Source organism: Streptomyces sp. ISL-100 (genome assembly GCF_018614615.1).
In the GTDB taxonomy this organism is placed as follows: Bacteria; Actinomycetota; Actinomycetes; order Streptomycetales; family Streptomycetaceae; genus Streptomyces.
This window is the reverse complement of record NZ_JAGGOK010000067.1, coordinates 1-55830: the sequence shown is the minus strand read 5'-3', so window position 1 is coordinate 55830 and position 55830 is coordinate 1. Positions and strand designations below refer to the sequence as shown.

Genomic DNA, 55830 nt, shown 5'->3' with positions numbered 1-55830 from the left:
CCTGGGCGGTACCGGCCGAAGCAGGGACGGGCAAGTGAGCGACGGCGCCTTCGCAGCCACCTCCGGCAAGTGGCCGGTGTCCGTACGGGTCGACGGGCGTGGTTTTCTCCGCCGAGCCCTCGGCTCCGGCGGACAGCAGTTGCCCACTCGTGCGGAGGTCGACTCCGTGCTCGCGATGCCCACGTACGACACGACGCCCTGGAACAGCGCGTCCGACGGATTCCGCAACCACCTGGAAGGCTGGCGCGGCGTCAACCTTCACAACCGCGTACATGTGTGGGTGGGCGGACAGATGGCCACCGGTGTCTCCCCCAACGACCCGGTCTTCTGGCTGCATCATGCGTTCATAGACCGGCTCTGGGCCCAGTGGCAGGCTCGGCACCCGGGATCGACGTACCTGCCTGCCGCCCGAACACCCAGCGTGGTGAGCCTCAATGACGTCATGCGTCCCTGGAACGACGTGACGCCCGCCGACATGCTGGATCACACCAGGCATTACACGTACGACACCGCGGCGTAGCCCGAGCCCCACCCCTCATCAATGAAAGCACTGCGCCTCCTCCGCTGCACCCAGCGCCGCTTTCGGAGAGGGCGTTCTACGAGGTTTTCGCGAGCCCTGGAGAGGGTCATTGGCGGCTGACCGTACGGGTCACGCCCGCGACGATCGTCGTCGCCAGGGTCCAGCCGGTGATGATCAGGGCGTACGACAGCCACTGGTGCCAGCCGTCAGGGGCGAACGCCGGCTCCTGGCCGAAGTTGACGACCGGCAGGAGCAGGTCGAGGGTGTAGAAAACGGAGTTGAAGTCAGGGGCCTCTCCTGTCTTGATGGGGCGTGGGTGGTCCAGGGCATACGCGATCGATCCGATGGTCATGAGGGACAGCAGCCAGACGGCTGCGCGCAACGGGCGGAAGCCGTAGCCGACGGTGGCGTCCTGGACATACCCCCACAGCCGCCCGTACCAGGTGAGCGTCGTGCGTCGGCGGCGCTGCTTGGCGAGTTGGACGAGCCGGGCCGCGTCGTCGTCACCGACATGGCGGTAGGCCGCCGTCAGCTGCTCGTAGCCGTGCGGCTCATACCGCTCGCCGTCCCGCTCCAGCATCGGAAGGCGGCGTTCGGCGGGCTCGTGCGGGGTGAGTACGGTGTATGTGAGATTGCTGAGATACACCTGGTCCGGCAGCATCTCCGGTTCAAGGGTCAGGATCTCTATTTGAGAACGCCGTAGATTCAGGGCGCCCTCGATGCGATCGCCCCTGCGCAGCCAGAGTTCACCGATGACACAACTGCTGGCCCGCAGTGCCGTGTCGCCCGGATGCGAGAGGTGGGCGTGGAGTAGGTCGAGACGGCCCGATATGCGCGAGCCTCGGAGCTCGACCCGGCCCTGGGCACGTACACACCGCGCCCGTACATGGGCTCCCACGTTGAGGTTCTGCGCGTCCAGCGCGGTGCCATCGGGCTTGTTGAACACGGCGTCCTGAACGTTGACCCGCCCGGCGACGGAGGCGCCAGTGAGCCGTACCTGTCCGTGCGCGCGCATTTCTGGCGCCCACAAGTCGTCCCCGATCGTGGCCTGGTTGAGCTGCAGCACCGGCTCGGAGTCGTCCGTCGCCGTGAACTCCGCGCGCTCCATGAACAGCGCCCCGGATATCTGCGCCCCGCCAAGCCGTACCGGCCCCCGCATACGGCAGTCCGTCATCCGCAGCACCCCCTCGACCCGCAAGGTCGCCGAGGTCAGGCCCGGCAGAACGGAATTGCTCAGATTGAGCTGGCGCAGCTGGGCGCCGTACAGGTCCGGAACGCCATCGAATTGGCAGCTGCTCAGCCGGATGGCGGCGTCGATCGTGGCGTACCTCAGGTCCAGTACGCCGGTGATCCGCGCCCCCGTGATCTTGAGCGCGGCGATCTCCCCCTCCTCCTGCGGAGCCTTGATCAGCAGCGCCCGCAGCACACTCGCCCGTACGGTCCGCTCGGCGCCCCAGGTGTTGCCGAGCGCCGGATCCTCGTTCTCGGCGGCGCGGAAGTCCACGGACTCACCTCGTGGAAAGGCCCGCCATATACGTACCTCGGCCGGCGTCAGATCGTTGGTCTCGCTCACGCCGGGACTCTGACGTGCTGCGTTCGGGCTGTCAACTTCCGTACGGGCACGCCATACTGTCCGACATCCTTCCACCCCCGCCCCCGCCCCCGCCCGTGCCTCGCCGGGTGCCCGGGGTCTGCTCGACCACCCATTGCTTGGGTTACGGCGCGAACCCTCTCGCGCCCACCTGGCGCTGCACGATCTCGACGTTGATGCCGAGCCGGGCGCCGTGCTCGACGACGGCGTTCTTGAACCCCGCATCCACCCACGCCTTGGTCACGGTGGGCGCGGAGGCGGGGCCGGAACCCGGTTACGAGCTCTTGACCCAGGCACGGCTGGTGCGTCGACCAGCTCCGCCTGCGCGCCGAACGCGGCGCTGATAGCCCCCCAGGGCAAGTGCCAATCGTGTACTGGGGAGATGGCCTGCTGGACTCGATCGACGGGCTGCGGTTTGTCGTCCCCGTCCGAACCACCAACGCCGCGCCTCGCCCAAACGCACGGGGGCGCCGGGGAGAGACACTGCGGCGGTCAGGTGCGTGTGCCTTGGGCAGCGCAGCATGAGAGCCCACATCAGCAGCAGCACGTCAATGACGTACCCGATGGTGCCGACGAAGGCGTAAGTCTCAACCCTCAACCCTGGCCCCCGCGTTCGGCGTCACTCACACCGCAGGGGCTCGACGGGCCCCTCGGTGACCTGGAGGCCCCATCTATGAAGCAGCGGGCACATACCGCCTTACTCGCCCTGTCACTGGCCGTAGCCGTGGGAGCGGCCACGCTCACCCCGTCCGCGCACGCGGCGCAACCAGAGCGCGGACACGAGGCGACCCGGACCGCACTGCATAATCTGGTCGAGAAGGGCGGACTTCCCGGAGTGGCCGCCAAGGCCCAGGACGGCAAGGGGAGGTGGTCCGGCGCGGCGGGTTACGCGGACACTGCCACGGGCCGCAAGCGTTCGGCCGGCGACCACTTCCGCGGGGCCAGCATCACCAAGACGTTCATCGCGACCGTCCTGCTCCAACTGGAGGCGGAAGGAAGACTGAGCCTGGACGACACCGTCGAGACATGGCTGCCCGGTCTGGTGCAGGGCAACGGGTACGACGGCGGCAAGATCACTTTGCGCCAACTCCTCAGCCACACCAGCGGCATCGCCAACTACACCGACGATCGCGCATTCCTGCACGACGCCGCAGGCCTCGGCTTTCCAGAGCACCGGTACGACACCCATACGCCCGATGAACTCGTGGCGATCGCGCTCAAGTACCCGCCCAGGCCCGATCCGGAAAAGGCGCCGTCGTACTCGAACACCAACTTTGTGATCGCCGGGATGGTCATAGAGAGGGCAACGGGCCATTCGTACAAGCAGGAGGTCACCCGCCGCATAATCCGGCCATTGAAGCTGCGCGGGACGTCGTTCCCCGGCACGGCGCCACAGATGCCGAACCCGCACCCCATCGGCTACTCCCGCCTCCACCAGGACGCTCCCGACGCCAAGATCCATGACGCCACCGAGCAGAACATGACCTGGCTGGGCGCGGCCGGCGACATCATCTCCACGAACGGTGACCTCAACCGCTTCCACCGTGCGTTGTTACGGGGCGAGTTGATGCCCGCTGCCCAAATGAAGGAGATGCTTGACGAGGTGTCGGCGGGCGAGGGGGTTGGGTACGGGCTCGGGCTCGAGTTCGCGAAACTGTCCTGCGGCGTGAAGGTAGTGGGCAAGAGCGGCCGTACGAACGGCTCCCTTTCCGCGATGGTCGGCACGGAAGACGGGAAACACCAGCTGACGTTCAACATCAACGGTGACTGGCTGCAGGATGCATCGCTCTACGTCAACGTGATCGAGGCGGAGTTCTGCGACAAGATCCCTGCCCCGCCCGACAAGTCGTCGTCTCCGACGGTACAGCTCACACACTCCCTCGCCGCCTTCCCTCACTAGACCACGCCCACGAGCTCTTGGCGCCTGTGGCAGACGTGTTTCCCCACCCCGCCCTTCTCGAGCCAGGGGGGCTGGGTGGGGAAAGGTCCGCCGAACAGGAACGAGGTCCCCCGCTACGCCGGCTCGTACCGGCACATCACCCTGGCCATGCTCGCCCACGCCTTCCTTGTCGCCCTCGCCCACCAGCCTCGCCCCACTCGCCGTGGCAGAAATCCGGGGACTCCTGGACGCTCGCCCGCCCCACCCACGAGCCGACCGTCACCACGCCATCCATGCCCTGAATGGTCGGCCTGCTCGCAGACGGCCGAGTCGGTCGTTTCAAGGTCGGTACCAACCGCACGTGCCACCGTTGTTCTCTGTCATGGGCCGCGTTGACTACGCGGTGAGGTTCTCGAGGACCGCTGCGCCCGGGGGCCAGGCAGAGTTACAGGGTTACCGAGGCATCCGCTTCGGATGCCGCCGCCTCCAGGTTCCTGCCTGGTACGGGGGTTGACCTACCAGAGCCTGCGAAGTGCTCGTCGGCGAGGCCGCCCGACGCCAGGCCGTCACCAATGCCGGTCGCACCATCTGCTCGGTCAAGCGGCGTATGGGCACCGACTGGACGATACGGATCGACGAGAAGACGTTCAGAGCGCAGCAGATCAGCGCCTTCGTGCTGCGCAAGCTCAAGCGGGACGCCGAGGCGTACCTCGGCGAGAAGGTGACCGCGGCGGTGATCACTGTTCCGGCGTCCTTCTGCCAAGGTCAGCGGCAGGCCACCCGGGAGGCCGGCGAGCTCGCCGGCCTCGACGTGCTGCGCGTCATCAGCGAGCCGTCCGCTGCGGGCCTGGGCTACGCACTGAGCAAGAGCGGAAGAACAGCGCTTGTCGTGCGCCTGGGCGGTGGCAGCTTCGACGTGTCGCTGGTGGACATCACCCGAGACGCGGACGGCGAACACGTCGTCCAGGTGAAGGCCACCAGCGGCGACGACCGCTTGGGCGGCGACGACTGGGACCAAGCCGTGGCGGACGATCTGGTCGCCAGGTTCGAGAACCTGCACGGCGTGGACCTGTGCGGGGACGAGACAGCTATGCAGCGGTTGCGGGAGGCGGCCGAGGCAGCGAAGATCGACCTTTCGTCGTCCGCGGAGACCACGATCGAGTTGCCCTATCTCGCCGCCTCCGCCGGAGGCCCGCTGCACTTGGACGAGCGCGTGACCCGGGCCCGGTTCCAGGAGCTGACCCGTGGCCTGCTGGAGCGCTGCAAGGCGCCGGTCCACCAAGTGCTGAACGATGCGGCCGTCCCCGTACGGGACATCCACCACGTCGTCTTGGTCGGCGGTGGTTCCCGGATGCCGGCGGTCGCGGACCTGATGTGCGAACTGACGGGCGGCAAGAAGCCGAGCAGTGCCACGTATGCGGACGAGGTCGTGGCGATCGGCGCCTCGCTGCAGGCCCGATGCCTCTGGGTGTCGAGACAGCGGGAGGCGTCATGACGCTGGTCATCGAGCGCAGTACCACGTTCCCGACCAAGCGCTCTGAGATCTTCACCACCGCCGAAGACATGGCCGACGGTGACGACCGGTCCATCGTGTTCCACGTCTACCAGGGCGGGCACCACCTCGCAGCCCACAACCACCGAGTGGGCACAGTCGTTTTGAGGGCTGCCGCCGGCCCGGCGTGGTGTCCCACGCATTGAGGTCACCCTCGAAATCGACGCCAACGGCAGCGTGAGCGTCCTTGCGAAGGACCTGAGCAGCCAGAGGGCGTGGCCGATGGTCGGCGTTGGCGGCGCCGCACCTCTGCGGGAGGGCGTCGCCGTGGCGACGGTTGCGGAGCCCGAGGCCGAGCAAGCCGAGAGCGCGAACGGCGAACCACCCTCCGAGCAGATATCGACGGCGGTAGAGCGTGAACGTCTCGGGGGTCACCAGGCCACGTATCACGCGAAAACCCGGGGGCTCATGGTCCCTGCTGTCCTCTCCGCCGGGTTCCTGGTGCTGACCGGTATCGGGATCGCCGCCCCGAACATGTACCAAGTGGCTGTCTGCGGGCTGTTGGCGCTGGTGTTCGGAGGCTTCTTCCTGGTGGGGCGGTACGCCACCCGGCGGTACACGCAGCTCCAGCTCTTCGAGTAGGGGCTTGTCGTCGTCGACTCGCAGGGGCGGCCCACCGCCTACCGCTGGGATGCGCTCTCGGTGCGCCAGAAGGTTGTCGATCACTACCATTACGGCGTCTCCCAAGGCAGATCCCACGTCTACACCCTGAACGGCCCGGACGGCGAGACTCTCCTGCTCCCAGAAGCCATCCCTCACCCCGAGCACTGGGGCCCCGTCATCCAGGATGCTGTGACCGAGGCGCAACTACCCATTGCCCTTGCTGCCGTCCGTAGGGGAGAAACAGTCTCGTTCGGGGACATCTCGGTAAGCCGGGACGCGGTGACGGCATACGGCAGATCCATCACATGGGACCAGATGGAGCAGGTCTCGGTAGAGGCCGGGACCCTCTCACTCAACGTGGCGGGCAAGTGGCTCCCCCCGGCGAGGACGAAAGTGAGCCATATCCCGAACTTCTTCGTTTTTCACGCGCTCGCGGAACACCTGCGCGCGTCCGCATGACCGACCGGACCAGGCCACAGCTAGGGGCTCCTCCCCCCCCTGCCCCCGGGCGTGGTGCAGCCGCGGCAGGTCCCCTGCCACCGTCCTCAACGCACAGAGCGGTCCTGGACCAGCCACATGCCGAAGACGTGCAGCGCGGGGTTGACGGGGAGCCGGATCGCTGTTGCCTCGGCCGGGCTGGGCAGCTCGACGAGCGAGTGCCACAGTTTCGGCCGCGGCCCCGTGACGTCGCTTGTACGGCTGCGGAGAAATGGCGGCCTTGAACTCCGGCACCCACCACACCCACCAGCGACTCCTACGACACCCCCGCGCCACCACCGCCTCGACCGCGGCAGCGCGCCATCACTGCCCGCTGGAGATCGGCTGGGACACCGAGCGGCAAGCCGTCGACACCGAGCTGGACGGCATCGCCCGTGCCGGCGGGCTGGGCACCGGCGGCTGAAACGAAGCCAGGCTGTATCCCTCGCGACCGGGAGCCGGTCGAAGAGACTGCCGCGGCCGTACAGGCACCGGTTGCCCGCTTGGCCGAGTCGGAGTGATCTCCGTACAACCCTCCGGTCTCGCCAGAGGTCTGGCTTCTCGCAACTGCTTCCCGGCAGACGCTCTTTGTTCGCCTACATGTCACACAGAGGGACCCGCATGAAAAACGCCCTTGTCGGCCGCCGCTCGCTGCGCGGTGGAGTCAGCGCGGCCGGTGCCGCTGCCCTGGTCGCGCTGGCGGCCGCCCCCGCCCTCGCGGACGAGGCCGGGCCGGACATGGCCGTAGCGAAGCTCGCTCCGATAACAGGGGTGAAGCCAGGCAGCACCCCGGAGATACCGCTCTCGTTGAAGAACAAGGGCACTGAGCGGGCCGAGCGCGTCTGGGTATACCTCCACGGCTCGGCGGGGCTGGACTTCGCCAAGCAGCACTCCAACTGCACGTACGCGGAGTCTGGCGGCTACGACGAGATGCCGGACGGGTACGACGCCATTTGCGCCGTGGAACAGGCACTGGAGCCTGGTGTGGTGTACGTGCCCGAGAAGGCGCCGCAGTACAACGTCCAGGACAGAGCGCTGTACGAGAGGTTGAGCGTGTCGGTCCACCTGCAGGATCCAGGCTGGTCGGACCCCGACGGGACCGGCGAAGAGGTGCAGGGCACCGGGCCGGCGCTCAAGCTGGTCGAGCGGAAGGCGGCCGAACCGAGCTCCGACGAGGACTACAGCAGTGCGTCGACGCACGCGCTCGTGACCGCCGACAACACGGCCGACTTCTCGCTGACCGGCGGCAAGCTGAAGGGCAAGGCGGGCGAGACGATCACCGCCTCCTTCCAGTTCACCAACAAGGGCCCGGCCTGGGTCGACATGAACCGGGTGGTGAGCACCGGGGCGCTGACGATCAAGGTTCGGATTCCGGCCGGTACGACCGTGACGGAGGCGCCGCGCCCGTGCGAGAAGGTGAAGACGGGCGAGTACACGTGCATGAACCAGATGGGCTGGGTGAGTGAGAAGAGCGACTGGCCCTACCGCTTCCGCCTGAAGATCGACAAGGTCGTCCCGGGCGCGACGGGCACGGCGTCGTTCGTCAAGGCCGAGACTCCCTTCGACAAATACCTGGCGAACAACACGGCGGAGATCGTGCTCAACGCCGCGTCGGGGACCACCAGCGGCGGTTCCGGATCCTCGTCCACCGGCGGCTCCTCGGCTACCGGCGGCTCCGGCTCCTCCTCCACCGGCGGCTCCACTTCCTCGTCCGGTGGCGGTTCGGACTCGTCGTCCGGCGGCAGCTCCGGCTCCGCGTCGTCGTCGGCCGGCGGTTCCTCCTCCTCGTCCACCGGTGGCTCGGGCGCCTCGACGGACGGCGGCGACCTGGCCGCCACCGGCTCGGACAGCGCCCTGCCCATCGCGGGCGTGGGAGCCGCGGCGCTGGTGGCGGGTGGCACCCTCTACTTCGCGGTGCGCCGCCGCCGCGCGTCGTAAGGCCCGGCACAGAAACCGGCGAAGAACGGGTCCCTCCCATGCCCTTGAGGCCATGGGAGGGGCCCGGGCCCACTCGCGTCCAGGGGCAAGCCGCCCCACGCGCCACCTTCTCCCCCGACCCCGACCCCCGGCAGCCGAAGTCGGCCTTACTGTCCACCGTGTCGTACGAACCGGTGTCGACGGTGCGCAGCTGACGCGTTGACCTGGATGACCGGCACGTGCGTCACCTGCGCTCGGTGATCACGGGACACGCCGCGCTACCCCCGGCGCCCCGGCTGCCCAGGCGCCGCGGTCCGCAGGCTCGGTTCTCCCCGACGCCGCGTTTCGTAGACGCATAGCGGGAGGTGGTGGGGTCCGCGGGAAACAACGAACGCGACGCAGACGCGCCACCGTATGGCCCATTAGGGCGCTAGATGCCCGATCTACTCCGGATATGATGCATTTTGTGATCATGCCCGGACGGCGTTGGCGCCGTCGTCCTCCCTACGGCGGCCGGTGGGAAGCTGCCTGGCTGTCACCGGTGATCCTTACCGCCCTCATCGCCGGCCTGGCGTTCTCCACACCGAGGGAGATCGCCTTCAGCCGCCTCCTGCCTGCCGCACCCGCCCTCGCCGCCGCGATGTGGCCCGTGCTCCCCACGATCCTGCTGGGGGCGTTCTGCCTGCTGGTCATGATTGGCCTCAGCTTCGCCTACACCGACCTGGGAACCCCGTATACGGCGGCGGCGATCATCACGGTCACCTTGGCAGCCGCATACGCAAGCCATGTCCGGCTCCAGCGGGAGGAGGCTCTCTTCCACATCCGCCTCGTCGCCGACGCGGCTCAGAAGGTGCTGCTGCGCCCCCTGCCAGGCCGCATCGGGGGCGTCGAGATCGAGTCGCTGTATCTGGCGGCCCAAGAGCAGGCCCGGATCGGCGGCGACTTCTATGAGGCGGCCGACACACCGTACGGAGTCCGGCTGCTCATCGGCGACGTACGCGGCAAGGGCCTGTCCGCGGTGGGGGCGTCCTCGGCGGTGATCAACTCCTTCAGGGAGACGGCGTACGACGAGCCCGACCTGAGGGGCATCATCCGTCGCCTGGAGATCAGCATCACCCGCTACAGCGCAGCCTTCCCTACCCAGGACCTGCCCGAGCGCTTTGCCACCGCTCTGCTCGCTGAGATCCCCCATGGCGGCGGCCACGTCAGGCTCCTCAACTGCGGGCACCCCCCGCCGCTGCTGATGCACCGCGGGGAGATCCGTGTCTTGGAGCCCACCACGACCTCGCCGCCCCTCAACCTCGCGACACTCCTCGGTAACCAATACTGCGTGGATACCGTCGCCTTCGCCCCGGGCGACCAGCTGCTGCTCTACACGGACGGTGTCACAGAGACCCGGGACCGCACCGGCGAGTTCTTCCCACTGGCGGACTGGATGCGGCAGCAAGGCCCGACTCCGCCCCGCGAGGTGCTCGACCGGCTTCACCGGGCCCTGCTCCACTACAGCGGCGGAAGGCTCGACGACGACATCGCGGCCCTCGCCGTGCAGTGCTCGAACACTCGGGCCGAGGAGCACCTCGCGTAGTGCGACGTACGGATGCCGAGTTGAGCCGTACAGAATCGCGAGCCCTTTATTCCGTCCTTCAGATTGCCAACTCGAGCGTCTGCGCCCCCGGCTGGACAGGGCCGGATAAGCCGAGGGAGTAGACGGCGCCCACCGGCCCGCAGTCGGCTTCGCTTCGGTGGGGGCCGGCTCGGCAGCGACCGGCTCGCTGCCGTCCGAGAGGAGGACCCCTGTGAACCATCTGGCAGGCGATGCAGTGCAGTCGACGGACTCGCCGCCGCCGGTGGTGGTGGAGGCGAGCAGCGTCGCCATCGCCTACCAGGCCGCACCCGACCTCGCGGCCATGCTCATCTGCTCCCGCAGCTGAGGAAAGCGACAGAACCCTAGAAGTGGTTGAAGTCGCTCCCGAGTCGGGCGTTTGCCCTTGTGGTCCCCAGGGCGCCGGGGCCGAAGGACCAGGAGCCGGAGGTAGTGATGCCGGTGGAGGTGCCGCGCAGGACCCATACGCCGCCCTCGCGGCTGTTCTCGCCCGGGGCGCCGACCAGGAGGTCGGCCTTGCCGTCCTTGTTGGCGTCGACGAGCTTCGTGGCGGTGCCGAAAGTGTCGGCCGATTCAGCGGTGCCGGGGATGCCGGACGTGTCCTGGTGGTAGACCTTGGCACCGCTGGTGGTCAGGCCGGACGCAGAACCGGACAGGGCGACCAGGGCACCGGCGTCGGTCTTGCCGTTGAAGTCCTCGCCGGGCACCCCGATGGTGGCGTCGGCGTAGCCGTCGCCGTTGATGTCGCCGACGCTGATGCCCCTGCCGAAGCTGTCGAAGGCCTCAGCGGCCCCGGGGATGCCGGAGCTGTCCTGGTTGTACTTCACCTGGCTGCCGACGTCGGGGCCGGAGGCGCTGCCGTAGACGACGGTGATCATGCCGCCCTTGCTCATCGGGTCCATGTCCATGTCGTATCCCGTGGACCAGTGTCCGGCGACCAGGTCGGCGTGCCCGTCGCGGTTGAGGTCACCCAGAGCCACGTCGTCGGCTTCGACTCCCAGTAGGACACGGTCGGCGAAGCCGGAAGCGGTGCCGCGCCAGTACACCGCGGTCGGAGGTCCGGCGCCGGCCTCGCTGTTCCAGGTGGCGGAGCCTATGACGTCGGTGAGGCCGTCGCCGTCGACGTCCGCGGCCGTCAGTCGGCCCACGCTCCGGGAGCCCTCCGTCGGCACCATGTCCGGAAACATCGACTTCTTGGCAGCCGATCCGTCGCGGTGGAACGGGCCGCTCAGCAGTTGCAGTCCGCTGTCGCCCTCGGTGACGACGTCTTTGTGGCCGTCGCCGTTGAAGTCGCCGGCGGCGACGCCCACGCCCAGGTACTGGCTCGCGTTGGTGTTGCTGAGCAGGGTGCTCCCGGAGGACAGCCCGCTCGCGCTGCCCCAGATGACGGCCAGCGCGCCGGCGCCCTGCACGGTGCCCACGTCCTCGCCCGATGCGCCGACGATCAGGTCGGCGTAGCCGTCGTTGTCCAGGTCAGCGCTGGAGACCGCGCTACCGAAGCTGTCACCGCTCTCGGCGACGCCGGGTATGCCCGTGCTGTCCTGGCTAATGACCTTCTTGCGGCTGGTGTTCAGCCCCGATGAGGACCCGTACAGCACGGCGACGTAGCCCGCCCCGGACTTGCCGCTGACTGTGGCCGTCGGCGCGGTGACCACCACGTCGTGGTAACCGTCGCCGTTGAAGTCGTCCTGCAGCCTCAAGGTGCTCGCAGCGAACGTCGCGGCGTGCGCGGTGGGCGACAGCAACGACGCGGACACCACCACCGCGGCCGTGACTGCCGTCCTGCGAAATGCGCGTCCTGACACACTCTCTCCTTGCATTGAAAAGCGGTGCAACAGCACAGACAGCGTGGTCAGCGCGCCCGCTGACGCTCAAGACATCCCAGGTGGGCGGAAGGTTGTACGCCCAGGAGTGTGATTTCGTGCGGCAGTCAAAGGCCCCTGGGGGCGGTACACCTGTCGGGCAGTGGTGCACTGGCGCCCCCGTAAGGCATGGGGCACACGGAGCAATGTCGTTGACGTTCAGCTGTGGGCGGGATCCGGGGGCGGAGCCGGCGACGACACGGTGGATAGGTGACCGGGTGTGTAGACAAGAGCGGTACCGCAGGGTGTACCGGCCGCTGAGACGCGCAGGCCTGGAGGTGATACCCGATGCCGTTCCGGAATCCACACCGCCGACAGTCCTTGGATACGGCTGGCTTCTGACTCGTGGGCCCCGGCTCCCGGCCCCTGCGATCACAGATGCTTGAACGCTTCATTACAGAGAATCACGTTGCGGTCACGTTAATCGGACGCGTCTTGACGCTTCCCCAACCACAGAGTTGGCTTTCGGCCATCTTGGCTGCAATTAATGCGGCCTGTCACGGAGGTTGGATTCAACCAATGAACGCACATCTGCGTCGTGCCGCCGTCGCAGCCGCCGCCCCCGCGATGGCCATGTCCCTCTTCGGTTGCGGGACGACCGAGGAACCGCCGCGTGTGAGGCTGAGTGACGACATCGTTGTTGGTCTGCTGCTCCCGGAGAACCAGGCCGCTCGCTACGAGCAGTTCGACAAGCCGGTCATCGAGGAGCGCATCGCGCTGCTCACCAACAGCAAGGGCACGGTCCGCTACGCCAACGCGACGAACGACGCCGATCTGCAGACGCAGCAGCTCGAATCCATGATCAAGGACAAGGTCGACGTACTGATCGTGGACGCGGTGGACTCCAAGGCCATAGCCGGCGCGATAGAGAAGGCTGACGACGCCGCCATCCCGGTCGTCGCCTTCGACCGCCTCGCCGAGGGCCCCATCGACGGATATGTCTCCTTCGACAACGAACAGGTCGGCCACATCCAGGGGAAGTCCCTGCTGAAAGCTCTCAAGGGCAAGGCCGGGTCCGGTTCGGGGCCCGGGTCCGCGTCGGGCAAGGTCGTGATGATGAACGGCGCCCTCACCGACCCGAACGCCGCCATGTTCAAGAAGGGCGCCCACACCGAGCTCGACGGCAAGGTCGAGGTCGGCCTCGAGTACGACACCAAGGACTGGAAGCCGGAGAACGCCAAGGCGAACATGGAGGCCGCGATCGCCTCCCTCGGCAAGGACGAAATCACCGGCGTTTACTCCGCCAACGACGGCATGGCGGGTGGCATCATCGCCGCGCTCAAGGCCGCCGGTGTCACCGACCTCCCGCCGGTCACCGGCCAGGACGCCGAACTGGCGGCCGTGCAGCGCATCGTTGCCGGTGATCAGTACATGACCGTCTACAAGCAATACGCACCGGAAGCAGAGGCCGCCGCGGAGATGGCCATCCTGCTGGCCAGGAACATGTCGCTCGGAGCCGCCGCGCACACGGACATCGACACCCCGACGGAGAAGTCCGTCCCGACTGTGCGCATCCCCGTCATCGCACTGACGAAGGACAACATCAAGGAGACCGTCATCACTGACGGCCTCTACACGGTGGAGCAGATCTGTGTCCCCGGGGTCCAGGCCGAGTGCGAGGAGCTCGGGCTCGAGTAGTCCCCCGGGCCGGCCCCGTACCCCGTACCCCATTACTCACCGGGGCCTTACGCCGGCCAACCGCCCCCCACGCCACCAGCCGGTACTTCAAGCTGAGTTCGGGCGTGCACGTCGTCATCGTCAGGTAGTGGCCCGCCGCGCGACAACCCGCGGCGGGCCGCGCCGCGCTGCGCGGCACCGGCTCGATCACACCGGTGTCACCTGGCAGGATCCGCGAGAGCGCCTTGCCCACGGCGTGCGGTGTCGGTGGCGGCGTGAACGCTCCGGCTAACGCCCCTGGCTACCAGCGTGCCCGGCCGCACCTTCACGGTGCGGCCGGGCGCGGTGTCGAGCGGCTGTGGTCAGTGGTCGGCGTGGACGACGGCGTGGCCTTTGCCGCGGCCGATCATCCACTTGTTGACCGGGGTCGTGATGAAGAAGGCGAAAACGAAGCCGCCCAGCAGCGCGGTCCAGAACAGCGCGTCCGACAGGTGGGCGTCCATCGCTCCGGGCGTCAGGGCGATGATGCCGTTGTCGACGAACTCCATCACCGCGATGGAGACGGTGTCCGCGGCAAGCGCCACCTTGATCGCGGACTTGAAGTCCAGACCGGCCCGGCGGACCGCGAAGAGCGTGAAGAAGTAGCCGAAGACGAACGCCAGCGCGATCGCCAAGACCATGGTGGGCACGTTGCCCCACAGCGTCTGCCCAACACCGAACCCAAGCTCCGGGAGTTATTCGCGAAACTCCAGGCCAAGCACGGTGCTGGTGGTGGTCGACCAGCCGGCCTCGATCGGGGATCTGCCGCTGGCCGTCGCGAGGGACATGGGCTGCCCGTTCGCCTACCTGCCTGGGCTCACGATGCGGCGGATCGCTGACCTCTATCGGGGTGAGGCCAAGACGGACGCGAAGGAACGCGTTCATCATCGCGGATGCAGCCCGCGCGATGCCTCACACGCTGCGGGCGATCGACGGCGAGGACGGGACGATCGTCGAGTTGGAGATGCTCGTGGGCTTCGACGACGACCTGGCCGGTGAGGCCACTAGGGTCGCGAACCGGCTGCACGGCCTGCTGACCCAGATCCATCCCTCGCTGGAGCGAGTGCAGGGGCCTCGGTTGCAGCACCCGGCTGTCCTGACCTTGCTGGAGCAGTTCGGGTCTCCGGCCCAGATCCGCAAGGCCGGCCGGCGGCGGCTGGTCACGCTGTTGCGGCCGAAGGCCCCGAGGATGGCCGACGGCTGGTCGAGGAGGTCTTCACCGCCCTGGACGAGCAGACCGTCCCGGGCACGGACGCGGCCGCACTGATCGTCCCGAGCCTGGCCGGACCCCTGGCCGCCGTCCTTGACCAGCGCAAACTACTGGCCGGGCGGATCGAGGAACTCCTTGAGGCCCACCCTCTTTCGAAGATCCTGACGTCCATGCCGGGAGTCGGCGCCAGGACCGGAGCACGGATCCTGATCGAGGTCGGCGACGGCAGCACGTTCCCGACCGCCGGCCACCTCGCTGCCTACGCGGGTCTCGCGCCGGCGACCCGCAGTTCAGGGTCGTCGATCCGCGGCGAACAGCCCTCCCGGAGGGGAAACAAGCAGCTCAATCGGGCCTTCTTCCTCGCCGCCTTCGCCGCCCTCGGGACCCGGGATCGCGGGCCTAGTACGACAGGAAGATCGCGCAGGGCAAACACCACACCCAAGCCCTCCCCCCCTCGCCAGACGACGAGCCGACGTCCTCTTCGCCATGCTCCGCGACGGCACCATTTGCGAACCCCAACCCGCGCGATCAGCTTGAACAGACACCACGCTGGAAGGGCTCACTGACCGGCGGACCTGGGAAACTCGCGGTACTCGTCCAGGAGCCGGAAGAAGTCGTCCAGCGGAGGCTCTCCAGGCAAGTGCTCCGCGATCGCGGCGTCCCACCCGGTCGCCATCGACCACCCACGGGTCCGGCTGAGCCAAGAGGCGAACCCTCCACACCCACGGTGGAACTCGAACGTCTCGTCGACATCGTGGACCTGAAGGGCGAGGTGATACCCGAACATCAGCACCGCCAGTTCTTCCAACGAGCCGTTACGCACCCATGCGTTCGGCCGCTGCCGAACAGCATCCAGCAGGTCATATACGTCCTGCCACTCCTCGACTGGCCGCATCTTCGACCCCTCGCCTGACGCCCCCACCGCATCCTCCTCCAGCCAGCTGGTCTCACCGGCAAGCTAATCTGCCACCTTGACGAACTACATAGGGGCCCCCACGACCGACACATCCCCTGACGGAACGTTCCCCGCACACGCCCACTGACCTGGGACTTCACGGAACATCCGTCGCCTCCGCCCGCAGGCGGCAAAGGGACGGCCCACATCGTCAGCACCCTGCGGCGCACCATAGGCACCCGGCGAGGACACCGGCGCCACCTACCGCTTCGCCGCAGCGAAGCAAGCACACACCCGCCCCGACAAAGCCTGCAGGCAGACTTAAGTATCAGTACTCATCACAGGGGTAAGGCAGACCTTGAAGATTGGCCGCATCACCGAGTGAAAGAGGCTTCGTGGCCATGTCGCAGCACCGCACACTTCCCCATGCCGCCCTTGCCGGCGTGGTCACAGCGCTTGTGCTGAGTGGGTGTGGTTACGCAGAAAGGGTCTGCCTGACCGACCACTACCCGGTCCTTGCGGTGAACAACTCCGGCGGCGACTGCGTCGCCAACGGTGAGGAGCCGCAAGAGGGGGGGCCCGCTATCCGGAAGGCATGGTCCCCGAGTACGTGAACGACAAATGGGACCGCTACTGGTCAACCAGGACCGTTGATGACGAGGGCCGGACCATTCAGCAACCGGACTGAACACGGCGGCAGTCAGCCAACCGCCTGCCGGCTTCCCTCGGTAGAAGAATCGCCCGAACGGGGGGTCGACTCCTCTGCGTGGCTGGGGCTGTACCGGCGAACCGTCGAGCGGACGCTGAGACGGCTGGGCGGATGCCGCCGCATGCACTGGCGCTACGAACGAAAGCCCGAGCGCCTCCTCGCCTTCGTCAGCCTCGCCGCAGCTCTCCTCCGACCACCTTTCGTGGACATCACAGCCCCGGATCTCGACCGTCGCTTGGCCATAGCGCAGGGCGTGGCACTGGACGCCCTCCAGTCCCGCTGACCGCCGGCCAGCCGCCATCGCGACCGATCACCCTCGCGACCTTTCGCCATCGCTGCGTGGCAGTGCCTGCAGCACTTCGCCGCCACGCCGCCCCTGCCCCGCCCGAGCCCAGTGCCCCCGCGCGCAGCGGCGATGACCGTCTGGTCTACCACTGCGCGGGCTGCCGTCGTGGCAGCTGTGCTGCTCGCCACCGTCGCGCCCGCAGTGACGGCCGACCTCTGCCCAGCACGTGGCGGGAGGGGGCCCGGGATTGCTCGAGAGCTGGGGAGAGACAGGTGATTCGTTGCGGGTGCGCGTCGGACGGTGCACGCATGGCACCGGGAAGCCCTCAACGAGCCCGGCAGGTTCGCCAGGTCGGGTGACTCTCGCTCCCGAGCCCGCGTCGGCCGTTCCACGGCGAGGTGCCGCCAGTGATCATGCACTGTGATGGAGAACAACCGTAATGCCGTTCGCCGCCCCCGGTCGCTGCTGGCCGTCGCTCTCGGTACGCTCGGCCTCTTGTCGCTGCTGCCGCCCGCTCAGGCTGCTCAGCCGTTGCCCACACCTCCTCAGGCCGGTTCGCTTTCCCGGCCGGTGACCGCGTCCGAGTCAGGCACCGCCTCGTACCTGAACAGTGTCCGGAACAATCCCCGCCTGCTACGCGATTTCTTCCTTCACCTGCCCAAGGGCGGGGACCTGCACAACCACCTGTCCGGCGCCGTCTCCACCGAGTACCTGATCGAGCTGGCCGCCGCCGACGGACTGTGTATCGACACGCGGACGATGACCGCTCTCGCACCGCCCTGCGGCACCGGGGCTCGCCCGGCCGTCGGCGCACGCACCGACCGCGCTTTCCATGACGCCATCGTGCGGGCATGGTCCATGCAGGATTTCCCACCGGAGGGCAACGGTCACGACCACTTCTTCGATGCCTTCGGCAAGTTCGGCGAGGTGACCTGGCGTCACCGGGGCAAGCTGCTCGCCGAGGTCGCCGACCAAGTGGCCGCCCAGAACCAGTTCTATCTGGAGACGATGGTCACTCCGGCTTCCGACGGAGCGAAGAAACTCGCCGCACAGGTCGGGTGGGACAAGGACTTCGCGAAGCTGCACGGCAAGCTGACGGCGGGCGGCCAACTGGACGCGTTGGTGGCCGGGGCTCGTAAGGAGGCCGATGATGCCGATACGGAGTTTCGAGCGGCCGCGCACTGCGGAACCAGCCGCGCCCGGCCCGGCTGTCGTCTGCCAGTGCGCTGGATCTCCCAGGTTTCCAGGAGCAGCACGCCGGAGCGTGTCTTCACCCAGATGGCCCTCGGCATGCGGTTGGCCGAACGCGATGACCGGTTCGTCGCCGTCAACCTCGTCCAGCCCGAGGACGGGGAGCGCGCCCTTGGCGACTACAGCCTGCACATGCGCATGCTCGCCTACCTCCGCGGTGTCTACCCGCGTGCCCACATCACACTGCACGCAGGTGAGCTGTGGCCTGGTCTGGTCAAGCCCAGGGACTTGAAGTTCCACATCAAGGAGGCGGTGTCCATCGCCGGTGCGGAACGGATCGGGCACGGCGTCGGCCTCGTCCATGAGGACGACTGGCAGCGCACCGCCCGTACCATGGCCGACCGGCAGATTGCCGTCGAGGTGCCCTTCACCAGTAACGCCCAGATTCTCGGCGTCAAGGGCGACGACCACCCCTTCGCCACCTACCGCGCCTACGGCGTGCCGGTGGTCCTGGCCACCGACGATCCCGGTATCAGCCGCATCGACGTAAGTCATGAGTACCAGTACGCCGCCGAGACGTACGGCCTGCCCTACCCGGAGTTGAAGGACCTGGCCCGGGCATCGTTGCAGTACGCTTTCCTGCCCGGCGCCAGCCTCTGGCAGGCCAACCCCACGACCAGGGGATACCGTGCCCAGCCGGCCTGCCAGGGTCAGATTCCCGACTCCGGTCACGCTGTCGGCCCGCAGTGCCGCCGCCTCCTCGCCGCCAGTGCGAGGGCCGCCGCACAGTGGCGGCAGGAAGCCGCCTTCCACCGCTTCGAACGTACCTTTGGCGCCCGCGACTGAGGCAGCACCCGCTGTCAGACCTCGACATGTCGGCCGGGCCGGGGCCGACATGTCGAGGCGCCCCGTACGGTCACCACCGTTGTCGATAAAGATCAGCCACACCCGTACGAGATGGAGCGTGCCCCATGCCGAGCGCCCGGACAGCAAACGCCTTTTTCAGCCTTCGTGTCCCTGCTGAGTTGGTGGACGCGCTGGTGGAGCTGCAAAGGGTCCACCAGGAGCACATCGAACCTCAGCAGCGTGATCACATGCACATTACGCTGGGCTTCCTCCATGACGCCGATGCGGTCACGCTCGCTGATGCGGCCGCACTGTTGAGTGAACGGACCTGGCCCACCCCCACGATCCGCATGAGCGGCGAAGTCCGTCACGGAAGCTGGCAGCTGGCAGCTGGCAGCTGCAGAAGGATCCGGCATACCGCTACGACGCCGATGTCATCCAGCGGCAGGAGCAGGTCCGGCTGGGAGTGGAGAACACATCCGAGCTGGCCGGCATCCAGGCGGAGATCACCGGCCGCCTCGGCATCGGCGAGGACCAGTTCTGGCCGCATGTGACGCTCGGCGTGGCGCGGGAAGACTTCCCCGCCTCCAAAGCCACGTCCATGTCCCTGCCTTCGTCGAGTGAAGCCGCGCCCAGTCTGGACATGCAGCAGGAGTTGTCGGCCACAAGTTTCAGGGTCCTTGTACGCAGAGAACTTGGCTAGAAGCCCGGCCAAGCTGCGGAGTCCAATCGGGCGGTGCTGCCTGGAGGCGGCGAAGGCGAAGTGGCGGCCGCGAACTGGCTCGGTTTCGCAGTGCTGTGGGGCTCGGTGCTGATGGCCCACCGCACACCGAGCCGGGCGACGAGACCGAGCGCGAGGGGATGCCGAAGGTCGTACCGAGGTGTCCGACATCCGCTCGAACCCGTACGCCCGCCTGTACAGGAGGCCGGGACGATGTCCACATCTTTGTGGCTTCTGCCAGTACGACGGCCTGCCGAGGTCCGTAGAGACTGCCAGACAGAGGCCGCGGCGTGCCCCGGGGACGGGGGCCGAGGCCCGGGACATGACGAAACGCACGGGGAGGACGGCACGATGAGCGTGCAGCAGTACGACGAGATCGGTGAGGCGTACGAGGGGTTCAAGGCCCTGCCACTGGAGCAGTATGCGGTGGTGCCCAGCTTCCTGGCCATGGTCGGGGATGTCCGCGGCAAGTCGGTCCTCGACCTGGCCTCCGGCACCGGCTTCTACAGCAGGGAGTTCAAACGACGCGGCGCCACGGACGTGCTCGGAATCGACATCTCCGGGGAAATGGTCGCCGTGGCACAGCAGTTGGAGGAGCACAATCCGCTGGGTGTGCGCTACGAGGTGGGCGATGCGTCCGAACTGCGGCCCCTCGAGCAGCGCTTCGACGTCGGCCTGGCCGTCCAGCTGCTCAACTACGCGGAGGACATCGCCACCACGGAGCGGATGTGCCGCAACGCGCACCGAAGCCTGAAGCCCGGCAGCGAGTTCTTCCTGCTTAACCAGTCGCCCGACTTCCGCTTCGACGGGCCGCCCCCGGACAAGTACGGCTTCCGCAGCGAGCTCACCGGCGAGGCGGCCGAGACCGGACCGCAAGTCCGGACCACGGCGCTGCTCGACCCGCCGATCTCGTTCGTCGCCAACCGCCCGCGCCGCGAGGTCTACGAGAAGTGCCTGCGGGCGGCCGGATTCAGCGAGGTGACCTGGGTCCCGCTGACCGTGTCGGAGGCCGGCGTGCGCGAGTTCGGTGCGGACTTCTGGGCGGACTTCCACGCCAACCCCCCGCTGGAGATGCTGCGCTGCCGCGCCTGACGACCACCGGGCATCCCGGCGGCCCGACCTTTGCCAGCGGTTGGGGTCCGGCAATAGCCTTCTGCGCCCGCTTGGCCCGCTCCGCGGCCACCAGCGGCTGCATGCCCTCCCACACAGAGATCACCGACCCGCCCAAATATCCCGATACCGGCTGGGTATCCACCACGCCGTGCGTGACCGGAGCACCCAAAATGTCGTAGAACCAGGCCAGGTCCGCACCAGGGTCCGCTCGTCCTGCGACAACCCGGCCAGCGGCCCACAGATCACGGCCGGTCAGTTGGTCGTGCACGAACTGCCGCGCCAAGGCCAGACGGTCACTGCCGGTGCTCTTGGAAAAGGTCCACGAGCACCGGCAGCGTGTTTGCATGCGCGCCAGCCTCAATTGACGTAACGACGCCACCGCTGAAAACACGAGGACCACAACCGAAACCACCAATGCCGCAATGCCCCGGAGCCCGCTGCCTTGTCCGACTCGCCACGGCCGAACGGAAAGCCGCCCGGCGGCTGCGGTTGAGCCCCCTGCACGAGTGGGGGTTGCTCAGGGCACTGCCTTCAGTGTGCCGGGCACACTGAACCAAACCCGCTGAACACATGGCCGAACCACACCCCCACCGACCGCACACCCCACCCCCCCAGCGTGCCCGCCGCGTTGAGGTCAGCTGGCGTCGATGGGCAACGGCTCGAGTGACGAGTACTCATCGTCTTCTCGCCCGCGGGGGCGTACATACGGAACTTTGACCACGAGTCGGTCACGAGCCCCTACGTTCGCGACGACGGGCTGGCGTGGCCTGGTGTGCTCGACGTGGTGCGGAGGTGGTCAGGCGGTATGAAACGGAGCTGGCGTTCTCGGACGAGGACGGGACAACGTCCGTGACCGTGTGTCTGTGGCGGACGGTGGACGACGACGCCGACCCGGACGGCCAAGACTCCCGCCACCAGCGCCGGCGGACAGTTGCAGCAGCGCAGGCTCACCCCGTCCATCGCCAGCAGCACGTCGGCAGCGCGATACAGGAGCCAGTCGCCAAGTGACGCGCCCGTGCCGGGCCCGCCCCGGTGCCGAGCAGTGTCATGTTCGCGTGAGCGCTGGCAGGCGACCGGAAGTAGGTCTGGCGCGGTGTGCGGCCTCCGATCAGGGCCGGCGGCCCGCAAGGACGCAGAATTCGTTCCCCTCTGGATCGACAAGTACGACCCAGCTCTCATCGTCTTGGCCGACGTCGGCATGTCGAGCACCTAGATCGAGCAGGCGACGGACCTCTTCGTCTTGCTCCCTGTCGGTTGGATTGACGTCGAGGTGGAGCCTGTTCTTGACGGTCTTGACCTCGGGCACGTGCGCGAATGTCAACACCGGTGGCACTGGGCCAAGGTGGTTCTTGCCTTCAGGCGCCATAGGGTAGCCAATTGTAACAATTCCGTCGCCTTCGTCTTGCACTACGTAGTCAAGGACCGAGCACCAGAACCGGGCGAGACCGTTCGGATCGGCACAGTCGATCGCAAGCTCGGTGAACTTACTGGTCATGTCAGGACTCCCAGTCAAGTAGCGGGTCCGCCAAAGGCCACACGCTAATCGCAGTGTTCGACGGCGAGGTAAGCCGCGCGTAATGTGCGTTCGTCGAGGGCCTGGTGGGGTCGCAGAGTGTTTGTAGGTGTGACGGAACAGGTTGACTTCGACGGCGAGGGCGTTGTCGTCGCCGATGATGGCGCGGTAGAGATGTTCGTACCTCAGCGTGCCGAAGAACCGCTCGACTACGCCATTGGTTTTGGGGCTCCTCACCCGTGTGCGGACATGACAGAACAGCGGGTCGTCGCCGGCGAACGCGTCAGCGAAGGTCACGCCACGAAAGCATGGCCCGTTGTCCGTCACGACGGCGATCGGAGCGGGTGCTTCACCGATCACGTAGTCGTCGGCGTCGACGACGTCCATCGCGCCGCCGTCGGCACGGAGGTCGTCGAGGTCGATGCCCCGCTCGGCCTCGACAACGAGGCAGTACTTGGCGGCGTAGTCGAGGACTGCGCAGACCCCCCAGATCCCGCCGCGGGGCGGTATCTCGAACTCGGAGAAGTCCATCTGCCAGACCCGGTTCCGTTGGCGTGGTGGGTCTCGGAACACCCGCTTCCGCAGCCGCGCCCACGATCTGCCGACTGCCCGGAACCCGGTCGGCAGCACCAGTCCGCGCCGGCGGAGGGCCCGTGTTCGGCGAACAGCCCGCCGTCCACGGAAGATCATGGCCGACGGCTGAAGGACCTGATAGGAACGTTCTTCCCCGTGGTCCCCCGGCTGGGACGTCGCCAGGATCGTCGAGCAAGTGGGTATCGACGCGCACGAGTTCGCGGTGGGCGACGAGGTCATCGCCTACGCGCGCAAGGACTGCGTGCACGGTCGCACCTTCGCCGAGTTCGTCACCGTCCCCGTGCGGGCCCTCGCCCGCCGGCCCGCGTCACTGACCTGGGACCAGGCCGCGGTCTGCCGCTGGCCGGTCTCACGGTTACCAGGTGCTGACGCCCCTGTGCACCGGTCCGGGTGACACCGTACTCATCCATGGCGCCGCCGGCGGTGTGGAATCGCTGGCGGTGCAGATCGCACGTGCCCTCGGCGCCCTGGTCATTGGTACCGCCTCCGCCGCCAATCACGACCGGCTCCCCGAACTCGGCGCGGAGCCCGCAGAGTACGGCGAGGGAGTTGTCGAACCCGTCCGGACACTCGCGCCGGGCGGAGTCGATGTCGTCCCGGACTGCGTCGGCGGGGTCCTGGACACGACGCTGGCCGTCCTGCGCGAAGGCGGCCGGCACGCGTCGATCGCGGACAACTCCGTCATCGCCGCCGGCGAGCATCCTCGCGAGGTGGTCGCCGCGGCGAAGGGGTCCTTGGCGGGTCGGCAGCGCTCAGCTGGATTGCACGAGTTCACGAGGCGTTTTGGTGCCGAGGGCGAGCAGCGCTGCGGCCAGGGAGAAGGCGGCGAGGAGGAGGAAGAGGGCTGGGTAGCCGCCAAGAGGGCCGGCCAAAGCAGCGCCGGCGAAGGGAGCGAGGGCGGCGGTGATGGAGGCGGGGGCGCTGAGGAGGCCGGAGAGGCGTCCGTAGTGGGTGGTGCCCCAGCGGTCGGTGACGGCGGTGGCCTGGAGGAGGGTGAGGTTGCCGCGTACCGTGCCCGCGATGACGGCCAGGAGGACCAGGAGTGGGAGTGGTCCTGGGATGAGTGCGAGGGCGGCGGTGGTGGCTCCGCCGGCTGCGACGAGGGCGGCGGTGCGGGCGGTGACGCTGGTGTGGCGGGCGACGGTGGCGTAGAGGGTGCGGCCGAGGGTCTGGCCTGCGCCTCCGAGCCCGAGCGCCCAGGCGGCTTCGGTGGTGGTGGCTCCGCGTTCGGTCAGGAGTGGTACGAGGCCCATGACGACGGCGTACATCGCGAATCCTGACAGGGTGAGCGCCGCGGCCAGGAGGAGGAAGGGGCGGCTGCGGGCCACGGGCGGCGCTGGGGTGAGGGATTGACCGGCGGCGGTGGGGGCTGATGGCCATGGCGAACGTAGCGCCAGTGCGTGTGCGGGGATGGTTATGACGCCGAGGACGACCGCCAGGACGGTGTAGGTGGTTCGCCAGCTGAAGTGTTCGGCGAGGGCTGCGGTCAGGGGCGCGAAGACCGTGGAGGCGAGGCCTCCGGCGAGGGTGACGACGGTGAGGGCACGGACGCGGTCGTCGCCCCACCAGCGGGTGAGGGCGGCGAAGGCGGGGTGGTAGAAGGTGGCGGCCATGGCAGTACCGGCCAGCAGCCATCCGGCCACGAAAGTCGCCAGGTTGGGTGCGTGGGCGATGGTGAGCAGGGACAGTACGGCGAGGACGGAACCGGTTGTCATCACGGCGCGCGGGCCGCGCCGGTCGAGGATCCGGCCGATGGGTATGCCCGCCAGGGCGGAGACGAGTAGGGCCCCGGAGAAGGCGGCCGTGGTGGTGGTCGGGGACCAGCCGGTGTCGGCGGTGATGCGGGAGTTGAGGACCGGGAAGGCGTAGTAGACGACGCCCCAGCTGGTGATCTGGGTGGCGCACAGAGCGGGCAGAACGGCGCGTGGGCGCGACCGGACCCCTGTCCCGGTCGCGGCCACGCCGGCCTTGGTCGTCGGCACGTCGGTCAGCAGCCGCCGGAGGAGGCGGCGGGGGCGCCGATGGTGAGCGTGGCCGGTGCGGCGCAGCATCCGCCGCTGGTGGCTTCTTCGGCTTCGGGCTGCTCGAAGAGGCCGGCGCCGCCGCACACTCCGGTCTCGGGGAGGGTGAGTTCGACGCGTTCGGCGGCTTCCTTGTCGCCGGCGAGGGAAGCGGCGATGGAGCGGACCTGCTCGTATCCGGTCATGGCGAGGAAGGCCGTGGAGCGGCCGTAGCTCTTCATACCGACGAGGTAGACGTCCTTCTCCGGGTGGGAGAGCTCGTTGACGCCGTGCGGGTAGACGGTGCCGCAGGAGTGCTGATTGGGGTCGATCAGCGGGGCGAGCTCGAGCGGTGCCTGGAGCCGCTCGTCGAGGCTGAAGCGCAACTCGGAGACGAAGGACAGGTCCGGGCGCAGGCCGGTGAGGACGATGACTTCGTCGACTGGGTCAAGGCGGCGGCCGTCGTCGGAGGTGAGGACCAGTTGGTTGCCGTTCTTCTCGACGGCGGCGGTGCGGAAGCCGGTGACCGCGTCGGCGTACCCGTCGTCGACTGCTGCCTTGGCGGCGAGGCCGAGGGCGCCGCGGGCGGGGAGCTGATCGGCGGTGCCGCCGCCGAAGGTGGAGCTGCTGAGGCCGCGGCGCAGGATCCACACGGAGTGGGTGGCGGGGGCTTCCTTGGCCAGGTCGGCGAGATATGCGAGGGCGGTGAACGCGGAGGCGCCGGAGCCGACGACGGCAGTGCGCTTGCCGGAGTAGCGGGCGCGGATGGCCGGGTCCTTGAGGTCGGGGACGCGGTAGGCGATCCGGTCGGCCGCCGCGTGTTCGCCGAGGGCCGGGAGTCCGTCGCCTCCGAGGGGGCCGGGGGTGGACCAGGTGCCGGAGGCGTCGATCACGGCGCGGGCGAGGATGCGCTCCTCGGTGCCGTCGGTGAGGGTGATGCGGATGGTGAAAGGCTGCTGCTCCCGGTCGGCGTCGACGACGCGGTCGCGGCCTAGGCGGGAGACGCCGGTGACCGTGGCGCCGTAGCGGACCTTGCCGTCGAGGGCGTCGGCGAGCGGCTGCAGGTACTTCTCCGCCCAGTCGCCGCCGCTCGGGTAGGCGTTCGCGTCGGGCTGCGTCCAGCCGGTCGGCGCGAGAAGCTTCTGGGCAGCCGGGTCAGTGACCTCGCCCCAAGGGGAGAAGAGCCGGACGTGCGCCCACTCGCGCACTGCCGCGCCGGCATGCGATCCGCGCTCCAGAACCAGGGGCTCCAGGCCCCGTTCGACGAGGTGGGCGGCGGCGGCCAGGCCGGTCGGGCCTGCCCCGATGACGACGACAGGCAACTGGGTCTGGTCGGTGGCGTTGGCGTTCACGGCGACTCCCTAAGCTATTTCGACATCCGTCGATCTCCTGCGCTGCCAACAGCATCGCACTTGTTTCGATGAGCGTCAACATAGACATTCGTCGATGCCGCGCCCTTGCGGAAGCACCTTCAGCCCGTGGTCCTGGAGACGTCAGGACCGGCGGCCAGGTCTTGGCCGCAGCACTACGACAGCCTCACCCTGTTCTCACCAGCGCGGCACAGCTCACCGCCTGGGCTGGCGTTCGGCGGCGATCCCGACCGTGGCCCACCTGCTGCGGTACGCCGAGCAGTTGGATGCCGGCATCCGCACGGAACAGCGGGTCTCCTCCGTACATACGGACGGCAGGGACTCCACACTCCAGCTCGTTGACGGGCGGGTTCTTGGGGTGCGGCCCGTCGTCACTGCCACCAGCGGCTTCCACCGACCGAAGCCGCCTCGCCCGCCCGGGCCCGACACGTTCGCCGGGACGCTGCTGCACGCCTCGGGGTGTCGAACGCCGGACCGTACGCCGGCCAGCGGGTCGTGGTCGTCGGCGGTCACGCGCGTGAGCCTCGATGGCCGACGACCGTCACTCTCGCGCCGCCGTCGCCGTGGAGTCGGCCGGGTCACCGCTCCCTTTCACGTCGATCGACGGCCCGGCTGTTACGTGGGCCGACGGCTCGAAGGAGGATGTGGACACGATGATCACCCGCGCCTCGCCCATGTCAGCCCGGAGTGGCAGCGGAGCCTGTCATCGGCGTCTTTGCGGGGAGTCGGACGTGACGCCAGGCGCGTGGCACGCCGTCCGGCTCGGGACCTGCGGCAGCCGTAGCCCTATCCACCTGGTTCGACATATGTCAAAATACGGGCATGTCCGAGGTATCCGAGGTAAAGGTGCTGCCGCTCCTGGAGGCCACCGTTGAACCGTGCTGCCCGCCGCTGAACGAGCGTCCATTGACGGCCGAGGAGGCCGAGCGGACCGCCGTGATGTTCAAGGCGCTTGGTGATCCGGTCCGGCTGCGGCTCTTCTCGGCCGTCGCCTCCCATGAGGCCGGTGAGGCGTGCGTTTGCGACATCTCCGACGTGGGCGTCTCCCAGCCGACCGTCTCCCACCACCTGAAGAAGCTCAAGGAAGCCGGGCTGCTCTCTTCCGAACGGCGCGGCACATGGGTCTACTACCGGGTCGAACCGTCCGTCCTCGCCGCCATGGGACAGGTCCTCACCAAGGCCGCCACAGCCTGACCTGAAAACCCCGGGATTCCACCACACGCCCACCCTCGCCATCGTGACGACTGGTGCGCGTACGCCGACATCGTCGTGCACCGCGCCTACATTCACCCCGGCACCCGAGGGCGGGGGTCGCCTCGACGCAGCTGAAAGCTCTCGTCGACTCCACGGAGGCGGCGGGATCCGGGCCATTCCGCCACAGCACCTGGCGCGACACCGTCCTGGTGGAACACCGGAGCCGGCACATCACCTGACCATCACCCGGGCAACCATCAGGCGCTCTGCGCCGTGAACACCTTCTCTTCAACGCGAGCGAGGCCGGTTTCGGTCAGGAAAGCGCCGAGAGCGGCGAGCGCCCCGGGGGCCAAGCGGTAATAAACCCAGGTGGCGCGACGCTCCGAAGTGAGCAGGCCCGCCTCGCGGAGCTTCTTGAGATGGTGGCTGACCGTGGGCTGGGAGACGCCCACATCCGCTATGTCGCATACACATGCCTCACCGGCTGGGTGCGACGCCACCCGCGAGAGAAGCCTCAGCCTCACCGGATCCGACAGTGCCTTGAACATCCTGGCCATGATCTCCGCCGCTTCTTCGGACAGCGCGGCGGTCGTGATGGGCGGGCAGCAGGTGGATGCGGGGGCGGATATGTGGGCGCTCTCGTCAGGCATGGGTCCGCTTCTCAGGCTGAGGCCGCAGGGCGGCCCATGACGGCATCGGCGGCGCTGGGAAAGCATGCGACGCAGGCGACGTTGATCGAGTAGAGCATGGACGTGCCCTGACGCTCACGCAGGACGAATCGCACGTCGGCAAGCAGCTTCAGGTGGTGTGACACCGTCGACTGTCCGACGCCCATCCGGTCCACGATCTCTCCGACGCTCATCGGCCCCGGAGCGAGGGCGAGGAGGTTGAGAATCTGTACGCGCGTGGGATCGGAGAGGGCCTTGAACCACGTCGCGTAGGACTCGGCTGTGGTTCGGTCGATCAGCTGGGCATTCATCGTACCGCTCATGATCCATCGATGTTATTCGATGACCGGGCGCGAGGGCAAGGCTCGTGGCGGTTTCGAGACGGGACGCCGCAGCCCTCGCGAGGGGTCACATCCACTGCCTGGACGGTCGAGCGCTCGGCATCGGCGTGCGGTGACCTGTCAAAAGGCGACCCGCTCACCACTTCCGGCCTGCATTGAAGGGGTACGAGCGCCAAGAGGCCGGATCACTGGGGCGCGCACCCCGCGCCCCGGCCCCGTAGCGCTCTGCAGGCATTGCAGCGCCGATTATTAATCGTCTATCATCGATATTCGATTAAAGGGGGGTGCTGACGAAGCCTCCTCGGTGTCACCGTCTCAGAGAGGTTCCCCCTGTGGACGAATTGCGGGCTCTCAGCCTCTTCGTGCTGTTCGAGGTACTGCACTACCTTCCGTGGTTTCTGGTCGCCATCGTCCTCGGAATCGCCGTCCAGCGACTATCCATCGACGTGGTGGCCCGCCGCAGCTTCACCCAGCGGCGCCGAGGGGTCCTTGGTATCGCCATCGTCACCGCCATCGGCGCGTTCAGCCCCTTCTGCTCCTTCACTGTCATTCCCCTGATCCGCCGCTTTCTGATAGCCGGCGTGCCTCTCTCCGCAGTCATGGCCTTCTGGATCGCCTCTCCCTCCATGGATCCGGAGATCTACGCACTGTCCGCCGCCCAGCTGGGTTTCCCCATCGCGACGGCGCGCCTCGTTGGCGCCCTCGTGCTGAGCTTCGGTGCGGGTCTCCTCGTGCTCCTACTGGAGCGGCGCGGCCGGTTCGCCAACCCTCTGCTCGACAGCACCGCAGCGGCGCCTGCCAAGTCGGGCTCGGAGACCGAAGTGCCCGTGCCTGAACCGGCGTGCTCGGCTGCGAAGTCCCCGGCGCCCGCGACGGTCACGGTCGGAGGCGGCGCTTCCGGCGGCGTTTCTGAAGGCGGCTGCGGAGGCACGGACTCCGCGCCCGCCCCGGCCGCCGGCTCCTGCTCCCCCGAAGCCGCATCCGGCGACGCGGGCAGCCCTTGCTCTTCGGCGGCCGCGCAGAACCCCGCGGACGACGACGGCACCCCCTGGCGGGTACTTGTCCGGCGCGACATCAAGAACCTTCGCGCCGGTGAGATCCTCAAGGAGATTTGGAGCGACTCGCTCATCCTGGGCAGGTGGCTCCTGCTGGCCATCGTCCTGGAAGCGCTCATCGTCCGCTACGTTCCCACCGACTTCGTGTCCACCCTGCTCGGCACGGACGGGTTCTTCTCGGTCGTGCTCGCCGCTCTCATCAGCGTCCCGCTCTACCTCAATGGAGTCGGCGCGATCCCCGTGGTCGAAGGCCTCCTGGACCAGGGCATGGTAGCCGCGGCGGGAGTCACCTTCCTTCTCGGAGGGGCCGTGACCACGATCCCCGCGATGGTCGCGGTGAAGAGTGTCGTGAAGACGAAGGTCTTCGCGTTCTACCTCGGGATCGGCCTGCTGGGCAGCACCGCCATCGGTCTCGTGGCACTGCCGCTCCTCTGAGTAACGTCCTGAGGAGAGAAGAACTGTCGGCCCCCTGCGGCGACCGGCTACGACGCCCGCCGCAGGGCACTGTCATTCCGGCACAACGGCCAGTGGCACAAGCCGCGTGCAGCACTCGCGGTGATGAAGGAGAAACCGTGGATACGCAAGCACCGTCTTCGGCAGAGCTCGTCCTGGTCCCCATGACCCAGGCGCACGCCGTGGACGTCCTGACGATCTACCAGAAGGGGATCGACGAGGGTGACGCCACGTTCGAGACACGCGCTCCGGTCTGGAGCGAATTCGACGCCTCCAAGCTGCCGGCCCACCGGCTGGTGGCACTGAACCGGACGGAGCGTCGGGTTGTCGGCTGGACGGCCGTTTCTCCCGTCTCGGCGCGTCCGGTGTACGCCGGAGTCGTCGAGCACTCGGTCTATGTAGACCCCGCTGCACGGAGCACAGGGGTGGGGCGCGCGCTGCTCGGAGCGCTGATCGAATCCACGGAGACGGCGGGGATCTGGACCATCCAGGCGGGGATCTTTCCCGAGAACGTCGCCAGTGTGGCACTGCACGAGACAGCCGGGTTCCGCGTCATCGGCAGGCGAGAACGGGTGGCTCGCCACCGTGGCGTATGGCGGGACGTGGTGCTGATGGAGCGTCGCAGTCCCAAAATCGGCTGACGCCGTCGGCGTGAGGTCACCGGCGGCGTCAGAAGATGCGGGGACAGGGACACGTAACTCGCCCTAGGGGAGATCGACGTGTAAAACAGGGCCAGTTCACGTGCCAGCACGGCTTCCGGGTGTCCGGTCATGTTGATCAGAGACCATCCGGCGGAAGCGAACCACTGTGACTCGGCACGCGTCGAAAACCGCGGCCCTTCGACGACCACCATGCCCCAGCGCAGTACGGGTCGGCGAACGACGCGTGAGCCGCTCCATGGTCCACGTAGATCTGGACGCGCCCCACTGTCCGGTCGACAAGCTGGTTCGGTACGACGATGCTCCCCGGGCCGAGTTCGCGGCGCGGAGATCCCACGGCACACGGCGCGAGTACCTCCCTCACGCCCAGCGAGCGCAGAGCCCACATGTTGGCGCGGTAGTTGATGCGGTGCGGCGGCAACTCGTGGTGGCTTCCGTGTCTTGGGAGGAAGGCCACACTTCCATCGGCGACCCTGCCGACGTGCACGGCGTCCGACGGCGCACGGTAGGGGGTGGTGACGTCGCTTCGCTGTGCCGCGTGCCTCGTGGTGCTGGTCACGCATGGCGCTGCTCCTCCTGGGCTTGTGCCGGTGAGCCGGACGCGTCCTCGGTGAGGCCGTTGTCCGACAGGAGGGGGTCGAGGGACGCGATGACTTCGTGCCCCGGTACGGGGCCGCGTTCGTCGCCTGGGCGGCGTACTGCCGCGGTCCGCCAGCCGGCCTCGGCCGCAGCGTCGAGTTCCTCACCGACGTCGCTCACAAAGAGGAGACGGGAGGCCGGCAGCCGAACCGCACCGGAGATGGCACGGTAGGAATCGGCGCTCGTCTTCGGGCCGGCCGACGTCAGGTCGAAGTAGCCGTCGAGCAGGTCGCGCAGATCTCCGTACGCGGTGTGCCCGAACCAGTCCCGTTGCGCGGCCTCGGAACCGGAGGAGTAGATGTAGCGGGCCATTCCTCGCGCCTTCCAGCCTTCCAGGGCTCGCGGCACCTCGGCGTACACATGCCCGTGCAGTTCACCCGAGGCGTAGCCTTCGGCCCAGATGAGTCCCTGCACCGTCTTCAGCGGTGGCGCTTTGGCATCCGCGTCGGCCCACTGATGAAGTAGAGCGAGGACATCCCTTTCGGTGACCTCTCCGGCTCCGATGTGGGCGCGGACAGCGTCGAGTACGCGTTGCCACGGGAGGCTGCCCCGGTGTGCGACTGCCCAGGAGTCGAGCCGTTCACGGGCGTAGGGAAACAGCACGTCGCGAACGTGCGAGAGGGAGCCGGTGGTTCCCTCAATATCGAGTACGACCGCCTCTACTGGGGCGTTGCCCGGACCGGCGGCGGGCATGTCAGCCCGCTCCCAGGAGCGAGTCGAGCCGGGGGAATCCAGCCGCGATGGGTTCGCCGGTGAAGTCCCCGACCCAGCCGTCTTCCTTCTCGAAGAATCGGATGGCGGCGAAGTCGGGCGTGGGTCCCATGTCGAACCAGTGACGCGTTTTCGCCGGTACGGACAGCAAGTCGCCCGCCTCGCACACGACGGCGTACACCCGGGCGTCCAGGTGCAGGTAGAAGCAGCCCGTGCCGTGGGCGAAGAAGCGGACCTCGTCCTCCGCGTGGCGGTGCTCCTCGAGGAACGTCGACCTCGCCTTGGCCGCGCGTTCCTGCCACTCGGCGCCTTGCTCGGGATGGAGGCGGGCGACGTCGACCAGGCGCAGCCCTTGGCGGGCGCAGAGCTCGTCGATCTCGTGGCGGTAGGCGGCGAGCAGGTCTTCGGACGTCGTACGGGGTGTCACCTCCGGGTGAAGAGGCCACCTGACGAAGTCGACCGACTGTTCGCGCAGAGCCTGTGCGATGAGGTCGTCGTCCCGGGTGCGCAGCAGGACACTGTCCGGTGCGTCGTCCGGCATGATCTGCAGAAGGGTCATGGCGTTCCTGTCCTCGATGGTCTAGGAGACACGGGTGACGTTCAGCTCGGTCTGGGAGAGCACGAGCAACTGGCAGAGTGCCTCCAGGCATTCGAGCCGGTTCCTGGCCTGTCCGAGGGTCTCTCCCCATGCGGTGATGCCGTGATCGGCGATGAGGAGGCCCGGTGGGCAGCTGGGGTCCGCCTGCACGTGCGCGGCGATGTCTTCGGCGATACGGTCGACTCGGGCCCAGTTGGGGAAGACCGGCAGCTGCGCGGTCGCCGGGTCATCAAGGCTCAGGCCCTTGAGCAGTTCGTAGCGTTCGATGTGAACGACGCTGGTGGCGGCGTCAAGCCCGGCGCGGTGGGCGACCACGGTGGCATGAGGTGAGTGCACGTGGATGACAGCCTTGGCATCGGTGGTGCGGTACAGCGCGGCGTGGATGGAGGTTTCGGCCGAAGCCCGGGCCTGCCCCGCGCGGGACGGCTCACCGGTCTCGGCGTCGATCTCCACCATGTCCTGGATGCACAGGTCGCCTTTGTCCCGACCGCTCGCTGTGATGAGCGCCCGCCTGGGGTCGTCCGGCGCACGCATGGACAGGTTGCCGGCCGTTCCAGGCATCCAGCCGCGTTCGTACAGGGTGCGCGAAAGCTGGGCGAGCTGCTGGGCCGTCTGCTTGCCGGCGACGGTGGGCGGGGCGTAGCTCATTAACTCACCTCTCGTGGCGGTGGACGCCGTGCTCGGAGACGACGGCGGTGATGAGATCCGCCGGTGTGACGTCGAATGCGGGGTTGTAGGCCCGCGTTCCGGGCGGGGCGGTCTTCACTCCCCCGAAGCCGGTGACCTCGTCGTCGTCGCGCTCTTCGATCACGATCGCGCTGCCGTCGGGGAGCGATCTGTCCCAGGAAGACTCGGGTGCCACCACGACGAAGGGGATGCGGTGGTGCGCAGCCGCTACGGCCAGGGAGTACGTACCAATCTTGTTGGCCACGTCCCCGTTGGCGGCGATGCGGTCGGCTCCAACCAGCACGCAGTCGACGAGGCCCTGCGACATGGCCGCTGCCGGCGCGGAGTCGATGCAGAGCCGGTGGGGAACTCCTGCTTCAGCCAGTTCCCAGGCCGTGAGGCGGGCTCCTTGCAGGAGAGGTCGCGTTTCGCCGACGAGGACCTCGGCGATGCGGCCCGCTTCAGCGAGGGCAATGATCGTGCCTAGGGCTGTTCCGACGGCGGCGGTCGCCAGTCGTCCGGTGTTGCAGTGGGTCAGGACACGAAGCGGCCTGTCAGGGGTGTGCGCGAGCACAGTGGCGACGGCGTGGCCGACCATCGTCCGGTTCGCCGTTATGTCTTCCTGGAGCATGGCTGTCGCCTCCTGCAGCACGGCGTGGGCGCCTTCCGGCACCCGTCCGAGTGCTCGGTGCACGGCCCACGCCAGGTTGACGGCCGTGGGGCGGGCCGCGATGAGGCGCTGCGCGTCCAGGCGTACCGCGTCCGCGCAGTGGCCCGCGGCGCCCGGCCGGCAATGCTTGAAGGCGGACAGAGCGACGCCCATGGCGCCCGCCAGCCCGATGGCAGGTGCGCCGCGGACCGCGAGGGTCGCGATGGCGGCGATGACGTCGTCCACGGTGGTCAGGCGCAGTATCCGTCGTTCGTGGGGCAGGGCTCGCTGGTCGAGTGTGACGATCGCGTCGCCGTCCCAGCGCAACGACGGCTCGGCGGGTGGCATGCTCACGGGCGGCTGCTCCTCGTTCGGCGCGATGGGGCGGCAGGGGCTCGTATCAGTCGGTCAGCGGTCGGCAGCGGAGCTCGATGAGGGCCTCCGGGGCGGCCAGATCCGCGGCCACCTGTTCGGCGTCGCCCACGGCCACGATGTAGCCGTAGCGGTTCATGTACGCCCGGGGCGGGAGGGCCAGCCGGGTTCCGGGGCCGGCCGTCGCGACCGCGCTGTGCACCGTGGGCCCGAAGCGGTCGGTGTGCACGCTCACCTCGACGGCCTCGCAGTCGGCCTGCGGGTACAGAAAGCGCACGGCGGCGGTCCGTTGTGCCTTCGGGGTGGTGTCGGGGGTGAGACCGGCGGCCACGTGCGCGGCTGCGACGGCCGGGTCAGTGCCAGTGGCGAGCATCCCGATGTACGGGATGAAGTCGCCGCCGAGGCGGGCGTTGATCTCGACGAGGCGCGGGCCGTTGGGGGTCAGTTTGAACTCGGTGTGGGTGGCGCCGTGATGGAAGCCGAGAGCCTTGTGGACGCGGTGCAGCTGGTCAAGGAGCTCGGGGTCCTCCAGCAGCGGGTCGGCGGCGTCGACCGTGTGGCCGGTCTCCTCGAAGTACGGGTCCATCCCGACCTGCTTGCGGGCCACGATCATGGGCGTGCACACGCCGTCGACGACAACCGCGTCCACGCTGATCTCCGGTCCGGTCAGGAACTCTTCGACCAGGACGTCAGCCTCGTAGCGGGGCACTCCGGGGTAGTGGGCGGAGCTGGCCGCCTCGAAGGCCACTTCGACAGCGTGGCCGTCGTCGGCCCGGACGACACCGAGGCTTCCGGCGAGGCCGCGGGCCTTGATCACCACCGGGTAGCCGATCGTGTCGGCCGCCTTGCGGGCCTCTTCGGCGCAGGAGACGGGCGTGCAGGCCGGCTGCGGAACCTGAGCTGCCGTCAGCACGGACCGTGTGGTCGCCTTGTCACGGCACGCGAGTACGGCGTCCGGGGTGCTGCCGGGAAGATGGAGAGTCTGGGCGAGCTGCGCCGCGGCGTGGACCAGGGACTCGTCGTACGTGAACACGCCCGCGACCGGGAACTGCTCCAGCACGGGGCGGGCAGCTGCCAGCAGTTCGTCGGGGTTCTTGGTGTCCAGCAGCGTGGTTCCCTCGACGTACGGCAACTGCCAGGTCGGCTCGTGGGCGTCGAGCAGCCACAGGCGGAAATGCTGGGAGACGGCCTCGACGATGTACTCGCGGTAGCGGCGGTCACCGCTGCCCATGAGGAGGAGTACGGGGCGCTCGGGATCGGCTGCGGACGGACGGGGCGTGGGTGCGGCGGCCATGGCAGGAACCTTCTCTTGACGTGTGGCGACAGGGACCGGGTCCGTCGGACGGCGGGCGTTGCCCTTGGGAGTTGGGCGTCAGTCGGGGCCGGCCCCCGGGTGGGATCGGGCCGGGGACCCGAGGAGGATCTCGGCGGCGCAGGGAAGCTGGGTGATGCAGCGGGAGTTCACGGCGTACAGGATGTTGGCTCCCGCTCTTCGCCGGGTGAGGAACCGCACGTTGTGGAGGATCTTGAGGTGGTGCGAGACGGTCGACTGGTTGAGATTCAGGTGGTCGACAATCACGCCCGCCGGGACAGGCTCCGGCCGGCCGCTGAGGAAACGCACGATGAGAATGCGCGTCGGGTCGGCCAGTGCCTGGAACCAGCGGGCGTACTCCTCAACGGTCTCCCGTTCGAGTGAGGTGTCGGACACGGTGATCCTTAACGCACCACCGGGAAGACAGCCGCTGCGACGGCTGCGGCAACGGGGGGCGTGACAAGCCAGGCGATCAGGAAGTGTCTGAGCGTCTTGCCGCTGAGCCGGCTGAGGTTGGGGCCGGCGGAGCCCGCGATCGCGCCGGTGGAGGTGTGGGTGGTGGACATGGGCAGGCCGTAGCCGGCGCCGAGGCCGACCAGGGTGGCGGTGGTGAGGTTGGCCAGGAAGCCTTCCTTGTGATTCATCTTGATGACGCCTTCGCCGAGTCGCTGGGCGATGCGCATGCCGCCGGTGATCGACCCCAGAGCCATGGCTCCGGCGACGAGAAGCATGATCTGCCACGTCGTCATACCGGCGGGGACGAGGGCGAAGGCGCCGATGGCCACGATTTTGGGGGTGTCGTTGAGCCCCCGGGCGAAACCGGTGGCTCCACTGGTCAGCCAGTGGGCGGCGGTGAGCACCCGGTTGCCGCCGGACGGGTTGGGGACGTCGGTCTGCTCGGCGGTGACACGCTCGGGGGCAAGCACGGCCCCGGACTCGCCGGCGGCGCCCGTCGCGGGCGACGACGGCTGCACCGTGGCGGCCGCGTTGCGCTCCGGGACACGGCGGCGCGTACGGCTGAAGATCAGCGCGAGCAGGAGCGAGATGCCGTAGGCGACTCCAACGCTGGTGAGAAGCGGAATGATGAGCTTCTGCGGGATCGCGGTCCAGGCGATGCTGTCCGAGGCAAGCAGCAGGCCGGCGCCGAGCAGCGCACCGATCAGGGCGTGGGTCGTCGAGACGGGCAGGCGCAGGAGGGTGGCAAGCGCCACCCAGCTCACGGCACCGGCCAGCACGGCTACGGCGAAGGCTTCCGTGGGCTCCGCGGTGACGATGCCCTTGGAGAACAGCTTGGTCATCTTGTCGGCCAGCGCGAGGGAGCAGAAGCACCCCATGAGAGTGGTGACGGTGCCCCAGATGATGGCGGTGCGGTACTTCGTCACCCCCGCGCCGGCCAGGGTGGCGACGCCCTTGGGAACGTCATTGCTGCCGTTGGCCGCGGCCAGTGCCGCGACCAGGATCAAGACGAGCACGACGGTGAAAGACATGGCGGTGTCTCCGGGAGTGGAGGGCCGCGGCGGCTCGCGCCGCGGCCGTCGACGAGATGCGGGCGGCTGTCAGCAGCAGGAGCCGCCGGGCGCGCATTCCTGCGCTTCGGCGTTGCCGTCCAGGGGCTTGCGGGCGCGGATGATCGCGGCGTGGAGACCGTCCGCGGCCTCCTGGGTGAAGACGACCTCGGCGTCCTTCAGTCCGACCGCGTCCAGGAGTTCCTCGTACTCCGAGACCGAGAGGGCGCCGGCGATGCACTGGCTGTGCCCGCCCCGTTCGGCCCGCTCCTCGGGGCTGAGACGGTCCTCGGCGACGACGTCGCTGATGCCGAGGCGGCCGCCGGGTGCCAGGACGCGCGCCATCTCGGCGAAGACGGCGGGCTTGTTCAGCGACAGGTTGATCACGCAGTTGGAGATGATCACGTCGACGGTGTCGGCGGGCAGGGGGACGGACTCGATCGTGCCCTTGAGGAGCACGACGTTGTCGATCTCGGCGTCGGCGACGTTGCGGGCGGCGAGAGCGAGCATCTCCTCCAGGAAGTCGAGGCCGAAGACGCGGCCGTCGGGGCCGACGCGGCGGGCACTGAGGATGACGTCCAGGCCGCCCCCGGAGCCCAGGTCCAGAACCGTTTCCCCTTCGCGGAGTTCGGCGACGGCGCTCGGGTTGCCGCACCCCAGGCTGGCGAGCAGTGCGGCGTCCGGCGCCGTGCCGGGACCGATCTCGTCGTAGGCGGCCGGGCCGAAGGTCTGCGGGTCCGGGGAGCAGCAGGCACCACTGGTCTCGGCCTCGGCGGCCTTGGCCCGGTAGTACTCGCGGACCTCTTCCTGCAGCGTCCCGGCGGTGGTGGTGTCGGTCATATCAGGTGGTCCTTCTGAGTCAGGCGCCGGCGGGGGCGAGACGGTGCACCGGGCGGGGGTAGGAGGGCTTGAACGACACCGGCGTGGTGGCCGAGGAGGTGACGCCGGCAGCGCGGTCGGCGGCCTCGACCGCCTCGGTCACGGCGCTGTCCAGCGCGTCGGGCTCGCAGGCGACACGGGCGTTGACGACGGCCCGGCCGCTCGTGGCCGCGGAGGCGGCGGCGCGGTCGAGCGTGGGCCCGGCGCCGGATTCCGTGAGGCTGAGCTTGGCGAAGTCGCCGTCGGCCAGTTCCACCGTGATCTTCGCGTGGCCGATCACCGCGTCGTTCTGCGCGGCCCAGGCGGACAGTTCCTCCAGGACCGTGCCGGCCCAGGTGGTCGCATCGAAGCCGCCGTCCGCCGCGGTCAGGTCCAGTTCCTGGTTCATCCAGGCGAGCTGTGCCTCGGCGGCGGCGTAGCGGTCGTAGTCGATGTCGAGCTGGACGTCCTGGTTCGTGGCGGGGGCCTGCCATGCCTCGAGCAGCGAGCCGAGGTGCTTCCCCGTGCCTGCGGAGTAGCCGACGACCCTGGCGTTCGGGTGCGTCTTGCGCAGGCTGTCGAGGAGGTCTTCGGCCCGGTCGGCGCTGATGGTGTCCAGCTTGTTCACGGCGATGACGTCCGCCTCGGTGAGCTGCTGGCGGAAGAGGTACGAGAGGTCCGACTCCGGCTCCCCTCGCTCAGCCGCACGGGCGAAGGCAAGGTGGCGCAGGGGGTCGACCACCGTGGTCAGCGGCGCGACGACCATGTCCTCGCCGTAGTACTGACGCAGGGGTCGCACCACGGTGGCCTGCAGGTCGGTACAGCTCCCGACGGCCTCGGCGATCACCGTGTCGACGTCGTCCGAGGCGACGAGGGCGACGATCGCCTCGACGAGGTCCTCGAACTTGCAACAGAAACAGCCGCCGGTGACCTCGGCGACGCTGTCGAGCTTGCTGCGCACCAGTTTCGTGTCGACCAGTTCCACGCCCTGGTCGTTGGTGATGACCGCGACCTTGCGGCCCTGCTCTTGCAGCGCCAAAGCCGTGGCCGTCATGGTCGTGGTCTTGCCCGCCCCGAGGAAACCGGTCAGGGGGATGAAGGTGATCATGTTTTCCTTCTCGTCCTTGTCGTTGTTCCGGGCGGATCAGCTGCAGCAGCCGCTGTCGGCGGAGTTGCCCAGCAGGGGAAGGCTTGCGGGCTGTGCGGGGGCGGTGACGGCGTCACCGAACGCGGCCCGCCGGCTCCGGCCGAAGGCCTCCAGCCACGCCGCGGCCTGGGGCCGCAGAGCCGGGTCGGACAGCAGCATCGAGGTGGTGACAGCGCGCGGGGTGCAGCCGCGAAGGGCCTTCGCCTGGTGGGCGCCCGCGCCGAACTCCACGGTGCGCAGCCCTTCGGCGTAGGCATCACGGACGGGTGCGTCGAGGACGAGGGCGAAGTAGATGCCGCTGCGCTCGCCGATCGCCGCGTAGTCGAAGCCCGCCCACTTGGGGAACAGCCGGTGGTTCTTGCGTACGGTGACGCAGGTGGCGACCAGGGCGCCGTCCTTGTAGCCGAGGTAGGCGCGGACGTCCGCGCCCTCGTCGATCAGGGCCGAGAGGATGCCGACGATGTGCTGGGGCTCCTCCCCTGCGCCGTTCTTCTCGCGGTTGAGGCAGGTCAGCTCCGCGATCCGGGTTGCGTACGGGCGGATTTCGGTGCCGTCGACGCGCTGGATGGTGACGCCAGCCGCCTCGGCGCGACGCACGTCGCCCTTGATCCGCTGGCGCTTCTTGAGCGGCAGGGCCGCGAGGTGCCCCTCCCAGTCCGGTGCGTCGAGGCTCATGAAGTCCTCGTAACCCCAGAAGGTGCTGTGCCCGCCGGCGGCGTCGAACGCCCTGACCAGAGCCTCGTTGCCCCGTCGCTCCGGTATCCACGGGGCAACGATGCAGCGGACGCCGGCTTCGAACGCGGCGGGCACCAGCTTCTCGACGATGGACCCCATCAGGGTGGGCGTCCAGAAGTTGTAGGCGATCTCCGTCCGGTAGCCCAGGGGAGAACCGAGCAGCAGCGTCGGGAAGAAGGGCTCGGTTCCCAGGGCGTCGACCTCGGCGCTGCGCGCGGCGTCGGTCTCGGCGCCGCAGCAGACCTCTTCCCCGGAGGGTGCCTGCCGGCCCAGGTAGGTGCGCGGCTCGTGGTCGACGACCGGCGGCGTGGTGAGGATGTAGCCGGGCAGGAGGGCGAGTTCGCCGCGGGCGCGGTGGGCGACGGTGTGCCAGGGCTGTGCCTCGGGGAGAACCTTCTCCGTCGCCCGTAGCCAGGTGGGGCCGAGATAGGGCGAGGAGTCGGTGAGTGCGGCGAGTTCGCCGGACCAGTCCATGTCCGGCAGGGTCTGTCCGGTCGAGATGACAACGCGGGGTGATCCACCCATGTCAGTGTCCTTGTCTTGTGGGCGGGCGGGTCAGCACTTCACGCAGCAGCGGACCTTGCCGGCGTCCTCGGCGTCCGTACGGCGTTCCTGCCACAGCTCCTCGACGCGCTTGTCGGGGTGGGTCCACTCGACCCAGAAGCCGCGGTCGACGGTGGCGATGTCTTCCATCCACGGCGAGGACAGCAGCGGGGAGCCCTTGAACAGCAGCAGCCGGGTCTGCAGCGCGGTGGGGTCGGTGACCCGGGCCAGGCCCGTGTCCACCAGCCAGTCTTCGAAGCCGAGGAGCTCCTCGTACTCGATCCACGGCGTGAACGGAATGAACGTCGGGTACAACTCGAACCCGATCCGCTCCGCTTCGGCGATCGCGTCGCGCATGTGGTCGACGTCTATGTGCTTGTCGAAGATCCGCAGGATCCGGTTCGAGGGGAACTCCAGCGCGCACGTGACGCGGCGCAGGCCCAGCGAGACGAGCTTCTCCAGCTCCTTGGTGTAATCCAGGACGTGGTCGACGCGCGTAGTGAACTCGAACGTGATCGGGCCGATGGCCTCGACGAGCCGCTCGACGACTCCGATGCCGATGGTGCGGGAGTTGAAGAACTCGGCGTCGATGAAGCAGAAGTGCCGTATGCCCTCCTCCGCGAGCTGCAGCGCGTCGGCCAGGACGGTGTCGGCGTCGAACGCCGCGACTCCCCCGTCGTACGCGCCGTAGACGGAGCAGTACGTGCACTTGTGGTGGCAGCCTCGCGAGACCTCGATGTTGCCCATCAGCCCGAACGGCGAGTGGTGCGCCGGGTAGTGGACGAGGGAGGGGAACAGCTCGCGGGCGGGCTTTGAGACGGAGATGCGTCGGCGCGGGGGCTTGGGCCGCATGCCGTGACGGGTCATCAGGGCGGGTACGGCGTCGAGGGCGAGGCTGCCGCCGGCGAGCTGGACCAGCTCCTCGCTGATGAGCTCGGGTTCCTCCATGACGATGCCGTCTACGACCTCGAGGAACTCGCGGTGGTTCATCTGCGCGTACTGGCCGAAGGTGACGACGGTGGTGCCGTAGGCCTGCGACACCCTGCGCGCGAGGCTGATGCCGCGTTCCAGGCCCTCGAACTGCTGGACGGATACCAAGGTGAGATCGAAGGGCCCTTCGGGAAGGGCGTCGGGCTGCAGGTGCGCGTCCCAGCCGACTACGTCGGCTCCGTGATGTTGCAGCGCGGCGGCCGCGCACGCGGATGTCAGAGGTTGGAGCTCGGCTTCGAAAGCAGAGGCAACGAGCACACGGGGATGGCTCACACTTCCCCCCCAGGGAGTGATCAAGGAATGCGACGGGTCGGGATCGGGCCGGGTCTGGACCCGATCGGTAACGACTCTGTCGACCGACGGCCGGAACCCTGCCAGCGTTAAGCGATGTATGTCAATAGATCGATGAATGACCGAAGGGCAAGGGGTGCCAATCGGACGCTTACCCGGGGCCCGACTGGCCTGTTCTGACCGAATTGGGGGGCGCTCGCGGTAGGCGAGCCCTGCGATTCATCGTCAGGGGGCGCTGCCGGCGTGTTCCAGGGTGGCTCACAGACGACGCGCCTGCACTACGAGCCCCTGCTTACGCACCGCGCCGCAGCGCCGGCCCAGTCGATGCCTAGCCGAAATCAATCGGTAACCATCGATAGTGCGAGTGGTGCCCGCTCTCGGCGATTTAATCAATGGGGGGCCGCTTATTGGCGCGATGACGCCCTTCGCAGGGGTCGCCGAGAAGGCGCACAAGCGGTACCGTTTGCGGCTGGATCGCAACACCCGCACCACCCTCAGGGTCAGATGTGCCGGACGTCAGGTGTGGGCCGCTCACCCGCACGAATCGGGGCCAGGGGGGTCCGTGGGGGACTAGCCGCAGGGGCGTTTGGCATTCGCGGCCTCTCGCGAGGTATCGGCCAGAGTGCCGAAGAACTCCGAGAGGTCATCGAGGATCTCCGGGCGAAGCCTGTAGTAGGTGAAGCGCCCACACGGCTCGGTGGCGACGACGGACGCTTCCCTGAGGACGCGTAGGTGGTTGGACAGATTTGTCGGCCGGGCGCCCGTCTCCTGGACGAGATGAGACGTGCACAGAGATTCACGGGCGAGCAGGCACACAATCCGGAGTCTGAGCGGATCCGCGAGGGCCCGGAGAAGTTCCATATTTACCGACGTCAGCATGACCTGATCGTGACACATCAATCACAACCGGTGTCAACCGCGTCGATCACCAACTCCCGTACGGCTGCGTGGATATGAGGAGAAATCAGATGTCTGGCAGGCCCTCCGTCCTGTTCGTGTGCGTGCACAACGCCGGCCGCTCCCAGATGGCTGCGGCATGGCTGCGTCACTTGGCCGAAGACCGCATCGAAGTCCGTTCGGCGGGCTCGGCACCGGCCGCGTCGGTGAATCCTGCCGCGGTGGAGGCGATGCGTGAGGCTGGCATCGACATGTCCGCCGAAGTCCCGAAGATTCTCACCGTGGAGGCGGTCAAGGAATCCGACGTGTGCATCACGATGGGCTGCGGCGACACCTGCCCCGTCTTCCCCGGCAAGCGCTACCTGGACTGGACGCTGGAAGACCCCGCCGGCCAGGGCGTCCAGGCGGTGCGCCCCATCCGCGACGAGATCAAAAAACTCGTGGAAGGCCTCATCGCCGACATCGAGTCGCCGAGGTGACGATCGCGGTGCGGAGCCGCGGAGACATCAGTCTGTAGCAGGGAACACCCGCTGTTGCAGCTCGCGCAGAGCCTCCGGCCGCAGCGAGAACCATGCCCACGTGCCTCGCTGCTGTCTCCGCAGCAGCCCCGCGTTCATGAGGATCTTCAGGTGGCGGCTCACACTCGACTGCGCCAGCTGCATGGAGTTGGTGAGGTCGCACACGCACAGCTCGCCGGCCGGAGCCTGGTGGATCAGATGGATCATCTGCAGCCGGGCGGGGTCGGCGAGCGCCTTCAGCTTGGAGGCCATCAGCTCGACCTCCTCACGGTCAATCAGCCGGCCCGGGGCGCAAGGGCTGCAACGCTCTTCGCTCAGATCCTCGATCGGTATGTCCGTCGCAGAGATAGCCATCCGCTCACCATACGAGGACGCAAGATCGGTTTACGGACAGTGGGCACTCTTGGGTGAGGCATTCACTGACCGTTCACTTCACTCAACCATCAACCTCTCCTACGGAGTTGGTCGGCCCGGACAATCCGCGATCTGACGGGCGGCTTCGCGGGCGGGACGGCCGACGCCGATGAGGGTGGCGGAGGCGGGGCCGGTCCAGTCGCCGTATCCAAGGAGGTGCAGGCGGGGCTCGCCCACGGACTGGGTACCGGTCGTCGGTATACGGCCGCGTGAGCCGCGCAGGCCCAGCGGAGCGAGGTGGGAGAGGACGGGGCGGAAGCCGGTGCACCATATGATCGCGTCGGCCTCGGCGGTCGTGCCGTCCGCCCACGCGACCCCGTTCGGGGTAAGGCGGCTGAACATCGGCCGGGCTTTGAGGAGTCCTGCGTCGCGGGCCTCTCGTACGGGCGGTACCGCGACGATGTCGCCGAGCGAGGCGACTCCCCCGGTGTCGGCGCGGCCCGCGTCCAGGGCGCGGCGGCGGGCGGTGGCGGCATCGAAGAGGGCGCGGCCGTCGATGTCGTCGGGGAGGTAGCGCGGCGGGCGGGCGGTGGCCCAGGTCAGGTCGGTCTTGTACGCGAGGTCGGCGGCGATCTGGGCGCCGGAGTTCCCGCCGCCGACCACGACGACACGCTGCCCGGCGAAGTCCTCGGCCGAACGGTAGTCGACGGTGTGCAACTGGGAGCGGGCGAAGTCGCCCGGTACGGCGGGGACGAAGGGACGCCCCCAGGTTCCGGTGGCGCTGATGACCGCGCGGGTCCGCCAGGTGCCGGAATCGGTCTCCACGCGCAGAAAGTCTCCGTCGCGGTGGACCCCTGTCACGCGCACGGGCCGGACGACCGGCAGCTCGTACCGCCGCTCGTAGTCGGTGAGATACGAGACGACGTGCCGCGCATCCGGGTAGGTCTCACCCTGCTGCGCAGGCATGATGCGCCCCGGCAGCGAGGAGTACGCGGCCGGGGAGAACAGGCGCAGGGATTCCCAGGTGTGCTGCCAGGCTCCGCCCGCGCAGGCCTGGGCGTCGAGGATGACGAACTCGACGCCCAGGCGGCGCAGGTGGTAGCCGGCGGCGAGCCCGGCCTGGCCGCCGCCGATCACCACTACCTCGGTAATGGAGCTCATGACCTCGGCGCGCGGGGCAGGGTGAACAACGACACGGCGCCGAACGCGGTCCCGCAGATCACGCTGACGGTGGCGTCACGCACGCAGAGGAACATCACGCCTGTCCAGATGACCCCGACCAGTACGGCGAATGCTGTCCTGTTCGCTGCGAGCCACATCCAGAACGCGGTCACACTCGTCTGCGCCGCCGCGCTCACCGTGTCACCTTCTCGCTGGTGAACTTCCTTCGCCAGGCCAGGGACACGTACACCAGCGCGACCAGGACCGGTACCTCGATGAGCGGGCCGACGACACCCGACAGCGCCTGGCCGCTGGTGACTCCGAAGGTGGCGATGGCGACCGCGATGGCCAGCTCGAAGTTGTTGCCGGCCGCTGTGAAGGCGAGGGTGGCGGTGCGGTCGTAGTTCAGGCCGATGGCCTTGCCCAGCAGGAAGGTTCCGAACCACATCACCGCGAAGTAGACGAGCAGCGGCAGCGCGATGCGGGCCACGTCCAGCGGCTGCGAGGTGATCGTCTTCCCCTGCAGGGCGAAGAGGATCACGATCGTGAACAGCAGGCCGTAGAGCGCCCAGGGGCTGATCTTCGGCAGGAACGTCGCCTCATAGCTCTCGCGGCCCATCTTCTGCTCTCCCAGGCGGCGGGTCAGGAAGCCGGCCAGCAGGGGGATGCCGAGGAAGATGACGACGTTCAGGGCGATCTTCCACATCGAGATGTCGAGGTGCTCGCCTTCGCCCAGGCCGAGCCAGCCGGGCAGCAGGTCGAGGTAGAACCAGCCGAGGACGCCGAAGGCGATGACCTGGAAGACGGAGTTGAGGGCCACCAGGACAGCTGCGGCTTCGCGGTCGCCGCAGGCCAGGTCGTTCCAGATGATGACCATGGCGATGCAGCGGGCGAGGCCGACGATGATCAGGCCGGTCCGGTACTCGGGCAGGTCGGCCAGGAAGATCCACGCGAGGGCGAACATGAGCGCGGGGCCCAGGACCCAGTTGATGACCAGGGACGAGATCATGAGCTTCTTGTCGCCGGTGACCGCGTCGAGCTTGTCGTAGCGGACCTTCGCCAGCACCGGGTACATCATGATCAGCAGGCCCACGGCGATAGGCAGCGAGATACCACCGATCTCGACCTTGGCGAGGGCGTCGTTCAGGCCGGGGATCACCCGCCCCAGGCCCAGCCCCAGGGCCATGGCGAGCAGGATCCATACGGCGAGGAAGCGGTCCAGGGTCGACAGCTTCTGGACGACCGACGAGTCTTCGGCGGTCGCGGGTGCTTGCGTGGGGGTCACGGACAGGCCCTCTTGTTTTCGGCAGCGGTACGAGCGGATGCGGCCAGCTCGGTGAACTGACCGGCGAGCTGGGCGATGACGTCCGGGCGCAGCTTGTAGTAGGTGAAACGGCCGCACGGCTCGGTCTCCACGACCCCGGCTTCGCGCAGCACTCTCAGGTGGTTGGAGAGGTTGGTCTGCTTGGCGCCGGTCTCCTCCACGAGGTGCGTGGTGCACAGCGTCTCGCGAGCGAGCAGGGTGACGATCCGGAGCCTTAGGGGGTCTGCCAGGACGCGGATCAGTTCAGTGTCGACTGACGTCATCATGCGCTGATACTCTCACATCAGTGGTGACTGACACCATCGGGTGCTGATGTGCGCCCGTCCTGCGCGAGAAAAGACCCCGCCGTGTCCGACAAGCCCTCCGTGCTGTTCGTCTGCGTCCACAACGCCGGCCGCTCCCAGATGGCCGCCGCCTGGCTCACCCACCTGGCCGGAGACCGCGTCGAGGTCCGCTCCGCCGGCTCCGCGCCCGCCGACGCGGTGAACCCGGCGGCCGTGGAAGCCATGCGCGAGGTCGGCATCGACATGTCCGCCGAGACCCCAAAGATCCTCACCGTCGACGCCGTCAAGGCATCGGACGTGTGCATCACGATGGGCTGCGGCGACACCTGCCCCGTCTTCCCCGGCAAGCGCTACCTCGACTGGCAGCTCGAAGACCCGGCGGGCCAGGGTGTGGAGTCCGTACGCCCCATCCGCGACGAGATCAAGACGCTCGTCGAGGGACTGATCGCCGAGATCGCCCCGGAGCGAACGGCGTGAGCGCGATACGCGCGGCCATCATCATCGGCCCCGGCCGGCTACTACGACGTGAATCCTGCGGCGTACGCACAGCGGTTCGCCGACTCCGACATGACCAGGGAGCAGCGGCTCTTCTCGGGTTTCCTTCCCCGCCGCGACCTGCCGGTCCTTAACGCGGGCTGTGGCACAGGCCGGGCCAGGACCTTCAGGGCTTCCGCCGCCTGGGCATCGAGGCCCTCGGTGTCGATCTGTCGCGCGGCCTACTGCCCGAGGCGAGGCGGTGCACCGATGCCCCGTTGTTCCGGGCCGACAGGGCATGGGCCTTGCTGCTGGTCGGGGTGCTGCTCGTACTGGCCGCGCGTGGCCCGCGCGCAAGGGACACCGAAGATCGTTGAAACAAGCCCACTGAGTTGTAGGCACTGGATATGGTCCGCACTGTGGTCCCTACGGTGTTGACGATTGTCCTCATCGCAATCGGCTTGTTGCACTTCATCTGGGCGTTCTCCCCCTGGCCGATGAAGGATGCAATGACGTTTACCAAGACGATAGGTGGCAGCGACGACGGCGAGATGCCGCCGGGAACGAGCACCGTTCTCGTGGGTCTGCCACTGATCGGTGGCGCTGTGCTCACCATTGCGTATAGCACTCGCCGCCTTGGGCGGCATTGTCGCGGTAGCTGCGAGCAGGCGTTAGTCACGATCTTGTACGAGGGCTCGTCAGTTAGCCGGCGGGTCCTTTTCGTTCGTTTGTGGCTTGGGTTTCGCCACGTCATGCGGGTCTACCACCCGGCCGCACCCCTCTCACGGGAGCAGACCGCGACCCCGACGATCAGAACTCAGAACAGGCCCTGGGCCGCGTCCGGCCGATCATGCCGGACCCCGCCACACTCAGGTGCGTACCCGAATGGCGGCCTTCGGCCGGCTCCGTAGGTGGGAACACATGGGGAGGTCCACCAAGGAGAGGAAGGTCCCATGGCGATTAACGCCCACGTGCGCCACAGCGGCGACGGGCAGGCGTTCTGGATGCTGAACGGTCTGTACGAGGTCAAGGCTTCCAGCGACGAGACCAACGGCGCGATGACTGTCATGGAGATGACCGTTCCGGTGGGTAGCGGCCCACCGCCCCACACCCACCCGGGGACCGAGAGCGTCTACGTCATCGAGGGGACGCTGCGCTATCACATCGGAGGCGAGACGTTCGAAGGCGTTCCCGGGTCCTTCTTCCATATCCCTGAAGGCACATTGGAGCGGTTCGAGCCCACCAGCACGGCGCGGATCCTGGTCACCTACACACCGGGCGGCATCGACAAGTTCTTCGCCGAGGCCGGCGAACCCGCCCTGCGCCGGGAGCTGCCGCCCCCGTCCGACACGCTGCCGGACGTTGATCGCATCATCGAGATCGGTAAGCGGCACGGAATTCAGATGCAGCCGATGCCTGACGCCTAGACTGGCGGGCCGACGAGGCTCTGCCACGGTGTTTCGCCCTGGCGTTCTGCCGCTTCGACCCCTTTTTGAAGCAGGCCCCGGCGGCGGATCGGTGCACTCAGATCACCCCACCCGCCATGCTCACATCAACGACGCAGATGCAAAGCAGTCACATGATCGACCGGCCCAGTCCCCGCTCCTCCTGCGGGGCCTGTGGTCCGCCGACTGCCCGGGGCGCTCCACCAGCCGCCTCTCGCTGTGGAGCCACTGCGAACCCCCGGCGCCTGGTAGCGCTCCACGACACGGTGGCGGACGCCGTCCCCAGTCAGTCGAGCCATGGTGCTCTGCGTCAGACGACCGGCTCGCCGATGCCCAGCAGGTTTCCCTCGCTGTCACGGAACCAGGCGCCGCGTTCCCCTCGTGCGCCCTTGCTCGGGTAGTTCCCGTCGATCTCGGCGATCCCGTCCTTCGTTCGGAACCCGGGCACGTCGACCTCTTCGAACATCACGCCGCGCTGCTTGAGTTCCGACACGACGGTCTCGACGTCGTCGACCTCCCACCCCATCTGAGTGAAGGTACCGGGCGAGGCTCCCGTCGACTTGAACAGCGCGAACTCCGCGCCTCCGCACCGATACAGCAACCCACCGGGCCGTTCATCGACGGGCTCCAGACCGAGCTGCTCGGCGTAGAAACGCCGCGCCCGGTCCAGGTCCTGGGCTGGAAGCCTGGTCGCCACGCGTCCCCTGGCCAGAATGTTCCTGTCGTCTGCGTTCATGCCTCCACTGTGCCGTGAACGTGGCCGAACGGACGGGCAACATGCGTGTGCCACGGTGTGGGATCCGGGGCTCTCGTCCAGGACGGGGCCTCGCGGCCCAGCCCGGTCCCGGCGCGTCGGCCGGAGTGGTTTGCACCTGGCCGGGCTGTGTGCCGCCGCGTCGGGGCGGCGGGGCGGGCCGGGTACGTACGCAGCTCGGCCAGAACGATCAATGGCCCCGCGGTCGCTAAGAGTCCTGCGCCCGCACCAGCACGTCGCCGGCGGCCGTGCGGTAGTAGAGCACGGACCGTCCCGCGCGGCGGCGGCCGACCAGCCCGGCGTCCAGGAGCACCTTGAGATGGCGGCCCACCGAGCCGAGACCCTGGCCCGTCACCGCCACCAGGTGCGTCGTGCTCATCGGGCTGTCCAGGAGCACCAGCACGCTCGCACGCCCGGCACCGAGCAGCCTGCCCAGCGCCTCAGGAGCGGCGGCCCGCTCCGGCTCCGCCAGCGCGCCCGAGCATCGGTACACCACGGCGTTCCGGTGCACCGCGCCGTGGGAGTCCGGCCGGTCCGTGGAGATCCATCCCATACGCGGCATGACCGGCACGAACAGTAGCTGCGATCCCATCAGTTGCCGGGGCGGGAAGGCGCGGGTGTTGATCTGCAGCCGGTTGCCGCCCAGCCACCGCATCTCCGGATGGATGTCGTCCAGTGCGGCTGCCCAGCCCGCCCGGCTCAACTGGCCCGTACGCGCGACCACATCGGCCTCGATGACGCGCCGCCGCCGCGGCCAGTCGGGCGCCACGGTCTCCCGCCACACCCACTCCAGCAGGTCGGCGACGCGCTCGGACAGATCGGGGCGCTGCAACGGGCCCGGCAACGGTCCGCGATGAGCGATCTCCAGGTCGGCGCGGGCGGTGTCGGCCGGCGTCTCGCGGATCCGCGCCAGCTCGTCGTAGAACTCCGCACCGCCCTGTGCCTCACCCTCGCGGGACGGCACCGGTGTCAGGAAGTCGGCGATCCACCGGTGTGATTTCGACAGGGTGAACGAGAGCAACTCGGGCAACGGAAACGGGAGCCACGTTGCTCCGTCCGTGGTGGGGATGTCCTGCGACACAGGTCCATGATCGGCACTGGGATTGGGAGCCACCCCTATCGGGTGACATGGGCGGTGCGGTGGGATGGTGTGGGAGTGTCCGGTGTGGTGGTGCGGGCGTGAACAGTTAGCTTGGTGGCTCCGGGCCCTGCTGGTCTGTGTCCCTGACAGGCGCGGTTCAGAAGGGCCCGGCCCTGCTGTTGGCAGGAGAGTCATCGGCGAGTGGCCGCATACCCTGTCTCTTGGACTGGTGAGCCTATGGAGCGGCCCCTGCCTGCAGCGTTGGAGCCGGCCACTCGCGCCCAGCGGCCAACGCATCCTGTTTTGGCGGTCATCGTCGCGTTGGCCGTGGCGCTGGTGCCCGTGATCGTTCTGGGTAAGCCGGTCGGTGACGCCTTGGGGCCTTTGGACTTCGATGATGTGTTTACCACGGAGAACGCGCCGCGCCACGCCGGATTCATGGCTGTCATTGTGGCCGCGATCATCGGGCTGCTGTGGTTGTGGCTGCGCCTGTATGAGCGGCGCCCGTTGTGGACCGTGGGCCTCTTCAGAGGACGTGTTGTCGGCAAGGTGGCGGCGGGGTTCGCACTCGGGGCGGTACTGAACCTCCTCCCCCTGGCCGTGGCCCGAGTCGGTGGCTGGGGCGCCACGACAGCCAAGGCCCTGCCGGCCTGGCCCTTGCTGGCCGGTGGGCTGGCGCTGATGGCACTTGCCTGGATGTTGCAGGCCGGCACCGAGGAGGTCGTCTTCCGGGGGTTCCTCACCCAGGCGATCGCCATGCGCTGGCCGCTCGCCTGGGCGGTCGTGATCCAAGCCCTCGCCTTCTCCGCCTCCCACGTTCTGGTCGACCATCAGCCGGTGGAGTTCGTCGCACTATTCCTGGTCGGGCTGTTCCTCGTCGGTTATGTGCTGCTCGAAGGAGACCTGTGGGGGGCATGCGCGTTTCACGGGGCGTGGAACTGGTCCGACTCGGTCGCCGTCATCTGGTTCACGGACGCACCCGGTGCCGTGGACACGGTCCGTGAATTCGTCATTCCGGTCCTTGCGACGATCGTCGTGGCCTGGCTGATCCGGCGCCGGGGCGTGCCCCACAGAACGTCGCAGCACGCAGTCTGAACTGAAGCGCCGGGCCGCTTCTATTTGGTGACGGTGAATTCTGTTCGGATCGGTGATTCTCCTCGCGGTGTGCAGGTGGCGGTGTAGGTGCCGCCATCGTTGAGCTGGCTTTGGACCGTCTCCTCGGATGCTCCCTGAGCGATGCCCTGTTCTTCGACAACCGTGTCACCGTCGGCGGCGACGAGGGCGAAGTCGACGGGCTTCGTGCCGGTGTTCTTGACGGTGAAGGTGACCCTGGTGCCGGCCGACGCCTTGTTCGGGGAGACGGTACATGCGGTATCGGTGGCTTCCACGCTGACCTGCTTCTCCTCGCCTGAGCCGCAAGCGGCGAGCACTGAGGCGGTCAGTGCTGCGGCGAAGAGTCGTGCGCCGGTCTTGAGGCTGTTTCGGATATCGAGCGGCACTGAACCGCTTCGGGGGGCACAGGTGTCCAAGGCGTGCTGGGGGTTCATGTCTGATTCCTTTGCTGCTGTTCGGTGGTGTGGAAGCGGTAGGACTCGGTGCCGGTCTGGATGAGGGTGCAGCGGAAGGTGATTCGGTCGGCGATGGCTGCGCAGAGCCTGGGGTCGGCGAAGATCTTGTCCCATTCGGCAAACGGCGAGTTGGTGGCGACCGCGGTGGCCTTGCGCTCCTCGCGTTCGGTGAAGATCTGGAACAGCAGCCGGGCGCCCTTCTTGTCCAGGTTCAGGTAGCCGAACTCGTCCAGGCAGAGCAGGTCGACCTTGCTGTATCGGGCGATCACCGAGGACAGCCTTCGGGCTGCGTCGGCTTCGGCGAGTTCGTTCACCAGGGCCGAGGTGGTGGTGTAGCGGACGCTCATGCCGGCCTCGGCGATCGCCGTACCCACTCCGATCAGCAAGTGCGTTTTGCCGGTGCCGGAGTCGCCGATCAGCACCAGCGGCCGGCCCTCGCGAACCCAGGACGTGGATTTGAGGTCACCGACCGTCTCGGGCAGCACGTTGGGGTTGCGCTCGTAGTCGAAGTCCTCCAGCCGCTTGGGGCGGGGGAACTTCGCCGCGCGGACCAGCCGCTGCTGGCGGCGGACATCGCGGTCGGCGACCTCGACTTGCAGCAGGTCCAGCAGGAACTGCTTGTAGGAGGACTGCTCGCGCCGGGCGGTGGCCGCCAGCTCCATGAACCGCTCGCGGAAGGCGGGCAGCCGCAGATCCCGGCAGGCTTCGTCAATCTGGGCATCCTCCGGGTCCCCTTCGGGAAACGGCATCCGCGTGGGCGGAACCTCGGCGCCGGTCTTGGTGGGGCTCATGCGCTGGTGCCCTTTCTGTTGTCCGATCGGTTGGCAACCGGCGTCAGCAGTCGGTCGTACTTGCTCATGTCGGGCAGCGCAGGGCGGGCGTCGGGCGGCAACCGCCGGGCGGGCAGGGAGATCACCTTCGCCCCCTCGCCCCCGGCGTCGACGGGCTCGTCGTCCAGGTCGCCGGTCTCGTCGGCGCAGGCTTCGGCCGTGTCGGATGCCTCCTCCAGGCCCTGGTTCTCCATCGCCTTGCGGGCCTCGATCGCCACCAGGTCGGTGCTGATGGCGCCGATCCGCAGCACCGTTTCCATGCCGGCGACGATCGCCGCGGCGGGCAGCTGGCGGTGCAGCAGCAGCACCTCGATCAGCATCCGGGTGCCCTCTTTGTCACCGGCCCTGGCCTTCGCCGCCGCCCAGAACGCCTCATGCACCTTGGTGAAGCCGCCCTCGGCGCGTGCCTGGGCGAGGGCTGCGGCCCCGGCAAACGCGCCGGGCTTGACCAGCAGGATCTCCAGGTAGTGGTCCAGGATGTCGTGGTAGGTGTAGCGGCGAGTCAACCTGGGGTGGCGGGCGATGACGTTGCGGCCCTCGAAGATCCAGATCTCGTTCGCCCGCAGCTTGACCCGCACCTTGGTACCGATGAACTTCGCCGGCACCGAGTAGTAGCACTGGCGGACGGTGACTCTGCCGTTGCGGTGGACGATGGGCGTCAGGTCCATCCCGGTGTCGTACTCGTCCGCCGGCAGCGGTGCCAGGCAGCCCCGTTCGTGCTCGAAATCGAAGCCGATCGATGTCGGGCGGCCGTGGACGTGCCGGGCGTCCTCGGCCGTATCGATCGCTTCCAGGCGCTCGTTCAGCTCCGCCAGCGACTCCACCTGCGGCGGCGGGACCAGATGCTTGCGCCGGAAGCGGCCGCCCTCGTGCTCGACCCCGCCCTTCTCATGGGCTCCGTCCTCACCGGGGACGCAGTAGAACGCCGAGAACCCATACCAGGACCGGAAGGCCGCCCAGCGTGTGCTCTCCGTGCGGGAGCGGCCGAACATGACCTGCTTGACCGCTGGTTTGAGGTTGTCGTAGCGGATATGGACGCTCGGCACCCCTCCCAGCACCCGAAATGCCTCCACGTGCCCGTCCAGGAACGCTTCCTGCGAGGCGGTGGCATAGACGCGGTGCACGGCCTTGCCGGAGTACGACATCCGCAGCGTGAACAGCACGCACTTGCGGCGCTGTCCCGCCAGGTCCAGCCAGACATCCGCAAAGTCGACCTCCGCCTCCTCGCCGGGCTTCTTCTCCTGCGGCACCATGCCTTCCAGGTGGCGGCGGCCTTCCTTGGCCTCCAGCTCCAATAGAGGACGGCGTTTGCGCATGTAGTCACGGACGGTGGAGTACGACGCCTGCTCGAAGTCATGCTCACCCGCAAGCCGCTCAAGAACGCGGTCGATGGTGTGCTTCTGCTTCCTCGGCGCCGCCAGGTCCTCGCGCAGCATCGCGTCGATGAAGCCCTTCACCGGCTCCAGCACGCTCTGGCGCGGCGGCGGCTTCTTCCGCTTCGCCGGCACCGGACACGACAACGCCTTCGCCACCGTGTTCCGCGACACCTTGTATCGCTGGGCGACCATCCGGCCCGAGACCGTCGGATCCAACCGACGGTCACGGCGGATCCGCTCGAAGATCCACTCACGCGACCTGTACACCCACGGGCTCCTGACACGACCGTGATGAAACGCCCAAAGCGTCACCCGGCCAACCAGACCACAGGCCCCATTACGCCATCAGCGGCATGTCACAGATGGTCAGACCGAGTGGCTCCCAATCTCGTTGTCGGAGCGCTGGCGCCCAATCGCGATGTCCCGCTGGCTCCACTTCACCCTGTCAAAGACAACCGGTGCCTGCCCAGTGCGACGCGCACCAGCAGGGCGGTGAGCGGATCGGCGATCAGCCGTTCCCGGTAGGCGGGCCCGTGACTGTGCAGCCAGCGGCGCTCGGCCGGATGCGCGGGCGAGTCCTTCTCCAGGGCCATCAGGCTCGCTGTCGTCTCACAGAGGGGCGACACGACGAACCGGCTGCTCGCGAGCGTATCCGCGTTGACTTCCCACCAGCCCAATGGTTTCGCCTCCCCGCGAAACATTAACTCCGCGCCAGAACGTCTGCCGACACTCCGTCCATGCGCACCTACCAAGAGCTCCTCAAAACCCCGGAGTTCGCCCCGCTACTCGTCTCCACCGCCGCACACGTGGCCGCCCTGACGGTAAGTGGGCTCGCCCTGGGGACGCTCGTCTACGACGCGACCGGCTCGCCGCTCCTCGCCGCCCTCAGCATGTTCGGCCCGAAGCTGGCGCAGATAATCGGCGCGAGTGTCCTGCTGTCGGCGGCCGACCGCCTGCCGCCGCGTGCCGCGACCGTCGGCCTGGCGCTCTTCTTCGCCGTGGCCACCACCGCCCTGGCCATGCCCGGCCTGTCCGTCGGGGCGATCTTCGCGATCCTGTCGGTGCAGGGCATGGTCGGCTCGGTCGGCGGCGGAGTGCGCTACGGACTGCTCACCGAGATCGTCCCCGCAGAGGGCTACCTGCTCGGCCGTTCGGTGCTCAACATGTGCGCGGGAAGCCTGCAGATCTGCGGTTACGCCCTCGGCGGCGTACTCGTCAACGTCCTGACACCTCGCGAGGCCCTGCTCACCGGCGCCGCCCTTTACGTCGTCGCCGCGGCCGTCGCCCGCATCGGTCTCGCGAGACGGCCGCCGCGCGCAAAAGGCCGTCCGTCCGCGAGCGAGACCTGGCGGACCAACGCGCGCCTGTGGGCGGCGAAACCCCAGCGCCGCGTCTACCTCGCCCTGTGGGTGCCCAACGGACTCGTCGTCGGCTGCGAATCCCTCTTCGTCTCCTACGCCCCACACGACGCGGGGCTCCTGTTCGCCTTCGCCGCTGTGGGCATGCTGGCAGGGGACACCCTGACCGGCCGCTTCCTGCCTGGGCACTGGCGCGCCAGATTCGGTGCGCCGCCAATGCTGCTGTTGCTCGCCGCCCCGTACCTGATCTTCGTCCTGCACCCGGCGCTGCCCGTGGCGCTCGCCGCCGTGACCGTGGGGTCGATCGGCTTCTCGGCCAACCTGCTGCTCCAGGAACGCCTGATGTCCCTGATCCCGAGCGAGCTGAGGGGCCACGCCTTCGGACTGCACTCCTCAGGGATGCTCACCGCGCAAGGCGTGGCCGCGGCGGTCGCAGGCGGCATCGCGCAGGTGACGTCACCCGCGACCGCCATGACAGTGATGGCCGCCGCCTCTGTTGCGGTCACCCTCGCCCTCACACCGGGCCTCCGGCGCCTGGGACCGGCGGCCGCGGGCGTGCTGATCGGACGTGACGCCGACCGCCGGCTCACCGACACGGGCAAGGACCTGCGGCCGACGGACACGGCCTGAGGTTCTGTTAGGCGTACTTGCTCAGGGCGCTGGCCTCCAGTGCGGCCTTTTCGTTGACCCCGATGACGTAGCCGTCGATGTCGCGGAAGTAGAACATGCGCTGACCGGTGTGATCAGAGCTGATGTCCTTGACGATTTCGGTGTGCTGGGCGATGCCGTCGCGGACTCCCTGCAAGTCGTCCACGCCCATGTAGAACATGCCGGCGAAGCCGACAGGGGTGTTTTTCAGGACGGGCAGGAAGGTCTGCAGGTCGGCCCATCGCGGACCGCTACACCGAGCAC

At 68.2% G+C, this 55830-nt stretch carries 53 protein-coding genes and 8 pseudogenes (1 of these 61 only partly in view); 25 read left to right on the top strand and 36 right to left on the bottom strand.

The features are described from left to right. Nucleotides 1-520, top strand: partial view of a tyrosinase family protein gene (locus J7E89_RS28705; RefSeq protein ID WP_214977359.1) — the 3' portion only. Its footprint begins 308 nt before the window's first position; the window shows 520 of its 828 coding nt (coding positions 309-828); the start codon falls outside the window, past its left edge; it ends in the stop codon at nucleotides 518-520. Between the two features lie 106 nt (nucleotides 521-626). On the opposite strand, the gene J7E89_RS28700 is transcribed toward J7E89_RS28705, so the two are convergent. After that, nucleotides 627-2093 carry a membrane-associated oxidoreductase gene (locus J7E89_RS28700; protein WP_214977358.1) on the bottom strand — a complete coding sequence of 489 codons (1467 nt, stop codon included), beginning with the start codon at nucleotides 2091-2093 and terminating at the stop codon, nucleotides 627-629. A gap of 145 nt (nucleotides 2094-2238) precedes the next feature. Continuing rightward, a pseudogene (locus J7E89_RS42475) lies at nucleotides 2239-2355 on the bottom strand (IS5/IS1182 family transposase); the annotation flags it as partial. A gap of 429 nt (nucleotides 2356-2784) precedes the next feature. On the opposite strand from J7E89_RS42475, the gene J7E89_RS28695 reads away from it, so the two are divergent. From J7E89_RS28695 to J7E89_RS41910, 7 genes and pseudogenes are all read left to right on the top strand, one after another. Then, nucleotides 2785-4011, top strand: coding sequence for a serine hydrolase (locus tag J7E89_RS28695; protein ID WP_214977357.1), 1227 nt, complete (start codon nucleotides 2785-2787; stop codon nucleotides 4009-4011). 508 nt (nucleotides 4012-4519) lie between these two features. Further along, nucleotides 4520-5899: pseudogene (locus J7E89_RS28690) on the top strand (Hsp70 family protein); the annotation flags it as partial. A 249-nt stretch (nucleotides 5900-6148) separates the two neighbouring features. Then, nucleotides 6149-6604 (top strand): annotated as a pseudogene (locus J7E89_RS28685) (DUF6585 family protein); the annotation flags it as partial. A 250-nt stretch (nucleotides 6605-6854) separates the two neighbouring features. Then, a complete protein-coding gene (locus tag J7E89_RS28680) occupies nucleotides 6855-7046 on the top strand; it encodes a hypothetical protein (RefSeq protein WP_214977355.1) in 192 nt (63 codons plus the stop codon). A 197-nt stretch (nucleotides 7047-7243) separates the two neighbouring features. After that, nucleotides 7244-8560 carry an LPXTG cell wall anchor domain-containing protein gene (locus tag J7E89_RS28675; RefSeq protein WP_214977354.1) on the top strand — a complete coding sequence of 439 codons (1317 nt, stop codon included), beginning with the start codon at nucleotides 7244-7246 and terminating at the stop codon, nucleotides 8558-8560. Nucleotides 8561-9011: 451 nt separating this feature from the next. After that, nucleotides 9012-10124 (top strand): PP2C family protein-serine/threonine phosphatase, encoded by a 1113-nt coding sequence (locus J7E89_RS28670; RefSeq protein ID WP_251061213.1) that lies wholly within the window; start codon nucleotides 9012-9014, stop codon nucleotides 10122-10124. Nucleotides 10125-10335: 211 nt separating this feature from the next. Beyond that, nucleotides 10336-10470 carry a hypothetical protein gene (locus tag J7E89_RS41910; RefSeq protein ID WP_285439298.1) on the top strand — a complete coding sequence of 45 codons (135 nt, stop codon included), beginning with the start codon at nucleotides 10336-10338 and terminating at the stop codon, nucleotides 10468-10470. A gap of 16 nt (nucleotides 10471-10486) precedes the next feature. Here J7E89_RS41910 and J7E89_RS28665 read toward each other — a convergent pair whose 3' ends face one another. Then, entirely contained in the window at nucleotides 10487-11947 is a 1461-nt protein-coding gene (locus J7E89_RS28665; RefSeq protein ID WP_214977352.1) for an FG-GAP-like repeat-containing protein, read from the bottom strand. A 576-nt stretch (nucleotides 11948-12523) separates the two neighbouring features. Here J7E89_RS28665 and J7E89_RS28660 point away from each other — a divergent pair. Next, entirely contained in the window at nucleotides 12524-13642 is a 1119-nt protein-coding gene (locus J7E89_RS28660; protein ID WP_214977351.1) for a sugar ABC transporter substrate-binding protein, read from the top strand. Nucleotides 13643-13983: 341 nt separating this feature from the next. Here the strand turns inward: J7E89_RS28660 and J7E89_RS28655 are convergent. Beyond that, nucleotides 13984-14325: pseudogene (locus J7E89_RS28655) on the bottom strand (DUF4396 domain-containing protein); the annotation flags it as partial. On the opposite strand from J7E89_RS28655, the pseudogene J7E89_RS28650 reads away from it, so the two are divergent. Then, nucleotides 14302-15407, top strand: a pseudogene (locus tag J7E89_RS28650) (IS110 family transposase); the annotation flags it as partial. The pseudogenes J7E89_RS28655 and J7E89_RS28650 overlap by 24 nt on opposite strands. 22 nt (nucleotides 15408-15429) lie before the next feature. On the opposite strand, the gene J7E89_RS28645 reads toward J7E89_RS28650, so the two are convergent. Continuing rightward, nucleotides 15430-15765 (bottom strand): hypothetical protein, encoded by a 336-nt coding sequence (locus J7E89_RS28645; RefSeq protein ID WP_251061211.1) that lies wholly within the window; start codon nucleotides 15763-15765, stop codon nucleotides 15430-15432. Between the two features lie 746 nt (nucleotides 15766-16511). Here J7E89_RS28645 and J7E89_RS42470 point away from each other — a divergent pair. The 5 genes and pseudogenes from J7E89_RS42470 to J7E89_RS28620 all read left to right on the top strand — a co-directional run. Then, nucleotides 16512-16664, top strand: a pseudogene (locus tag J7E89_RS42470) (IS5/IS1182 family transposase); the annotation flags it as partial. A gap of 519 nt (nucleotides 16665-17183) precedes the next feature. Then, a complete protein-coding gene (locus J7E89_RS28635; RefSeq protein ID WP_214977349.1) occupies nucleotides 17184-18797 on the top strand; it encodes an adenosine deaminase in 1614 nt (537 codons plus the stop codon). Between the two features lie 125 nt (nucleotides 18798-18922). Then, nucleotides 18923-19351: a 2'-5' RNA ligase family protein gene (locus J7E89_RS42465; protein WP_214977348.1), complete on the top strand. Its 429-nt coding sequence runs from the start codon at nucleotides 18923-18925 to the stop codon at nucleotides 19349-19351. Continuing rightward, nucleotides 19264-19500: a hypothetical protein gene (locus J7E89_RS28625; protein WP_214977367.1), complete on the top strand. Its 237-nt coding sequence runs from the start codon at nucleotides 19264-19266 to the stop codon at nucleotides 19498-19500. The genes J7E89_RS42465 and J7E89_RS28625 overlap by 88 nt, the downstream gene beginning before the upstream one ends. Nucleotides 19501-19869: 369 nt before the next feature. Further along, nucleotides 19870-20610 (top strand): class I SAM-dependent methyltransferase, encoded by a 741-nt coding sequence (locus J7E89_RS28620; RefSeq protein ID WP_214977347.1) that lies wholly within the window; start codon nucleotides 19870-19872, stop codon nucleotides 20608-20610. A gap of 1129 nt (nucleotides 20611-21739) precedes the next feature. Here the strand turns inward: J7E89_RS28620 and J7E89_RS41185 are convergent. Beyond that, on the bottom strand, nucleotides 21740-22126 hold the full coding sequence (locus J7E89_RS41185) for a VOC family protein (RefSeq protein WP_251061223.1): 387 nt from the start codon (nucleotides 22124-22126) through the stop codon (nucleotides 21740-21742). Nucleotides 22127-22913: 787 nt separating this feature from the next. Between J7E89_RS41185 and J7E89_RS42120 the strand changes: the two genes are divergently transcribed. Continuing rightward, nucleotides 22914-23132 carry a hypothetical protein gene (locus J7E89_RS42120; RefSeq protein ID WP_308315634.1) on the top strand — a complete coding sequence of 73 codons (219 nt, stop codon included), beginning with the start codon at nucleotides 22914-22916 and terminating at the stop codon, nucleotides 23130-23132. Next, nucleotides 23101-23349, top strand: a pseudogene (locus J7E89_RS42115) (zinc-binding dehydrogenase); the annotation flags it as partial. The gene J7E89_RS42120 and the pseudogene J7E89_RS42115, both read left to right, overlap by 32 nt. Before the next feature lie 141 nt (nucleotides 23350-23490). On the opposite strand, the gene J7E89_RS28605 reads toward J7E89_RS42115, so the two are convergent. The 3 genes from J7E89_RS28605 to J7E89_RS28595 form a co-directional block, all read right to left on the bottom strand. Continuing rightward, nucleotides 23491-24729, bottom strand: a complete 1239-nt coding sequence (locus tag J7E89_RS28605) for an MFS transporter (RefSeq protein WP_251061222.1) — start codon at nucleotides 24727-24729, stop codon at nucleotides 23491-23493. Then, on the bottom strand, nucleotides 24726-26090 hold the full coding sequence (locus J7E89_RS28600; RefSeq protein ID WP_214977344.1) for an FAD-dependent oxidoreductase: 1365 nt from the start codon (nucleotides 26088-26090) through the stop codon (nucleotides 24726-24728). Before J7E89_RS28600 ends, J7E89_RS28605 begins: the two co-directional genes overlap by 4 nt. A gap of 213 nt (nucleotides 26091-26303) precedes the next feature. Continuing rightward, nucleotides 26304-26621, bottom strand: a complete 318-nt coding sequence (locus J7E89_RS28595; protein ID WP_214977343.1) for a hypothetical protein — start codon at nucleotides 26619-26621, stop codon at nucleotides 26304-26306. A 309-nt stretch (nucleotides 26622-26930) separates the two neighbouring features. Here J7E89_RS28595 and J7E89_RS28590 point away from each other — a divergent pair, with 309 nt between their 5' ends. Next, nucleotides 26931-27302 carry a helix-turn-helix transcriptional regulator gene (locus J7E89_RS28590; protein ID WP_214977342.1) on the top strand — a complete coding sequence of 124 codons (372 nt, stop codon included), beginning with the start codon at nucleotides 26931-26933 and terminating at the stop codon, nucleotides 27300-27302. Between the two features lie 257 nt (nucleotides 27303-27559). Here J7E89_RS28590 and J7E89_RS28585 read toward each other — a convergent pair whose 3' ends face one another. Next, on the bottom strand, nucleotides 27560-27952 hold the full coding sequence (locus J7E89_RS28585; RefSeq protein ID WP_214977341.1) for a metalloregulator ArsR/SmtB family transcription factor: 393 nt from the start codon (nucleotides 27950-27952) through the stop codon (nucleotides 27560-27562). An 11-nt stretch (nucleotides 27953-27963) separates the two neighbouring features. Next, nucleotides 27964-28293, bottom strand: a complete 330-nt coding sequence (locus J7E89_RS28580; RefSeq protein ID WP_251061210.1) for a metalloregulator ArsR/SmtB family transcription factor — start codon at nucleotides 28291-28293, stop codon at nucleotides 27964-27966. 350 nt (nucleotides 28294-28643) lie between these two features. Here J7E89_RS28580 and J7E89_RS28575 point away from each other — a divergent pair, with 350 nt between their 5' ends. After that, nucleotides 28644-29801, top strand: a complete 1158-nt coding sequence (locus J7E89_RS28575) for a permease (RefSeq protein WP_214977340.1) — start codon at nucleotides 28644-28646, stop codon at nucleotides 29799-29801. 137 nt (nucleotides 29802-29938) lie between these two features. Beyond that, nucleotides 29939-30460, top strand: a complete 522-nt coding sequence (locus tag J7E89_RS28570; RefSeq protein ID WP_308315633.1) for an N-acetyltransferase family protein — start codon at nucleotides 29939-29941, stop codon at nucleotides 30458-30460. A 68-nt stretch (nucleotides 30461-30528) separates the two neighbouring features. Here the strand turns inward: J7E89_RS28570 and J7E89_RS28565 are convergent. The 13 genes and pseudogenes from J7E89_RS28565 to J7E89_RS28510 form a co-directional block, all read right to left on the bottom strand. Then, nucleotides 30529-31037, bottom strand: a pseudogene (locus J7E89_RS28565) (5'-methylthioadenosine phosphorylase); the annotation flags it as partial. Further along, nucleotides 31034-31810, bottom strand: coding sequence for an acireductone synthase (gene mtnC / locus J7E89_RS28560; RefSeq protein WP_214977339.1), 777 nt, complete (start codon nucleotides 31808-31810; stop codon nucleotides 31034-31036). The pseudogene J7E89_RS28565 and the gene mtnC, both read right to left, overlap by 4 nt. 1 nt (nucleotide 31811) lies before the next feature. Next, nucleotides 31812-32387 (bottom strand): acireductone dioxygenase, encoded by a 576-nt coding sequence (locus tag J7E89_RS28555; protein ID WP_214977338.1) that lies wholly within the window; start codon nucleotides 32385-32387, stop codon nucleotides 31812-31814. 21 nt (nucleotides 32388-32408) lie between these two features. Next, nucleotides 32409-33074: a methylthioribulose 1-phosphate dehydratase gene (gene mtnB, locus J7E89_RS41180; protein ID WP_251061209.1), complete on the bottom strand. Its 666-nt coding sequence runs from the start codon at nucleotides 33072-33074 to the stop codon at nucleotides 32409-32411. 4 nt (nucleotides 33075-33078) lie between these two features. Further along, nucleotides 33079-34089 carry an S-methyl-5-thioribose-1-phosphate isomerase gene (gene mtnA / locus J7E89_RS41175; protein ID WP_251061219.1) on the bottom strand — a complete coding sequence of 337 codons (1011 nt, stop codon included), beginning with the start codon at nucleotides 34087-34089 and terminating at the stop codon, nucleotides 33079-33081. Between the two features lie 52 nt (nucleotides 34090-34141). Further along, nucleotides 34142-35407: an ATP-grasp domain-containing protein gene (locus J7E89_RS28545; RefSeq protein ID WP_214977337.1), complete on the bottom strand. Its 1266-nt coding sequence runs from the start codon at nucleotides 35405-35407 to the stop codon at nucleotides 34142-34144. A 78-nt stretch (nucleotides 35408-35485) separates the two neighbouring features. Next, nucleotides 35486-35821, bottom strand: coding sequence for a helix-turn-helix transcriptional regulator (locus J7E89_RS28540; protein WP_214977336.1), 336 nt, complete (start codon nucleotides 35819-35821; stop codon nucleotides 35486-35488). Between the two features lie 8 nt (nucleotides 35822-35829). Continuing rightward, on the bottom strand, nucleotides 35830-36912 hold the full coding sequence (locus tag J7E89_RS28535; protein WP_214977335.1) for an inorganic phosphate transporter: 1083 nt from the start codon (nucleotides 36910-36912) through the stop codon (nucleotides 35830-35832). Nucleotides 36913-36981: 69 nt separating this feature from the next. After that, nucleotides 36982-37770, bottom strand: coding sequence for a methyltransferase domain-containing protein (locus J7E89_RS28530; protein WP_214977334.1), 789 nt, complete (start codon nucleotides 37768-37770; stop codon nucleotides 36982-36984). A gap of 19 nt (nucleotides 37771-37789) precedes the next feature. Then, the gene (locus tag J7E89_RS28525; RefSeq protein WP_214977333.1) at nucleotides 37790-38896 is read right to left on the bottom strand and encodes a GTP-binding protein; all 1107 of its coding nucleotides are present in this window, start codon (nucleotides 38894-38896) and stop codon (nucleotides 37790-37792) included. Nucleotides 38897-38932: 36 nt separating this feature from the next. Beyond that, the gene (locus J7E89_RS28520) at nucleotides 38933-40195 is read right to left on the bottom strand and encodes a GNAT family N-acetyltransferase (protein ID WP_214977332.1); all 1263 of its coding nucleotides are present in this window, start codon (nucleotides 40193-40195) and stop codon (nucleotides 38933-38935) included. A gap of 30 nt (nucleotides 40196-40225) precedes the next feature. Next, on the bottom strand, nucleotides 40226-41476 hold the full coding sequence (locus J7E89_RS28515) for an RCCLKC-tail radical SAM protein (RefSeq protein ID WP_214977331.1): 1251 nt from the start codon (nucleotides 41474-41476) through the stop codon (nucleotides 40226-40228). Nucleotides 41477-42064: 588 nt separating this feature from the next. Continuing rightward, nucleotides 42065-42373, bottom strand: a complete 309-nt coding sequence (locus J7E89_RS28510) for a metalloregulator ArsR/SmtB family transcription factor (RefSeq protein ID WP_214977330.1) — start codon at nucleotides 42371-42373, stop codon at nucleotides 42065-42067. Nucleotides 42374-42462: 89 nt separating this feature from the next. Between J7E89_RS28510 and J7E89_RS28505 the strand changes: the two genes are divergently transcribed. After that, entirely contained in the window at nucleotides 42463-42870 is a 408-nt protein-coding gene (locus tag J7E89_RS28505; protein ID WP_214977329.1) for an arsenate reductase ArsC, read from the top strand. A 27-nt stretch (nucleotides 42871-42897) separates the two neighbouring features. Here the strand turns inward: J7E89_RS28505 and J7E89_RS28500 are convergent, their stop codons facing one another. The 5 genes from J7E89_RS28500 to J7E89_RS28480 all read right to left on the bottom strand — a co-directional run bounded on the left by J7E89_RS28500 (nucleotide 42898) and on the right by J7E89_RS28480 (nucleotide 46014). Then, complete coding sequence (locus J7E89_RS28500) at nucleotides 42898-43263, bottom strand: metalloregulator ArsR/SmtB family transcription factor (RefSeq protein WP_214977328.1); 366 nt, start codon at nucleotides 43261-43263, stop codon at nucleotides 42898-42900. A gap of 99 nt (nucleotides 43264-43362) precedes the next feature. Beyond that, entirely contained in the window at nucleotides 43363-44424 is a 1062-nt protein-coding gene (locus J7E89_RS28495) for an ArsO family NAD(P)H-dependent flavin-containing monooxygenase (RefSeq protein ID WP_214977327.1), read from the bottom strand. Further along, the gene (locus J7E89_RS28490; protein WP_214977326.1) at nucleotides 44421-44621 is read right to left on the bottom strand and encodes a hypothetical protein; all 201 of its coding nucleotides are present in this window, start codon (nucleotides 44619-44621) and stop codon (nucleotides 44421-44423) included. Before J7E89_RS28490 ends, J7E89_RS28495 begins: the two co-directional genes overlap by 4 nt. Continuing rightward, on the bottom strand, nucleotides 44618-45709 hold the full coding sequence (arsB, locus tag J7E89_RS28485) for an ACR3 family arsenite efflux transporter (protein ID WP_214977325.1): 1092 nt from the start codon (nucleotides 45707-45709) through the stop codon (nucleotides 44618-44620). The genes J7E89_RS28490 and arsB overlap by 4 nt, the downstream gene beginning before the upstream one ends. After that, the gene (locus J7E89_RS28480; protein ID WP_214977324.1) at nucleotides 45706-46014 is read right to left on the bottom strand and encodes a helix-turn-helix transcriptional regulator; all 309 of its coding nucleotides are present in this window, start codon (nucleotides 46012-46014) and stop codon (nucleotides 45706-45708) included. Before J7E89_RS28480 ends, arsB begins: the two co-directional genes overlap by 4 nt. 81 nt (nucleotides 46015-46095) lie before the next feature. On the opposite strand from J7E89_RS28480, the gene J7E89_RS28475 reads away from it, so the two are divergent. Continuing rightward, nucleotides 46096-46509: an arsenate reductase ArsC gene (locus J7E89_RS28475; protein ID WP_214977323.1), complete on the top strand. Its 414-nt coding sequence runs from the start codon at nucleotides 46096-46098 to the stop codon at nucleotides 46507-46509. 950 nt (nucleotides 46510-47459) lie between these two features. Further along, a complete protein-coding gene (locus J7E89_RS28465; RefSeq protein ID WP_214977321.1) occupies nucleotides 47460-47933 on the top strand; it encodes a cupin domain-containing protein in 474 nt (157 codons plus the stop codon). Between the two features lie 328 nt (nucleotides 47934-48261). Here the strand turns inward: J7E89_RS28465 and J7E89_RS28460 are convergent, their stop codons facing one another. Beyond that, nucleotides 48262-48687 (bottom strand): VOC family protein, encoded by a 426-nt coding sequence (locus J7E89_RS28460; RefSeq protein ID WP_214977320.1) that lies wholly within the window; start codon nucleotides 48685-48687, stop codon nucleotides 48262-48264. 226 nt (nucleotides 48688-48913) lie between these two features. Continuing rightward, nucleotides 48914-49735 carry a helix-turn-helix transcriptional regulator gene (locus tag J7E89_RS28455; protein ID WP_251061215.1) on the bottom strand — a complete coding sequence of 274 codons (822 nt, stop codon included), beginning with the start codon at nucleotides 49733-49735 and terminating at the stop codon, nucleotides 48914-48916. Between the two features lie 288 nt (nucleotides 49736-50023). Here J7E89_RS28455 and J7E89_RS28450 point away from each other — a divergent pair, with 288 nt between their 5' ends. Continuing rightward, nucleotides 50024-50881 (top strand): CPBP family intramembrane glutamic endopeptidase, encoded by an 858-nt coding sequence (locus J7E89_RS28450; RefSeq protein WP_214977319.1) that lies wholly within the window; start codon nucleotides 50024-50026, stop codon nucleotides 50879-50881. 20 nt (nucleotides 50882-50901) lie between these two features. On the opposite strand, the gene J7E89_RS28445 is transcribed toward J7E89_RS28450, so the two are convergent. The 4 genes from J7E89_RS28445 to J7E89_RS28430 all read right to left on the bottom strand — a co-directional run bounded on the left by J7E89_RS28445 (nucleotide 50902) and on the right by J7E89_RS28430 (nucleotide 54237). Next, nucleotides 50902-51333, bottom strand: coding sequence for a cupredoxin domain-containing protein (locus J7E89_RS28445; protein ID WP_214977318.1), 432 nt, complete (start codon nucleotides 51331-51333; stop codon nucleotides 50902-50904). After that, nucleotides 51330-52145, bottom strand: a complete 816-nt coding sequence (istB, locus tag J7E89_RS28440) for an IS21-like element helper ATPase IstB (RefSeq protein ID WP_308315632.1) — start codon at nucleotides 52143-52145, stop codon at nucleotides 51330-51332. The genes J7E89_RS28445 and istB overlap by 4 nt, the downstream gene beginning before the upstream one ends. Beyond that, nucleotides 52142-53827: an IS21 family transposase gene (gene istA / locus J7E89_RS28435; RefSeq protein ID WP_308315631.1), complete on the bottom strand. Its 1686-nt coding sequence runs from the start codon at nucleotides 53825-53827 to the stop codon at nucleotides 52142-52144. Before istA ends, istB begins: the two co-directional genes overlap by 4 nt. Before the next feature lie 170 nt (nucleotides 53828-53997). Then, nucleotides 53998-54237: a hypothetical protein gene (locus tag J7E89_RS28430; protein ID WP_214977317.1), complete on the bottom strand. Its 240-nt coding sequence runs from the start codon at nucleotides 54235-54237 to the stop codon at nucleotides 53998-54000. A 60-nt stretch (nucleotides 54238-54297) separates the two neighbouring features. Here J7E89_RS28430 and J7E89_RS28425 point away from each other — a divergent pair, with 60 nt between their 5' ends. Continuing rightward, the gene (locus J7E89_RS28425) at nucleotides 54298-55548 is read left to right on the top strand and encodes an MFS transporter (RefSeq protein WP_251061207.1); all 1251 of its coding nucleotides are present in this window, start codon (nucleotides 54298-54300) and stop codon (nucleotides 55546-55548) included. A 7-nt stretch (nucleotides 55549-55555) separates the two neighbouring features. Here J7E89_RS28425 and J7E89_RS28420 read toward each other — a convergent pair. Then, on the bottom strand, nucleotides 55556-55830 hold a 275-nt coding region (locus J7E89_RS28420; protein ID WP_374196905.1), incomplete at its 5' end, for a VOC family protein.

Bases quoted from the DNA above. Each gene is read 5' to 3' on its own strand.
- J7E89_RS28445 (WP_214977318.1), bottom strand. From the start codon at position 51,333: ATGAACCCCCAGCACGCCTTGGACACCTGTGCCCCCCGAAGCGGTTCA.
- J7E89_RS28635 (WP_214977349.1), top strand. From the start codon at position 17,184: ATGGAGAACAACCGTAATGCCGTTCGCCGCCCCCGGTCGCTGCTGGCC.
- J7E89_RS28675 (WP_214977354.1), top strand. From the start codon at position 7,244: ATGAAAAACGCCCTTGTCGGCCGCCGCTCGCTGCGCGGTGGAGTCAGC.
- mtnC (WP_214977339.1), bottom strand. From the start codon at position 31,810: ATGCCCGCCGCCGGTCCGGGCAACGCCCCAGTAGAGGCGGTCGTACTC.
- J7E89_RS28460 (WP_214977320.1), bottom strand. From the start codon at position 48,687: ATGAACGCAGACGACAGGAACATTCTGGCCAGGGGACGCGTGGCGACC.
- J7E89_RS28505 (WP_214977329.1), top strand. From the start codon at position 42,463: ATGTCTGGCAGGCCCTCCGTCCTGTTCGTGTGCGTGCACAACGCCGGC.
- J7E89_RS28535 (WP_214977335.1), bottom strand. From the start codon at position 36,912: ATGTCTTTCACCGTCGTGCTCGTCTTGATCCTGGTCGCGGCACTGGCC.
- J7E89_RS42465 (WP_214977348.1), top strand. From the start codon at position 18,923: ATGCCGAGCGCCCGGACAGCAAACGCCTTTTTCAGCCTTCGTGTCCCT.
- J7E89_RS28645 (WP_251061211.1), bottom strand. From the start codon at position 15,765: ATGCGGCCAGTCGAGGAGTGGCAGGACGTATATGACCTGCTGGATGCT.
- J7E89_RS28425 (WP_251061207.1), top strand. From the start codon at position 54,298: ATGCGCACCTACCAAGAGCTCCTCAAAACCCCGGAGTTCGCCCCGCTA.
- istB (WP_308315632.1), bottom strand. From the start codon at position 52,145: ATGAGCCCCACCAAGACCGGCGCCGAGGTTCCGCCCACGCGGATGCCG.
- J7E89_RS28510 (WP_214977330.1), bottom strand. From the start codon at position 42,373: ATGCTGACGTCGGTAAATATGGAACTTCTCCGGGCCCTCGCGGATCCG.
- J7E89_RS28465 (WP_214977321.1), top strand. From the start codon at position 47,460: ATGGCGATTAACGCCCACGTGCGCCACAGCGGCGACGGGCAGGCGTTC.
- mtnB (WP_251061209.1), bottom strand. From the start codon at position 33,074: ATGAGCTACGCCCCGCCCACCGTCGCCGGCAAGCAGACGGCCCAGCAG.
- J7E89_RS28500 (WP_214977328.1), bottom strand. From the start codon at position 43,263: ATGGCTATCTCTGCGACGGACATACCGATCGAGGATCTGAGCGAAGAG.
- J7E89_RS28450 (WP_214977319.1), top strand. From the start codon at position 50,024: ATGGAGCGGCCCCTGCCTGCAGCGTTGGAGCCGGCCACTCGCGCCCAG.
- J7E89_RS28545 (WP_214977337.1), bottom strand. From the start codon at position 35,407: ATGGCCGCCGCACCCACGCCCCGTCCGTCCGCAGCCGATCCCGAGCGC.
- J7E89_RS28620 (WP_214977347.1), top strand. From the start codon at position 19,870: ATGAGCGTGCAGCAGTACGACGAGATCGGTGAGGCGTACGAGGGGTTC.
- J7E89_RS41185 (WP_251061223.1), bottom strand. From the start codon at position 22,126: ATGACCAGTAAGTTCACCGAGCTTGCGATCGACTGTGCCGATCCGAAC.
- J7E89_RS28525 (WP_214977333.1), bottom strand. From the start codon at position 38,896: ATGATCACCTTCATCCCCCTGACCGGTTTCCTCGGGGCGGGCAAGACC.
- J7E89_RS28530 (WP_214977334.1), bottom strand. From the start codon at position 37,770: ATGACCGACACCACCACCGCCGGGACGCTGCAGGAAGAGGTCCGCGAG.
- mtnA (WP_251061219.1), bottom strand. From the start codon at position 34,089: ATGCCACCCGCCGAGCCGTCGTTGCGCTGGGACGGCGACGCGATCGTC.
- J7E89_RS28495 (WP_214977327.1), bottom strand. From the start codon at position 44,424: ATGAGCTCCATTACCGAGGTAGTGGTGATCGGCGGCGGCCAGGCCGGG.
- J7E89_RS28520 (WP_214977332.1), bottom strand. From the start codon at position 40,195: ATGGGTGGATCACCCCGCGTTGTCATCTCGACCGGACAGACCCTGCCG.
- J7E89_RS28590 (WP_214977342.1), top strand. From the start codon at position 26,931: ATGTCCGAGGTATCCGAGGTAAAGGTGCTGCCGCTCCTGGAGGCCACC.
- J7E89_RS28585 (WP_214977341.1), bottom strand. From the start codon at position 27,952: ATGCCTGACGAGAGCGCCCACATATCCGCCCCCGCATCCACCTGCTGC.
- J7E89_RS28680 (WP_214977355.1), top strand. From the start codon at position 6,855: ATGGCGGCCTTGAACTCCGGCACCCACCACACCCACCAGCGACTCCTA.
- J7E89_RS28580 (WP_251061210.1), bottom strand. From the start codon at position 28,293: ATGAGCGGTACGATGAATGCCCAGCTGATCGACCGAACCACAGCCGAG.
- J7E89_RS28555 (WP_214977338.1), bottom strand. From the start codon at position 32,387: ATGACCCTTCTGCAGATCATGCCGGACGACGCACCGGACAGTGTCCTG.
- J7E89_RS28670 (WP_251061213.1), top strand. From the start codon at position 9,012: ATGCCCGGACGGCGTTGGCGCCGTCGTCCTCCCTACGGCGGCCGGTGG.
- J7E89_RS28695 (WP_214977357.1), top strand. From the start codon at position 2,785: ATGAAGCAGCGGGCACATACCGCCTTACTCGCCCTGTCACTGGCCGTA.
- J7E89_RS28660 (WP_214977351.1), top strand. From the start codon at position 12,524: ATGAACGCACATCTGCGTCGTGCCGCCGTCGCAGCCGCCGCCCCCGCG.
- J7E89_RS28480 (WP_214977324.1), bottom strand. From the start codon at position 46,014: ATGATGACGTCAGTCGACACTGAACTGATCCGCGTCCTGGCAGACCCC.